This window comes from Streptomyces curacoi, from assembly GCF_001513975.1.
Taxonomy (GTDB): domain Bacteria; phylum Actinomycetota; class Actinomycetes; order Streptomycetales; family Streptomycetaceae; genus Streptomyces; species Streptomyces curacoi.
Window position 1 is genome coordinate 859,360 of record NZ_KQ947985.1, and the last position, 55,891, is coordinate 915,250.

The 55,891-nt window shown below is 71.2% G+C and carries 56 protein-coding genes and 1 pseudogene (2 of these 57 running past the window's edge); 32 read left to right on the plus strand and 25 right to left on the minus strand.

Going from position 1 to position 55,891, the window contains the following annotated elements; translation table 11 throughout:
• The 6 genes from dacB to folE all read left to right on the plus strand — a co-directional run.
• Positions 1-605: the final stretch of a D-alanyl-D-alanine carboxypeptidase/D-alanyl-D-alanine endopeptidase gene (gene dacB / locus AQI70_RS09395; protein ID WP_244181532.1), read on the plus strand. It extends 1,018 nt beyond the left edge of the window; only the last 605 of its 1,623 coding nucleotides appear in the window; its start codon lies off the left edge, out of view; its stop codon occupies positions 603-605.
• Positions 606-1,225: 620 nt separating this feature from the next.
• Positions 1,226-2,350 carry a zinc-dependent metalloprotease gene (locus AQI70_RS09400; protein WP_062146325.1) on the plus strand — a complete coding sequence of 375 codons (1,125 nt, stop codon included), beginning with the start codon at positions 1,226-1,228 and terminating at the stop codon, positions 2,348-2,350.
• A gap of 212 nt (positions 2,351-2,562) precedes the next feature.
• Positions 2,563-3,720, plus strand: a complete 1,158-nt coding sequence (gene tilS, locus AQI70_RS09405; RefSeq protein WP_062146327.1) for a tRNA lysidine(34) synthetase TilS — start codon at positions 2,563-2,565, stop codon at positions 3,718-3,720.
• A gap of 131 nt (positions 3,721-3,851) precedes the next feature.
• The gene (gene hpt, locus AQI70_RS09410; RefSeq protein WP_003999117.1) at positions 3,852-4,412 is read left to right on the plus strand and encodes a hypoxanthine phosphoribosyltransferase; all 561 of its coding nucleotides are present in this window, start codon (positions 3,852-3,854) and stop codon (positions 4,410-4,412) included.
• A 207-nt stretch (positions 4,413-4,619) separates the two neighbouring features.
• Entirely contained in the window at positions 4,620-6,659 is a 2,040-nt protein-coding gene (gene ftsH, locus AQI70_RS09415; RefSeq protein WP_062146329.1) for an ATP-dependent zinc metalloprotease FtsH, read from the plus strand.
• Positions 6,660-6,800: 141 nt separating this feature from the next.
• The gene (gene folE, locus AQI70_RS09420) at positions 6,801-7,406 is read left to right on the plus strand and encodes a GTP cyclohydrolase I FolE (RefSeq protein ID WP_062146331.1); all 606 of its coding nucleotides are present in this window, start codon (positions 6,801-6,803) and stop codon (positions 7,404-7,406) included.
• A 22-nt stretch (positions 7,407-7,428) separates the two neighbouring features.
• On the opposite strand, the gene AQI70_RS09425 is transcribed toward folE, so the two are convergent.
• From AQI70_RS09425 to AQI70_RS09450, 6 genes are all read right to left on the minus strand, one after another.
• Positions 7,429-7,917: a DUF3180 domain-containing protein gene (locus AQI70_RS09425; RefSeq protein WP_037887129.1), complete on the minus strand. Its 489-nt coding sequence runs from the start codon at positions 7,915-7,917 to the stop codon at positions 7,429-7,431.
• 55 nt (positions 7,918-7,972) lie between these two features.
• Positions 7,973-8,584 (minus strand): 2-amino-4-hydroxy-6-hydroxymethyldihydropteridine diphosphokinase, encoded by a 612-nt coding sequence (gene folK / locus AQI70_RS09430; protein ID WP_062146333.1) that lies wholly within the window; start codon positions 8,582-8,584, stop codon positions 7,973-7,975.
• Positions 8,581-8,940, minus strand: a complete 360-nt coding sequence (gene folB / locus AQI70_RS09435) for a dihydroneopterin aldolase (RefSeq protein ID WP_003999111.1) — start codon at positions 8,938-8,940, stop codon at positions 8,581-8,583. Before folB ends, folK begins: the two co-directional genes overlap by 4 nt.
• A gap of 352 nt (positions 8,941-9,292) precedes the next feature.
• Positions 9,293-9,796, minus strand: coding sequence for a nuclear transport factor 2 family protein (locus AQI70_RS09440; RefSeq protein WP_062146335.1), 504 nt, complete (start codon positions 9,794-9,796; stop codon positions 9,293-9,295).
• Positions 9,793-10,719 (minus strand): dihydropteroate synthase, encoded by a 927-nt coding sequence (gene folP / locus AQI70_RS09445; protein WP_062146337.1) that lies wholly within the window; start codon positions 10,717-10,719, stop codon positions 9,793-9,795. The genes AQI70_RS09440 and folP overlap by 4 nt, the downstream gene beginning before the upstream one ends.
• A 113-nt stretch (positions 10,720-10,832) precedes the next feature.
• Positions 10,833-12,665: a phosphatidylglycerol lysyltransferase domain-containing protein gene (locus tag AQI70_RS09450; RefSeq protein ID WP_062146339.1), complete on the minus strand. Its 1,833-nt coding sequence runs from the start codon at positions 12,663-12,665 to the stop codon at positions 10,833-10,835.
• A gap of 253 nt (positions 12,666-12,918) precedes the next feature.
• Between AQI70_RS09450 and AQI70_RS09455 the strand changes: the two genes are divergently transcribed.
• Positions 12,919-14,037, plus strand: coding sequence for an alpha/beta hydrolase (locus tag AQI70_RS09455; RefSeq protein WP_062146341.1), 1,119 nt, complete (start codon positions 12,919-12,921; stop codon positions 14,035-14,037).
• Positions 14,038-14,180: 143 nt separating this feature from the next.
• Positions 14,181-15,554: a hypothetical protein gene (locus AQI70_RS09460; protein WP_167358890.1), complete on the plus strand. Its 1,374-nt coding sequence runs from the start codon at positions 14,181-14,183 to the stop codon at positions 15,552-15,554.
• 60 nt (positions 15,555-15,614) lie between these two features.
• On the opposite strand, the gene AQI70_RS09465 is transcribed toward AQI70_RS09460, so the two are convergent.
• Positions 15,615-16,949 (minus strand): PH domain-containing protein, encoded by a 1,335-nt coding sequence (locus AQI70_RS09465; RefSeq protein WP_062146343.1) that lies wholly within the window; start codon positions 16,947-16,949, stop codon positions 15,615-15,617.
• Positions 16,946-17,464: a PH domain-containing protein gene (locus AQI70_RS09470; protein WP_062146345.1), complete on the minus strand. Its 519-nt coding sequence runs from the start codon at positions 17,462-17,464 to the stop codon at positions 16,946-16,948. Before AQI70_RS09470 ends, AQI70_RS09465 begins: the two co-directional genes overlap by 4 nt.
• Before the next feature lie 31 nt (positions 17,465-17,495).
• Between AQI70_RS09470 and AQI70_RS09475 the strand changes: the two genes are divergently transcribed.
• A complete protein-coding gene (locus AQI70_RS09475) occupies positions 17,496-18,647 on the plus strand; it encodes an NADH-quinone oxidoreductase subunit D (protein WP_062146347.1) in 1,152 nt (383 codons plus the stop codon).
• Between the two features lie 14 nt (positions 18,648-18,661).
• Here AQI70_RS09475 and AQI70_RS09480 read toward each other — a convergent pair whose 3' ends face one another.
• Entirely contained in the window at positions 18,662-19,708 is a 1,047-nt protein-coding gene (locus AQI70_RS09480) for an SAM-dependent methyltransferase (protein WP_062146349.1), read from the minus strand.
• A gap of 118 nt (positions 19,709-19,826) precedes the next feature.
• On the opposite strand from AQI70_RS09480, the gene AQI70_RS09485 reads away from it, so the two are divergent.
• From AQI70_RS09485 to AQI70_RS09495, 3 genes are all read left to right on the plus strand, one after another.
• Positions 19,827-21,041, plus strand: coding sequence for a sensor histidine kinase (locus AQI70_RS09485; RefSeq protein WP_062146351.1), 1,215 nt, complete (start codon positions 19,827-19,829; stop codon positions 21,039-21,041).
• Positions 21,042-21,115: 74 nt separating this feature from the next.
• Positions 21,116-21,787 carry a response regulator transcription factor gene (locus tag AQI70_RS09490; RefSeq protein ID WP_062146353.1) on the plus strand — a complete coding sequence of 224 codons (672 nt, stop codon included), beginning with the start codon at positions 21,116-21,118 and terminating at the stop codon, positions 21,785-21,787.
• Between the two features lie 49 nt (positions 21,788-21,836).
• A complete protein-coding gene (locus AQI70_RS09495; protein ID WP_062146355.1) occupies positions 21,837-22,469 on the plus strand; it encodes an AAA family ATPase in 633 nt (210 codons plus the stop codon).
• Positions 22,470-22,490: 21 nt separating this feature from the next.
• Here AQI70_RS09495 and AQI70_RS09500 read toward each other — a convergent pair whose 3' ends face one another.
• Positions 22,491-23,597, minus strand: a complete 1,107-nt coding sequence (locus AQI70_RS09500) for a DUF5937 family protein (RefSeq protein ID WP_062146357.1) — start codon at positions 23,595-23,597, stop codon at positions 22,491-22,493.
• A gap of 158 nt (positions 23,598-23,755) precedes the next feature.
• Between AQI70_RS09500 and AQI70_RS09505 the strand changes: the two genes are divergently transcribed.
• Positions 23,756-23,971 (plus strand): hypothetical protein, encoded by a 216-nt coding sequence (locus AQI70_RS09505; protein WP_003999093.1) that lies wholly within the window; start codon positions 23,756-23,758, stop codon positions 23,969-23,971.
• A 16-nt stretch (positions 23,972-23,987) separates the two neighbouring features.
• Here AQI70_RS09505 and AQI70_RS09510 read toward each other — a convergent pair whose 3' ends face one another.
• Complete coding sequence (locus tag AQI70_RS09510) at positions 23,988-25,268, minus strand: threonine aldolase family protein (RefSeq protein WP_062146359.1); 1,281 nt, start codon at positions 25,266-25,268, stop codon at positions 23,988-23,990.
• Between the two features lie 197 nt (positions 25,269-25,465).
• Here AQI70_RS09510 and AQI70_RS09515 point away from each other — a divergent pair, with 197 nt between their 5' ends.
• From AQI70_RS09515 to AQI70_RS09560, 10 genes are all read left to right on the plus strand, one after another.
• The gene (locus AQI70_RS09515) at positions 25,466-26,395 is read left to right on the plus strand and encodes a Rossmann-like and DUF2520 domain-containing protein (RefSeq protein ID WP_062146361.1); all 930 of its coding nucleotides are present in this window, start codon (positions 25,466-25,468) and stop codon (positions 26,393-26,395) included.
• Positions 26,392-27,384, plus strand: coding sequence for a pantoate--beta-alanine ligase (panC, locus tag AQI70_RS09520; RefSeq protein ID WP_062146363.1), 993 nt, complete (start codon positions 26,392-26,394; stop codon positions 27,382-27,384). Before AQI70_RS09515 ends, panC begins: the two co-directional genes overlap by 4 nt.
• Positions 27,381-29,135, plus strand: a complete 1,755-nt coding sequence (locus tag AQI70_RS09525) for an L-aspartate oxidase (protein ID WP_062146364.1) — start codon at positions 27,381-27,383, stop codon at positions 29,133-29,135. The genes panC and AQI70_RS09525 overlap by 4 nt, the downstream gene beginning before the upstream one ends.
• 5 nt (positions 29,136-29,140) lie before the next feature.
• Positions 29,141-30,112 carry a carboxylating nicotinate-nucleotide diphosphorylase gene (gene nadC, locus AQI70_RS09530; protein WP_062146366.1) on the plus strand — a complete coding sequence of 324 codons (972 nt, stop codon included), beginning with the start codon at positions 29,141-29,143 and terminating at the stop codon, positions 30,110-30,112.
• Positions 30,113-30,120: 8 nt separating this feature from the next.
• Positions 30,121-30,918, plus strand: coding sequence for a type III pantothenate kinase (locus AQI70_RS09535; RefSeq protein WP_003999087.1), 798 nt, complete (start codon positions 30,121-30,123; stop codon positions 30,916-30,918).
• Between the two features lie 240 nt (positions 30,919-31,158).
• Positions 31,159-31,794: a hypothetical protein gene (locus AQI70_RS09540; RefSeq protein WP_062146368.1), complete on the plus strand. Its 636-nt coding sequence runs from the start codon at positions 31,159-31,161 to the stop codon at positions 31,792-31,794.
• Between the two features lie 172 nt (positions 31,795-31,966).
• On the plus strand, positions 31,967-32,146 hold the full coding sequence (locus tag AQI70_RS09545) for a hypothetical protein (protein ID WP_062146370.1): 180 nt from the start codon (positions 31,967-31,969) through the stop codon (positions 32,144-32,146).
• Positions 32,147-32,326: 180 nt separating this feature from the next.
• A complete protein-coding gene (locus AQI70_RS09550) occupies positions 32,327-32,791 on the plus strand; it encodes a BlaI/MecI/CopY family transcriptional regulator (RefSeq protein ID WP_062146372.1) in 465 nt (154 codons plus the stop codon).
• A 9-nt stretch (positions 32,792-32,800) separates the two neighbouring features.
• On the plus strand, positions 32,801-33,364 hold the full coding sequence (locus AQI70_RS09555) for an amino-acid N-acetyltransferase (RefSeq protein WP_062146375.1): 564 nt from the start codon (positions 32,801-32,803) through the stop codon (positions 33,362-33,364).
• 225 nt (positions 33,365-33,589) lie between these two features.
• Positions 33,590-33,925, plus strand: a complete 336-nt coding sequence (locus AQI70_RS09560; RefSeq protein ID WP_007498879.1) for a histone-like nucleoid-structuring protein Lsr2 — start codon at positions 33,590-33,592, stop codon at positions 33,923-33,925.
• 1 nt (position 33,926) lies between these two features.
• Here AQI70_RS09560 and AQI70_RS09565 read toward each other — a convergent pair whose 3' ends face one another.
• Positions 33,927-34,673 (minus strand): SCO3374 family protein, encoded by a 747-nt coding sequence (locus AQI70_RS09565; protein WP_062146377.1) that lies wholly within the window; start codon positions 34,671-34,673, stop codon positions 33,927-33,929.
• Between the two features lie 433 nt (positions 34,674-35,106).
• Between AQI70_RS09565 and AQI70_RS09570 the strand changes: the two genes are divergently transcribed.
• Entirely contained in the window at positions 35,107-37,632 is a 2,526-nt protein-coding gene (locus AQI70_RS09570) for an ATP-dependent Clp protease ATP-binding subunit (protein ID WP_062146379.1), read from the plus strand.
• A gap of 60 nt (positions 37,633-37,692) precedes the next feature.
• On the opposite strand, the gene AQI70_RS09575 is transcribed toward AQI70_RS09570, so the two are convergent.
• From AQI70_RS09575 to AQI70_RS09590, 3 genes and pseudogenes are all read right to left on the minus strand, one after another.
• A complete protein-coding gene (locus AQI70_RS09575; protein WP_062146381.1) occupies positions 37,693-37,884 on the minus strand; it encodes a hypothetical protein in 192 nt (63 codons plus the stop codon).
• 128 nt (positions 37,885-38,012) lie between these two features.
• Positions 38,013-38,686: pseudogene (locus AQI70_RS37200) on the minus strand (NACHT N-terminal Helical domain 1-containing protein); the annotation flags it as partial.
• Positions 38,687-38,746: 60 nt separating this feature from the next.
• Positions 38,747-39,394 carry an HAD family acid phosphatase gene (locus tag AQI70_RS09590; RefSeq protein ID WP_062146386.1) on the minus strand — a complete coding sequence of 216 codons (648 nt, stop codon included), beginning with the start codon at positions 39,392-39,394 and terminating at the stop codon, positions 38,747-38,749.
• 494 nt (positions 39,395-39,888) lie between these two features.
• Here AQI70_RS09590 and AQI70_RS09595 point away from each other — a divergent pair, with 494 nt between their 5' ends.
• Positions 39,889-40,509 (plus strand): M23 family metallopeptidase, encoded by a 621-nt coding sequence (locus tag AQI70_RS09595; protein WP_062146388.1) that lies wholly within the window; start codon positions 39,889-39,891, stop codon positions 40,507-40,509.
• A 63-nt stretch (positions 40,510-40,572) separates the two neighbouring features.
• Here the strand turns inward: AQI70_RS09595 and AQI70_RS09600 are convergent, their stop codons facing one another.
• Positions 40,573-41,160 carry a TetR/AcrR family transcriptional regulator gene (locus AQI70_RS09600; protein ID WP_062146390.1) on the minus strand — a complete coding sequence of 196 codons (588 nt, stop codon included), beginning with the start codon at positions 41,158-41,160 and terminating at the stop codon, positions 40,573-40,575.
• A 118-nt stretch (positions 41,161-41,278) separates the two neighbouring features.
• Here AQI70_RS09600 and AQI70_RS09605 point away from each other — a divergent pair, with 118 nt between their 5' ends.
• The 3 genes from AQI70_RS09605 (at position 41,279) to AQI70_RS09615 (ending at position 44,493) form a co-directional block, all read left to right on the plus strand.
• A complete protein-coding gene (locus tag AQI70_RS09605; protein WP_079051214.1) occupies positions 41,279-42,901 on the plus strand; it encodes an MDR family MFS transporter in 1,623 nt (540 codons plus the stop codon).
• 660 nt (positions 42,902-43,561) lie between these two features.
• Positions 43,562-43,999, plus strand: coding sequence for a helix-turn-helix transcriptional regulator (locus tag AQI70_RS09610; protein ID WP_062146592.1), 438 nt, complete (start codon positions 43,562-43,564; stop codon positions 43,997-43,999).
• 59 nt (positions 44,000-44,058) lie between these two features.
• A complete protein-coding gene (locus tag AQI70_RS09615; protein WP_037887083.1) occupies positions 44,059-44,493 on the plus strand; it encodes a VOC family protein in 435 nt (144 codons plus the stop codon).
• Positions 44,494-44,515: 22 nt separating this feature from the next.
• Here AQI70_RS09615 and cseC read toward each other — a convergent pair whose 3' ends face one another.
• The 6 genes from cseC to AQI70_RS09640 form a co-directional block, all read right to left on the minus strand.
• Positions 44,516-45,814 (minus strand): two-component system sensor histidine kinase CseC, encoded by a 1,299-nt coding sequence (cseC, locus tag AQI70_RS09620; protein ID WP_244181534.1) that lies wholly within the window; start codon positions 45,812-45,814, stop codon positions 44,516-44,518.
• Between the two features lie 20 nt (positions 45,815-45,834).
• The gene (locus tag AQI70_RS39070; RefSeq protein ID WP_159042640.1) at positions 45,835-46,011 is read right to left on the minus strand and encodes a hypothetical protein; all 177 of its coding nucleotides are present in this window, start codon (positions 46,009-46,011) and stop codon (positions 45,835-45,837) included.
• A gap of 87 nt (positions 46,012-46,098) precedes the next feature.
• Positions 46,099-46,803, minus strand: coding sequence for a two-component system response regulator CseB (cseB, locus tag AQI70_RS09625; protein WP_062146394.1), 705 nt, complete (start codon positions 46,801-46,803; stop codon positions 46,099-46,101).
• 55 nt (positions 46,804-46,858) lie between these two features.
• Complete coding sequence (locus AQI70_RS09630) at positions 46,859-47,542, minus strand: hypothetical protein (RefSeq protein ID WP_062146596.1); 684 nt, start codon at positions 47,540-47,542, stop codon at positions 46,859-46,861.
• Between the two features lie 38 nt (positions 47,543-47,580).
• On the minus strand, positions 47,581-48,120 hold the full coding sequence (locus tag AQI70_RS09635) for a SigE family RNA polymerase sigma factor (RefSeq protein ID WP_062146396.1): 540 nt from the start codon (positions 48,118-48,120) through the stop codon (positions 47,581-47,583).
• 307 nt (positions 48,121-48,427) lie between these two features.
• Positions 48,428-49,426 carry an HhH-GPD family protein gene (locus AQI70_RS09640; RefSeq protein WP_062146398.1) on the minus strand — a complete coding sequence of 333 codons (999 nt, stop codon included), beginning with the start codon at positions 49,424-49,426 and terminating at the stop codon, positions 48,428-48,430.
• A gap of 129 nt (positions 49,427-49,555) precedes the next feature.
• On the opposite strand from AQI70_RS09640, the gene AQI70_RS09645 reads away from it, so the two are divergent.
• On the plus strand, positions 49,556-51,160 hold the full coding sequence (locus tag AQI70_RS09645) for a sensor histidine kinase (RefSeq protein ID WP_062146400.1): 1,605 nt from the start codon (positions 49,556-49,558) through the stop codon (positions 51,158-51,160).
• Positions 51,157-51,816 (plus strand): response regulator transcription factor, encoded by a 660-nt coding sequence (locus AQI70_RS09650; RefSeq protein WP_062146402.1) that lies wholly within the window; start codon positions 51,157-51,159, stop codon positions 51,814-51,816. Before AQI70_RS09645 ends, AQI70_RS09650 begins: the two co-directional genes overlap by 4 nt.
• A 3-nt stretch (positions 51,817-51,819) precedes the next feature.
• Here AQI70_RS09650 and AQI70_RS09655 read toward each other — a convergent pair whose 3' ends face one another.
• Positions 51,820-52,452 (minus strand): phosphatase PAP2 family protein, encoded by a 633-nt coding sequence (locus tag AQI70_RS09655; RefSeq protein ID WP_208607319.1) that lies wholly within the window; start codon positions 52,450-52,452, stop codon positions 51,820-51,822.
• 186 nt (positions 52,453-52,638) lie between these two features.
• Here AQI70_RS09655 and AQI70_RS09660 point away from each other — a divergent pair, with 186 nt between their 5' ends.
• Positions 52,639-53,457 (plus strand): hypothetical protein, encoded by an 819-nt coding sequence (locus AQI70_RS09660; protein WP_079051215.1) that lies wholly within the window; start codon positions 52,639-52,641, stop codon positions 53,455-53,457.
• Positions 53,458-53,500: 43 nt separating this feature from the next.
• Entirely contained in the window at positions 53,501-53,668 is a 168-nt protein-coding gene (locus tag AQI70_RS39075) for a hypothetical protein (protein ID WP_159042641.1), read from the plus strand.
• On the opposite strand, the gene disA is transcribed toward AQI70_RS39075, so the two are convergent.
• Entirely contained in the window at positions 53,665-54,789 is a 1,125-nt protein-coding gene (gene disA / locus AQI70_RS09665) for a DNA integrity scanning diadenylate cyclase DisA (protein ID WP_037887075.1), read from the minus strand. The genes AQI70_RS39075 and disA overlap by 4 nt on opposite strands.
• A gap of 81 nt (positions 54,790-54,870) precedes the next feature.
• Positions 54,871-55,891: the 3' portion of a DNA repair protein RadA gene (gene radA / locus AQI70_RS09670; RefSeq protein WP_062146407.1), read on the minus strand. Its footprint extends 389 nt past the window's final position; the window shows 1,021 of its 1,410 coding nt (coding positions 390-1,410); its start codon lies beyond the right edge, outside the window — the gene reads right to left on this strand; it ends in the stop codon at positions 54,871-54,873.

Genomic DNA, 55,891 nt, shown 5'->3' on the forward strand with positions numbered 1-55,891 from the left:
ACCACGGCATCAAGACGACGCCCCCCGGCCCCTCCAAGGCGACGAACCGGGCCGAGTCCCTCGCCGAGGTCTCCTCGCCCCCGCTCTCGACCCTGGTCGAGCGCATGCTCACCAACAGCGACAACGACATCGCCGAGCACCTCGCCCGCCAGACCGCCGTGGCGAGCGGCGCGCGCGCCGACTTCGACGGCGCGGGCGAGGCGATCGCGGCTCAGCTGAAGAAGCTCGGGCTCCCGGTGACGGGCGCCGACTTCAAGGACGGCAGCGGCCTCAACCGCGACGACAGACTCACGGCGGATCTCCTGACGGCCCTCCTGGCCAAGGCGGCCGACCCCACCCACCCCGAACTCCGCCCGGTCCTGACCGGCCTCCCCGTGGCAGGCTTCACCGGCACCCTGACCAGCCGCTACACCGACGGGGCGGCCGGCGTCGTCCGAGCGAAGACGGGCACCCTGCACGGCGTGAACTCCCTCGCCGGCACGGTCGTCGACCAGGACGGCCGCCTGCTCGCCTTCGCGTTCCTGTCGACGGGCGAGGACACGGAGGCGGCCCGCGCGGCACTGGACAGAACGGCAACGGCCCTGGCGTCTTGCGGCTGCGGCTAGCCACTTACCGGCATGGGCCGCGGTCGGTCGGCCACCACGACGGCCACGCCGCGGCCCCCCGCTCCCGCCGCGCGGCAGCTGTCTGTCTCGGCTGCGGGCGCAGCCGTCCGTCTCCGCCGCGCGGCAGTCGTCCGCTTCCGCCGTGTCGCAGCCGTCTGTCTCCGCTGTGGCCGCAGTCGTCCGCTTCCCCCGTGCCGCAGCCGCCTGCTCCCGCCGCGGGGCAGGGGTCCGTCTCCGCTGTGGCCGCAGTCCTCCGCTCCCGCTCTGCCGCAGCTGCCCGCTCCCGCCGCGCGGCAGCTCTCCGCTCCCGCTCTGCCGCAGCTGCCCGCTCCCGCCGCGCGGCAGTCGTCTGTCTCCGCTGTGGCCGCAGCCGTCCGTCTCCGCCGCGCCGCAGCTGCCTGCTTTCGCCGCGCGGCGGCTGTCCGCGTCACCGTGGGCAGTCGTTCCGCAGGGCGGAAGGGGTGGGCACGGCCTGCGGTGACGGGCGCAGGCCGGACTGGCGTCGGCCCCTGCCGGCGCAGGTGTGCCACCCATAACGCCGAGCACCCACCCAAACGCACCGTGGCCCCGCCAACCCCCACGGCCTGCCCCAAGTGGGAACGCTCACGTACGGTTGACACATGACGAGCATCGGTGGTGCCGAGATGGTCGACTGGAATCTCGCGGTGGCGACCGCGACCCGGCTCGTACGGCCGGGCCCCGAGGTGAGCCGCGACGAGGCCCGGGCCGTCGTCGCCGAGCTGCGCCGACATGCCAAGGCCTCGGAGGAACACGTCCGGGGCTTCACTCGTATGGGCACGGAGGACACCCACGACACCCCCGTCCTCGTCGTCGACCGCCCCGGCTGGGTACGGGCGAACGTCGCCGGCTTCCGCGAGATCCTCAGGCCCCTGCTCGAAAAGATGCAGGAGCGGCGCAGCGGCAGCGCCGGCGGCGCGGTCCTCGGCGCCGTCGGCGGCAAGGTCACCGGCGTGGAACTCGGGATGCTGCTGTCCTTCCTGGCCTCCCGCGTCCTCGGCCAGTACGAGACCTTCGCCCCCGCCACCCGCGAGCTCCCGGCGGGCGAGAACGGCGGCGGCCGCCTCCTCCTCGTCGCCCCGAACATCGTCCACGTGGAGCGCGAACTCGACGTACAGCCCCACGACTTCCGCCTGTGGGTGTGCCTGCACGAGGAGACGCACCGCACGCAGTTCAGCGCCGTCCCCTGGCTGCGGGACCACCTGGAGGGCGAAATCCAGTCGTTCTTGGGAGAGACGGACGTCGACCCCATGACCGTCCTGGAGCGCATCCGCGAGGCCGCGCAGTCCCTCGCGGGCGGCCGGCCCGAGGCGGAGGAGGACGACGGCGGACGGTCCTTCGTGGAGCTGGTGCAGACCCCGGCCCAGCGAGAGATCCTCGGCCGCCTCACCGCCGTGATGTCGCTCCTGGAGGGCCACGCCGACTTCGTGATGGACGGCGTCGGTCCCCAGGTCGTACCGACCGTCGCGGAGATCCGCGAGAAGTTCCAGCAGCGCCGCGCCAAGGGCGCCTCCCGGCTCGACATGGCCCTGCGCAAGCTGCTCGGTCTGGATGCCAAACTCAGGCAGTACCGCGACGGCGAACGCTTCGTACAGGCCGTCGTGGAGCAGGTCGGCATGGACGGCTTCAACCGCGTGTGGACCTCCCCGAACACCCTCCCGACCAAGGCGGAGATCGCCAAACCGGCGGACTGGATCGCGCGGGTGCACCGCAAAGCAGAGTCGTGAATCCCACGGGGGGTTGTGCATCTCATACGAATGTCGTGAACCGAATCCGGCCGACGGCAGGCGAACGCCCCACCAATCACCCGTCCGAGGGACCGTGAGCCATGGGTAGGCGTGCAATGCTCGGGGAACGGCCCGGTTCTGTCACCATCTACACACTCTGAGTGACCGAGCTCGGGCTCACCCCCCGACAATTTCATGAAGGGAACCGGACAATGGGTCCCCATCCTGCGGTCGCGGCGATACGCCTGGCGGTCCGCCGCGTCCTCCACGACATCCTCACCGAACACAGCCGCATCACCGACGCACTGGTGTCCGGCAGCCCGCGCGCGATCGCGTACGCGACGCCGGCCATGCCGTCGGCCGGCGCCACGTACGACACGGCGCACGAGCCGTCGTACGAACTCCCCGGCCGGGCCCCACAGGAACCTCCCCGCACAGCCCCGCACGAGCGTCCCCCCTCCCCGCTCGTGCTCGTGGCGTGCTCCGGCGGCGCCGACTCCATGGCCCTCGCCTCCGCCCTCGCCTTCGAAGCCCCCAAACTCGGCATCCGCGCCGGCGGCGTCACCGTCGACCACGGTCTGCAGCCCGGCTCCGACCTGCGCGCCGAGGAAGTCGTCCAGCGCCTGCGCGAACTCGGCCTCGAACCGGTCGAGTCCATCGCCGTGACCGTCGGCCGCGTCGGCGGACCCGAGGCCGCCGCCCGCGACGCCCGCTACGCCGCCCTCGACGACGCCGCCGAACGCCATGGCGCCCACGCCGTCCTGCTCGGCCACACCCGCGACGACCAGGCCGAAACCGTCCTCCTCGGCCTCGCCCGCGGCTCCGGCATCCGCTCCCTGTCCGGAATGGCCGCGGTCTCGGGGGCCGGCGGCCGTTACCGCCGCCCCTTCCTCGGGCTCGACCGCCAGACCGCCCGCAAGGCCTGCATGGTCCAGTCCCTCCCGGTCTGGGACGACCCCCACAACGCGGATCCCGCGTACACCCGCTCCCGCCTGCGCCACGAGGGCCTGCCCGCCCTGGAGAAGGCGCTCGGCAAGGGCGTCGTGGAGGCACTCGCCCGCACGGCCCAGCTCTCCCGCGACGACGCCGACGCCCTCGACGCCTGGGCCGGCCAGGCGGAGGCCGCCGTACGCGACTCGGCCGGGCTCCTGGAGTGCGCCAAGCTGTACGCGCTGCCGCCCGCCGTACGCCGCCGCATCCTGCGCCGCGCCGCCATCGAGGCCGGTGCGCCCGCCGGTGCGCTGTTCGCCCGCCATATCGAGGAAGTCGACCGCCTGATCACCGGCTGGCGCGGCCAGGGAGCCATCAATCTCCCCGGCAAAGTCGTCGCCCAGCGACAGGGTGGCAGACTGGTGATTCGGCAAGGCTGAAAACGCCCGTCTCAGGGAGACACCGGAACCCTTCGGACTCCGAGCCAATCGGACGCCTCCGATGCGGGCCCGGGTCTCCCCGCCGGGGAGACCGTCAGCCGCTGGCCGTAAGTGCGGGACGACCGAAAGTGATGCGGGTGGACGCGAAAGACATGGGTGCCGACCTCAAGCAGGTACTCATCACCAAGGAAGAGATCGACGCGAAGCTGGCCGAGCTGGCCGCGAAGATCGACGCGGAGTACGCGGGCAAGGACCTGCTCATCGTCGGCGTGCTCAAGGGCGCGGTGATGGTCATGGCCGACCTCGCCCGGGCGCTGTCCACCCCCGTCACCATGGACTGGATGGCCGTGTCGTCGTACGGCGCCGGCACCCAGTCCTCCGGGGTCGTGCGGATCCTCAAGGACCTCGACACCGACATCAAGGGCAAGCACGTCCTGATCGTCGAGGACATCATCGACTCCGGCCTGACCCTGTCCTGGCTGATCAACAACCTCGGCTCCCGCGAGCCCGCCTCCCTGAAGGTGTGCACGCTGCTGCGTAAGCCGGACGCCGCGAAGGTCGCCATCGACGTGGAGTGGGTCGGCTTCGACATCCCCAACGAGTTCGTCGTCGGCTACGGCCTCGACTACGCCGAGAAGTACCGCAACCTCCCGTTCGTCGGTACGCTCGCGCCTCACGTCTACGGCGGCTGAGCCCGAGGGTCCGAAGATCCGGACCCGAAGGGCCCAACCCCCGTATGAAGATCGGGAACCCCGGCGGGCCTCGCGGCGTTGGAGCATGCAGACGGGCTTGCCAGCCGTCCCGTGCGGCTACGGGCGTCAAAGCTGGGGTACCGTCAGAAGAACTGTCTTATCAAACTCACTATGGCAGGAGGGACGGGGCGGCACCGCTCCGTATGGATGGACGTGAAGCGATACTTCCGTGGGCCGGTCATGTGGATCGTGCTGGCCGTCCTTGCCGTGGTCGTGTTGATGCAGGTCGTCGGCTCGTCCGGCGGCTACAAGACGGTGGACACCGGCCAGGTCGTCCAGGCGATCAATGAGAACAAGGTCGAATCGGCCAAGCTGACCACCGGCGACGAGAACACCATCAAGGTGCAGCTCAAGGACGGCGAAAAGGTCGAGGGCGCCACCAAGATCCAGGCGAGCTACATCGGCGACCAGGGCGTGACCATCGCCAGCACGCTGCAGAACAAGTACGACCAGAAGCAGATCCCGGACGGCTACACGGTCTCGCCGTCCAAGCAGAACCCGTTCGTCGGCATCCTGCTCTCCCTGCTTCCCTTCGTCCTCATCGTCGTCGTCTTCCTGTTCCTGATGAATCAGATGCAGGGCGGCGGCTCCCGAGTCATGAACTTCGGCAAGTCCAAGGCGAAGCTCATCACCAAGGACACCCCGAAGACGACGTTCGCGGACGTCGCCGGCTCGGACGAGGCGGTCGAGGAGCTCCAGGAGATCAAGGAGTTCCTGCAGGAACCGGCGAAGTTCCAGGCCGTCGGGGCGAAGATCCCCAAGGGCGTGCTGCTGTACGGCCCGCCCGGCACGGGTAAGACCCTGCTCGCGCGCGCCGTCGCGGGCGAGGCCGGCGTGCCCTTCTACTCGATCTCCGGTTCCGACTTCGTCGAGATGTTCGTCGGTGTCGGTGCCTCCCGAGTCCGAGACCTGTTCGAGCAGGCCAAGGCGAACGCCCCGGCGATCGTCTTCGTCGACGAGATCGACGCGGTCGGCCGCCATCGCGGCGCCGGCCTCGGCGGCGGTCACGACGAGCGCGAGCAGACCCTGAACCAGCTGCTCGTCGAGATGGACGGCTTCGACGTCAAGGGCGGCGTGATCCTCATCGCGGCCACCAACCGCCCCGACATCCTCGACCCGGCCCTCCTGCGCCCCGGCCGCTTCGACCGCCAGATCGCGGTCGACCGCCCGGACATGCAGGGCCGTCTGGAGATCCTCAAGGTCCACCAGAAGGGCAAGCCGGTCGCCCCGGACGTCGACCTGTCGGCGGTCGCCCGCCGCACGCCGGGCTTCACCGGCGCGGACCTCAGCAACGTCCTCAACGAGGCCGCGCTGCTCACGGCCCGCTCCGACAGGAAGCTGATCGACAACCAGATGCTGGACGAGGCCATCGACCGCGTCGTGGCGGGCCCGCAGAAGCGGACCCGGATCATGTCGGACAAGGAGAAGAAGATCACCGCGTACCACGAGGGCGGACACGCCCTGGTCGCGGCGGCCTCCCCGAACTCCGACCCGGTCCACAAGATCACGATCCTGTCGAGAGGCCGCGCCCTCGGCTACACGATGGTCCTGCCGGACGAGGACAAGTACTCCACGACCCGCAACGAGATGCTGGACCAGCTGGCCTACATGCTGGGCGGCCGCGCGGCCGAGGAGCTCGTCTTCCACGACCCGACCACGGGTGCGGCGAACGACATCGAGAAGGCCACGGCCACGGCCCGCGCGATGGTCACGCAGTACGGCATGACCGAGCGGCTGGGCGCGATCAAGTTCGGCGGCGACAACACCGAGCCGTTCCTCGGACGTGAGATGGCTCACCAGCGCGACTACTCCGAAGAGGTCGCCGCGCTGGTGGACGAGGAAGTCAAGAAGCTCATCGAGAACGCGCACAACGAGGCCTGGGAGATCCTGGTCGAGAACCGCGACGTCCTCGACAACCTGGTGCTTCAGCTGCTGGAGAAGGAGACGCTGGGCAAGGAGGAGATCGCCGAGATCTTCGCCCCGATCGTCAAGCGTCCGCCCCGGCCCGCCTGGACCGGCTCCTCCCGCCGCACGCCGTCCACCCGTCCGCCGGTGCTCTCCCCGAAGGAGCTCGCACTGACGAACGGCGCCAACGGCGCGACGCCGGCCATCAGCACCGCGAAGTCGACGGTGGCGGAGCCCGCCCCGGCGGCCGAGCCGGCCCCCGAGGAGCGTCCCGAGAGCTGATGCCAGGCCCCGGTGACCCCACCGGGCCCGGAATGGATGCCGCGCCCCCCTGGTTCTAGCCTGGGGGGCGCGGCATTTCCGTATGCCCGCAGTTCAGACGCGTGCCCCACACGCGCCACCCGCAGAGGAACGAGGCACCACATGACCGACCCCGTGACGCTTGACGGCGAGGGCCGCATCGGCGAGTTCGACGAGAAGCGCGCCGAGAACGCCGTACGCGAACTGCTGATCGCGGTCGGCGAGGACCCGGACCGCGAGGGGCTGAAGGAGACTCCGGCGCGGGTGGCGCGGGCGTACAGGGAGATCTTCGCGGGGCTGTGGCAGAAGCCCGAGGACGTACTGACGACGACGTTCGACATCGGGCACGACGAGATGGTGCTCGTGAAGGACATCGAGGTCTACAGCACATGTGAGCATCATCTGGTGCCGTTTCGGGGTGTCGCTCACGTCGGATACATTCCGGCCACGTCCGGCAAGATCACCGGGCTGTCCAAGCTGGCCCGGCTGGTGGATGTCTTCGCCCGTCGGCCGCAGGTGCAGGAACGTCTCACTACGCAGATCGCGGACTCCCTGATGGAGATTCTGGAGCCGCGCGGAGTGATCGTGGTCGTGGAGTGCGAGCACATGTGCATGTCGATGCGCGGCATCCGCAAGCCCGGCGCGCAGACCATAACGTCGGCCGTGCGCGGGCAGCTCCGTGACGCAGCGACGCGCAACGAGGCGATGAGCCTCATCATGGCCCGCTGAGACGCGGTGCGCTGATCCCGCTCTACACCGTCGGCGCCGTCCCCGCGCCATTGTGTTCGTCGTCCTCCGGGAGTTTGCACACGCGCTCCAGGAAGAGGGCCGCCGCTATCACGCCGATGCCGGCCAGGAGTGAGAAGCCGGCGTAGATGGCCTGGTCGCGGCGGGCGGGGATGTCGAGGGACTCCAGGAGGAAGACGCCCGTGCCGCCGTACATGCCGGAGACCAGGGCGGCCACCAGGGCGCTGGCCTGGCCGAAGACGACCGCGCGGGCGGCCATCAGGGGGTCGACGCCCTTGGCCTCGGGGCGGCGTTCGCGCTGGGCCTTGAGGCGGGCGCGGATCGAGAGCGCCGTGGACAGGAGCACCACGGCGATCAGGGCGAGGACGATGGGGGCGGCCAGGGGGACGCTGGGCAGGGTCCCGACGGAGTTCCATAGGCGGGCGCCCGCCCAGGACAGGACTCCGGCCACGACGAACACGCCGACCAGCATCCTGATGCGCAGCTCTCTCACGGTGTCCCTTCAGCTCCCCCGGTCCCCACGGACGGTGTCGTCTTGACCTTAACGACTATTCGGGCAGCCGGAGTTCCAGGTCCTTGCGTGGTGCGACGCCTTCGCGAGTGACACCGGCCAGGAGGTCGGCCACCGGGCCGTGTCCCGGGAGCTGTGCCTGCGGCTCGATGTCGTGCCAGGGGGCGAGGACGAAGGCCCGCTCGTGGGCGCGCGGGTGGGGGAGGGTGAGGGTCGGGTCGTCGGAGACGACGTCGGCGTACGCGACGATGTCGACGTCGAGGGTGCGCGCGCCCCAGCGTTCGTCCCGTACGCGGTGGAAGGCCTCCTCGACCGCGTGCGCCCGCTCCAGGAGGGAGGACGGGGGGAGGGTGGTCTTCAGGACCACGACCGCGTTGAAGTAGGAGGGCTGGCTGCCCGGTGCCACGCCCCACGGCTCCGTCTCGTACACCGGGGAGACCGCCTTCACGCGGACGCCCGGGGTGTCCTCCATTGCGTCGATGGCGCCCTGGAGGGTCTCCAGGCGGTTGCCCAGGTTGGAGCCGAGGGAGATCACGGCCCGTTTCGGGTTGTGGAGGGTGGTGTCGGCGGCGTCTACCTTCTCGACGACGGAGGCGGGTACCGGCTGTACGGTCGGGTCGCTGGGGCCCTGAATGAAGGGTGCAGTCATACTCGGCTCCGGGTGATGGTGACGGTCACGTCGTCGAAGGGGACCGTGATCGGCGCGTCCGGCTTGTGGACGGTGACCTCGACCTCCTGGACCCCCTCGTGCTTCAGACAGGCCTGGGCGATGCGCTCGGCGAGTGTCTCGATGAGGTTGACCGGTTCGCCCTCGACGACGGCCACGACCTCCTCCGCCACGATGCCGTAGTGCACGGTCTTCGCCAGGTCGTCGTCGGCGGCGGCCGGCCGGGTGTCCAGGCCGAGGACGAGGTCCACGACGAAGGTCTGGCCCTCCCTGCGCTCTTCGGGGAACACACCGTGGTACCCGCGGGCCTTCAGACCGCGCAGCGCGACACGATCCACGCGAATCACTCCTGCAATCGTCGGTGACGGCCGGTCCGTGCCGCGTGCGGGCGGCACACCGGCCTCGAACGAATCTACCTGCGGGCACGGACAGGGCCGGGCCGCGGGGGCGCGGGCCCGGGCCGGGGCCAGGAGGATTCATCGCGTGTTTCCCCTGGGGAACCCGGCGGCTCACGGGTTGGTAGCCGCCCCTACCCGCAGACGCGTGATTCCAACCACTTCTTGGTCCCGGCGGGGCCCCGAGGGCCGCCGTGCGGGTGGCTCCCGCGAGTCGTCCCTGCGTTCCCTGTGGTCGTCCTGTGGTCATCCCTGGGGCCGTCCCTGTGGTCGTCCCCAAGGGTCGCCTACCCACTCAAGAGGGGGTGTCGTCGCTGTCTTCCTCGTCGTTTTCGGCCATAACCGGTGAGGCGTGGTGCGACCAGATCTTCCAGCCGTCGGGAGTGCGGCGGAACACGTTCGTGGCGACCACCAGCTGGCCGACGAGTGGGCCGAGCTCCTCCCCGGCCTCGGGTGCCGGGCCGCCGCTGAGGATGTTCTCGGTGCAGGTCACCACGGCGGTGTCGCCGGTGACGGAGACATGCACATCGGTGAGGAAGAACTGGATGTAGTCGGTGTTCGCCATGATCAGCGCGTACGACCGGAGGACCTCGCCGCGTCCGGTGAGCACCGGCCAGCCGGGGTGCACGCAGGAGATCACTCCGGTGTCGGCCGGGTCGTGGTACGTCTCGTCGACGCCAAGGTCGGACGGGGTGAGCCAGAGCGAGGACAGCTCTTCGAAGTCGCCGCGTTCCATCGCCTCGTAGAAGGCGGTGTTGGCGGCCTCGACTTGTTCGACGTCGGTGTGGGGGGCGCTCACCGGGCTCCTTCAGAGCCGGGCGCGCCTCCGCTCTCGGCGTGCGAGCCGGGCGCGTTCTCGGCTTCGCGCGCCTCCTCGATCGCCCGCGCGACGCGTACCGCGTCCGCCGTGGCGTGCACCTCGTGCACGCGCACCGCCCACGCGCCGGCGTGCGCCGCGAGCGCCGAGACGGCGGCCGTGGCGGCGTCGCGCTCCCGGGCGGGCGGCGGGGCGCCCTCGGGGCCGGCGAGTACGCGGCCGAGGAACCGCTTGCGGGAGGCGGCGACGAGGAGCGGGTGGCCGAGGCCGAGCAGGCGGTCGAGGTGGGCGAGGAGGACGAGGTCGTGCTCGGCGTCCTTGGAGAAGCCGAGGCCGGGGTCGACCACGATGCGGTCGGGGGCGATGCCGCCCTGCAGAACGGCGTCCACGCGCGCGTGGAGCTCGTCGACGACTTCGGCGACGACGTCGTCGTACACGCCCTTGACGTTCCCGCCCTGCAGGAAGCCGCGCCAGTGCATGACGACGAAGGGGGCGCCGGCGTCGGCGACGACCGGGATCATCGCGGGGTCGGCGAGGCCGCCGCTGACGTCGTTGACGAGGGCGGCGCCGGCGGCGAGGGCCTGTTCGGCGACAGAGGCGCGCATGGTGTCGACGGAGATCGTGACGCCCTCGGCGGCGAGGCCGCGGACTACGGGTATGACGCGGCGGAGCTCCTCGTCCTCGTCGACCCGGGTGGCCCCGGGGCGGGTGGACTCGCCGCCGACGTCGACCAGATCGGCGCCCTCCTCGACCAGCGCCAGACCGTGCTTGACGGCGGCCGTCGTGTCGAACCAGCGGCCGCCGTCGGAGAAGGAGTCGGGGGTCACGTTGACGACTCCCATGACCGCGCACCGGTCCCAGTCAGGAAGGCCCGCGACGCGCCCGCGTCCGCTCTGCTTGCTCATACGTTCAGCGTAGGCCCAAGCCGGTGCCGCGACGTGCCGTGGCCCGAGCGGGAGCCTCCGGGGCGTGGGGGGGGTGGGGCTCCCGCTCGGGCCGGTCCCGGGCGGCTTTGCGGTCAGGCCGCGCGCACGTCCCGCTCGGCCACCGAGTGCGGGCACGGGCGCGCGGTGGCCGTACGGCGGCGCAGGAAGCGCGGCAGCGGCAGGGCCAGGTTCACGAAGCCCTCCGCCTGCATGGCGGCGAAGCCGAGGCGGGGCAGGTCGGCGGAGGCCCGGTAGACGACGAAGCGGGGCTCCCAGCGCGGCTGGAACTTGGCGTTGAACTTGTACAGGGACTCGATCTGGAACCAGCGCGACAGGAAGACCAGCAGCCCGCGCCAGGCGCGCAGCACCGGGCCGGCGCCGATCTTCTCGCCGCGTGCCAGTGCCGAGCGGAACATGGCGAAGTTGAGCGACACGCGCGCGATGCCGAGCTTCGGGGCGGCTTGGAGGGCGGCCACGATGAGCAGCTCGTTCATGCCGGGGTCGGCCGAGCGGTCGCGGCGCATCAGGTCCAGGGAGACACCGTCCGTGCCCCACGGCACGAAGTGGAGGATCGCCTTGAGGTCGCCGTACGGACCCGGCTCCTCCTCGGCCTTGTGGGCGGTGGCGATGAGGCAGTCGCCGTCGGCCGGGTCGCCGACGCGGCCGAGCGCCATGGAGAAACCGCGCTCGGTGTCGGTGCCGCGCCAGTCGTCGGCGGCGCGGCGGATGCGGTCCAGCTCGGCGTCGCCGAGGTCACGGACGCGCCGTACCCGGGTCTCGTAACCGGCGCGCTCGATGCGCTTGACCATCTGACGCACGTTGCGCATCGCGCGGCCGGCGAGCGAGAAATCCGGGACGTCCACCACCGCCTCGTCGCCCAGTTCGAGGGCGTCGAGCCCGGTCTCGCGGGTCCAGACCTCGGCGCCGGTCTCGGAGCAGCCCATGACGGCGGGGGTCCAGGAGTGGGCCTTGGCCTCGTCCATGAAGCGTTCGATGGCGCCCGGCCAGGCCTCGACGTCGCCGATGGGGTCGCCGCTGGCGAGCATCACGCCGGAGACGACGCGGTAGGTCACCGCGGCCTTGCCGCTGGGGGAGAAGACGACGGCCTTGTCGCGGCGCAGCGCGAAGTGGCCGAGGGAGTCGCGGCCGCCGTGCTTGGCCAGCAGGGCGCGCAGGCGTTCCTCGTCGTCCTCGGTGAGGCGGGCGGCGGGGTGTTCGGGGCGGAAGGCGAGGTAGATCGTGGTGACCGCGGTGATCCAGCCGAGGGCGCCCAGGGAGAAGGCGACCGTCCAGGAGGTGTTGCCCGCGTAGTCGACCGGACCCTCGAAGCCGAACAGGCCGTACAGGACGTGGGTGATGCGGTCGGCCAGGCTCGGGTCGCCGACCAGCGTCTCCGGGTGGGCGTTGACGATGATCAGGCCGAGGGCGAGGGAACCGGCGCCCATGAGGACGAAGTTGGCCAGCGCGCGCCACCTGCTGCGCGGGTCGGGCAGCGCCGCGAACTGGTCGCGGTGGCGCAGCAGCATGGTGAGCAGCACGACCGATATGAGCACGCCCACGAGGGAGTGGCGGTATGTGAACTGCGCCACCGCGCCGGCCGGCAGCAGGACGACGGCCGCGCGCCACGCCCGCCGCTTGCCCCGCTTGAGGCCGTGGGCGAGCAACAGCAACAGCACGCCCGCGCTGAGCGACAGTGCGGCCGCGAACGGGCCGAACGAGCCGGGCAGCACCTCGGCGATGGCGTGCATACGGCTGTGCCGGAAGCGGGGGAAGACGCCCGCCGCGATGTCCAGCAGGCCCACCAGGGCGCAGGCCCGGCCGACGAGCAGGGGAACGGCCTCGGGGCGCGGGCCGCGCAGCACGTGCCGTACCCGGCTCGACAGATGCCCTACCTGGCTCGATCGTTGAGGAACCTTGCCCGACATTTCCACATCTGTCCTGACAGACATCGCATCCCATAGTTCTGCGAGAGACCTTGGATCCGGTGCCGATTCGGGCATCCGGCGACATTGCGCCCTCTAGGACGGTGTCTTGAGGGGAGAGGTTCACTCGGCTCCCCAAAACCGTTTCAAAGGCCAAGGAAAGTCCGGGGCAAGCCCTTGCGAAGGAGTGGGGGAGGCAGTGCGGGGGGCAGGTGTCCGCGCGGTCCGGACGGAAAGTGCGGACAGGTAACCATCGATGGGTCTCACGAGCGACAAGGTGCTGGCGCTGGCGGTCATGGCCGCCGTAGGGCTGTTCGTCGGCACGGTGTGGCTGTGGCCACGGCTGGCGCGGCGCGGCTGGCGGGCGGTGACGGGCCGGGTGGGGATGCTGCTCTCCACCCAGCTGATGCTCTTCGTCGCGGTCGGTCTCACCGCCAACCAGGCCTTCGGGTTCTACGCCAGCTGGGCCGACCTGTTCGGACAGGAGACGGACCAGGGTGTCGTCGTTGATCACACGCCGGAGCGCGGGCCGCTGCGGGTGGTCGACACGCGGCGGGTGCCGGGGGCGGCGAGCGCCAGTCCGCGGACGGGCGGGCAGATCCAGAAGGTCGACATCGTGGGCCGTACGACCCACATCGCCACACCCGCGTTCGTCTATCTGCCGCCCGAGTATTTTCAGCCGGAGTTCCGCACGCGTATGTTCCCTGCCGCCGTCGTTCTGACCGGTTATCCGGGCACGGCCCAGGCGCTGGTGGACAAGCTCGACTATCCGCGTACGGCCGCGAGGCTCGCCGCGGACGGCCGGATGCGGCCGATGATCCTGGTGATGATGCGGCCGACCGTGGCGCCGCCGCGGGACACGGAGTGCGTGGACATCCCGCAGGGCCCGCAGACCGAGACGTTCTTCGCCAAGGACCTGCCGGACGCCGTGGGCGGCCACTACAGGGTGAACCGGAAGCCGGGCGGCTGGGGCATCATCGGGGACTCCACGGGCGGCTACTGCGCGCTCAAGATCGCCATGCACCATCCCGGTGTCTACGCCGCCGGGGCGGGACTTTCCGCGTACTACAACGCGCCGATCGACCCTACGACGGGGGATCTCTTCCACGGCGACGAGGAACTGCGCAATCGCGCGAACCTGTGGTGGTACCTCAAGCACATGCCCGCTCCGGACACTTCACTGCTCGTCAGCAGCAGCAAAGTTGGAGAATCCAACTACATGGACACGTTGAAGTTCATTGAGCGCGTGAAGGCCACGAACCTGACGCGGATCTCGTCGATCATCCTCGAAAGCGGAGGGCACAACTTCAACACCTGGCGGCGGGAGATTCCGGGGACGTTGGAGTGGGTCAGTGAGCGGTTGACCGGCAGGTGACGGGGCCGGCGGGCTTAGGGATCTTGCTTCTTGGCCAATTCGGCGCCGGACCCGATTCCTGATGCCGCGTGAGTGTCTCGGGATGGCTGTGTTTTTACGGGGCGGGGCAACAAGATTCGCCTACGCGCGGTAAGTTTCTGGCCATGCCACGTGGACGTCACCGTCATTCCCCGCCCTTGCACAGGCTGCTGCCCCCGTCGGCCATTGCAGGCGTCTCCGTCGTCTGTGCGCTGGCCCCCTGGGTGTTCACCGAGCCCGTGGTGCTGCGCGGCCTCGCCGCGGCCGCCGCGGCGACGGCGGTCGTCGGCGCGGTCGTCATGCGCCGCTGGGACGCGCAGGCCGGCAAGAAGGTCGCCGACCTCACGCGCGCGCGTGCGAGTGACGAGTGGCGCTACGAGGAGCGGGTCGCCGAGTTGGAGACCGACCTTGAGGAGTCGCGCGAGCTGCGGGTGAAGCTGGAGCAGCGGTTGCGGGCCAAGCGGGCGGAGCTCGCGGGGCTGCGCAATGAGCATGCGGCGCTGTTGCGGCGGTACGCCACGGCGGAGGCCGAGCGGGCGAGTGTCCTGGAGGAGCGCCGGGTTCTGGAGATTGAGGCGGCCACGCCTGCGCGGGCGTTGCCGCCGGTGCCGGTTGCTTCCCCGGAGGGGGCGGGAGCTGTGGCTGCTCCTGCTGAGGCCGAGGGCGTCGACGGCGCCGAGGGTGCGGAGACCGAGTCCGTCGAGGAGAAGCCGGCGGCTCCGGCCGTCTTCTCGCCGGAGGGGTCCCGGCTGTTTCTGCGGGCCAAGGCGGCGCTGGCGCGGTTCGATGGGGACGAGGCCGCGACGGAGAGCGAGGCCGGGCAGGAGAGCGAGGCTTCGAAGGAGAACGAGGCCGCGACGCAGAGCGAGGTCTCGAAGGACGGCCAGGTCTCAAAGGACGAGTCCCCCAAGGACGAGCCGCCGAAGAACGACCCTCCGAAGAACGACCCCCCGAAGAACGACCCCCCGAAGGGTGACGGTCCTTCCGACGGGCCTTCCGATGACGAGGCCGTGAAGGTCGGAGCGGGTGCCGCCGAGGCGGGAAGCGCCGGCGGTTCCGAGACGGAGACCGCGGTGGAGGACGACCCGCAGGGGAAGTCCGGGGCGGTCGACGGGCATGAGCGCGCGGCCGCCATCCCCCCGGCGGGCGCGGCCCAGCCTGCCCTGCCTCCGGCACAGCAGCCGGCGGGGCACTTCATCGCGCCGACTGCCGTGGCCGTCGTACCGGCGACGCCCGTGCGGCGTCCGGCTGTCGAGGGCGGCTTCGACTTCTTCGGTACGAAGCAGGGTGCGGCGTCCTCCGCGTTGGAGTCGGTCCAGAACGAGGACCTCGCCGATGTCGTCGGCCAGGAGGCCCTCGCCCTGCACAAGGCCGAGTCCGAGGCCGAGTTCAAGCCGGCGGACGAGGAGGCCCGGGGGATCGGGCAGGTCATCGATCTGACGGCTCATGACGAGACGGAACAGATCGATGTGCAGGGGTTGCGGAGCGCGGCTTCCTGACGAGTGACTCCCCTGCGGTGTCTCGTGGGTGGTGCCCCCGCACCGCGGCGCAACGGCCGCTCACGCCATCCATCGGTCCGGCCGCGCGTCCCTGCGCCCCGTGCGTGATCTCGCCGCCTGCGCCCGGAGCAGCTGTGCCGCCTCCGCGGCGTCTCGCAGGCGGGCCGTCACCGTCTTGTTCGCTCCGGTGTCCACGTGTACGTCGGCCACGCCCCACAGCCGCTGCCACGGGCCCTGGGCCAGCCGTACGCTCTGGACCTTCGCGTGCGGTACGAGCGCCAGGGACCGCCGGAGGAGGCCGGTTCGGGCGGCGAACACGGCGTCCGTGACCGCCAGGCCGTAGCCACGCCACCACACCGGCACGCACCGGGCCGCCCGGCGGGGCGGACGGGAGACGGCCGCGCCCGCTGGGACCGTCACCCCGGGCAGTACGCGTGTCACGACCGACTCGGCGACCTCGCGCGGGGCGACCGGGAGCAGGACCGAGTTGGCGGAGCCCGCCACGTCCAGTTCCACGCGGACCCAGCCGCGCCGCCGCCACAGCAGTGGTTCGACGATCCGTACCGTCTGGACGCGGCCGGGCGGCACCGTCTCGTGCGCGCGGTCGAGCAGGCCGTGGTCGAGGCGCAGGCCGTCCGGTGCCTCGCCCACCGTCCAGTCGTACTCGGTCACGAACCGCCCCACGCTGCTCGCCCCCGCCGCGCCGAACAGCGGAACCGCGGTCGCCAGGACCGTCCAGACGCTTTCGGTGGCCAGCCAGAGGACGGTGGGTACGACGAGTGCGGCGGCCAGCGTGCCCCAGGTGGCGCCGGACAGGACGAGGGAGACGGCCAGGACGCCCGGTGGCACTCGCAGCAGTTGCGTCGAGGGCGCCTCGCCCACTTCGTGCGCCGTCTCGGGGGCGAAACCGGCGGCGCGGGCGAGGAGTTCCGCGCGGAGCGTGCGCGCCTCTTCCGCGCCCAGGAAGGCGAGTTCGTCCTTCTTGTCGGTGCCTATGACGTCGAGTTTGAGCTTCGCGACGCCCGCCACGCGCGCGAGCAGCGGCTGGGTGACGTCGATGGCCTGGATGCGTTCCAGCCGGATGTGCGCGGTGCGCCGGAACACCAGGCCGGTGCGGATGCGCAGTTCGGTGTCCGTGACCGCGAAGTGGGTGAACCACCAGGTGAGGAAGCCGTAGAGGGCGGCTGCGGGGACGACGACGGCCAGCGCGATGAGCAGTGTCGTGGTCGTCAGCCGCGTCAGCTGGCGTTGCGCCTGGTCGGGGTCGTGCGCCGCCCATCCGATGACTACGGCTACCGGCGCCCACGCGCGTCTGAGCGGTGTCACGGGGTGCAGTCGGCGTTCGGTCACGGGGCGCTTCTCGCGTACGGCGTCGTCGACGCCCGGCGTCGTCACAGGCCCGCCGATCGTGCCTCGCCCAGCTCGGTGAGCCGGTCGCGCAGCCGTTCCGCCTCCGCCGGGTCGAGGCCGGGGATCGTGGCGTCGGTCGCGGCGGCGGCCGTGTGCAGTTGCACGCTGGCCAGGCCGAAGTGCCGCTCCACGGGGCCCGAGGTGACCTCGACCAGCTGCATCCGGCCGTACGGCACGACCGTCTCCTCGCGCCACAGCACGCCCCGGCTGATCAGCAGGTCGTCCGCGCGCTCGGCGTAGCGCCAGGAACGCCAGTTACGGCCGATCATCACCCAGCCCCACGCCATCAGCGCCAGGGGCAGCAGCGCGAAGGCGGCCCAGCCCGGTCCGGCGAGGGTCCCGAGGAGGAGGGCCAGGCCGATCGCCAGCAGCCCCAGCCACACCACCAGCAGCAGGCGGCGCATGCGCAGCAGACCCGGTGGCAGCCCGGTCCACTCCGGCTCGGTCACCGCTCGCTCGTCTCCCGCCGTCCCCGTGTTCTCCGGGCTCCCCGTCTCCATGAGGCCAGCGTACGTAGGAGAGACTGTGTCCATGACTCCTACGACGGAGACCATGGTCGGTATCGGCGGCGCCGCGGAGAGCACCGACATGGTGCTCAACATCGGGCCTCAGCACCCGTCCACGCACGGCGTGCTGCGGCTGCGGCTGCTTCTCGACGGCGAGCGGATCACGTCCGCGGAGCCGGTGATCGGCTATATGCACCGCGGTGCGGAGAAGCTGTTCGAGGCGCGCGACTACCGGCAGATCATCATGCTCGCCAACCGCCACGACTGGCTGTCGGCCTTCTCCAACGAGCTGGGCGTCGTCCTCGCCGTGGAGCGCATGCTCGGCATGGAGGTGCCCGAGCGGGCCGTGTGGACCCGGACGCTGCTCGCGGAGCTCAACCGCGTGCTCAATCACCTGATGTTCCTCGGGTCCTACCCGCTGGAGCTCGGCGGGATCACGCCGATCTTCTACGCCTTCACGGAGCGCGAGGAGCTCCAGCATGTGATGGAGGAGGTCTCCGGTGGGCGTATGCACTACATGTTCAACCGGGTGGGCGGCCTGAAGGAGGACCTGCCGGCCGGGTGGACCACGCGCGCGCGGGCCGCCGTCGCCGACGTGCGCTCCCGTATGGACCGCTTCGACGACCTGGTCCTCGGCAACGAGATCTTCCGGGGGCGCACGCGGGGCGTGGGCGTCCTCCCGCCGGAGACCGTGCACGCGTACGGCGTGAGCGGGCCGATCGCGCGCGCCTCGGGCGTCGACTTCGATCTGCGTCGGGACGAGCCCTATCTCGGGTACGGCGAGCTGCAGGACGTTCTGAAGGTGGTGACGCGACAGGAGGGGGACTGCCTCGCCCGGTTCGAGTGCTTGCTGGAGCAGACCCACCATGCGCTCGACCTGGCCGACGCCTGCCTCGACCGGCTCGCCGAGCTGCCGCCGGGGCCGATCAACCAGCGGCTTCCCAAGGTGCTGAAGGCACCCGAGGGCCACACGTACGCGTGGACCGAGAACCCGCTCGGCATCAACGGCTACTACCTCGTCAGCAAGGGCGAGAAGACCCCGTACCGGCTGAAGCTGCGCTCCGCCTCGTACAACAACATCCAGGCGCTGGTCGAGCTGCTGCCGGGGACGCTGGTCGCGGACATGGTGGCGATTCTGGGGTCGATGTTCTTCGTGGTGGGGGACATCGACAAGTAGGGCGGGGCCACCGGTCAGGCCGCCGGTTCGAGGGGGTTCGGAATGCCGACCGGCTGCACCAGCCACCCGAAGTCCCCCAGCCCGCTCGCCGCGGTGAGCTCGGCGGCTTCGCCCGCGGTCGCGAGGGCTCGTACGTAGTCGGCCGGGTGGGTGGAGGCCAGTGCGAGCGGGGGGCGTGCGCCGGTGATGCCCAGGGCGTGCAGTGCGTCGCGCTGGGACAGCAGGCGTGCGCCCGGCAGCGCGCACGCCGTCGCGCAGGCGTCCAGCGCGACGTGCGCCGTGATGTCGCAGGAACCGTCGGGCACGGGCGCCGTCTCGCGCCCCTCCCGGAAGCCGGTGAGCGTTCCGAAGGGCGGCCGGGCGCTCACCGTGTGCGCATAGTCGACGGCGACCGCCAGCCCCCGCTCCAGCGTCGCCACAGCGGCGGCCCAGGCCTCGTCCCGCGGCAGCCCGATCTCGGCCCGCAGCCCTTCCACGACCGGCGCGCCTTCCCTATCCGTCGCCGCGTCCCGGCCGCCCAGCGGCCACCACCGCGCGAGCCACCGCGCCTCCGCGCCGGCGACCGGATCCCCGAGGCGCTCGGTGCCGTCCCGTCGTACGAGGACCAGGCGCGGTACGCCCGCGGAGTCCACCTCCGCGACCTCGACGGGGACGTTGTCCAGCCACTCGTTGGCGAACAGCAGCCCTGTGATCCGCCGCGGCGGCTCGGGCAGCCACTCGATCCGGTGATCCAGCGTTTGCGGGCGTTCGGCGATCTCGACGGCGTACGCACGCGTGCGTGCCGCCACCTCGGCGGGCAGCGCGGCCAGGACGCCGGAGACCAGCTCGCCCCGCCCCGCCGCCATGTCGACGAAGTCGAGCGACCCGGGGCGGCCCAACGCCTCGTCGACCCGGCACAGCAGCCGGGCCACGGCCGTGGCGAAGAGCGGCGACGCGTGGACGGACGTACGGAAGTGGCCGGCCGGGCCCTCGGGCCGCCGATAGAAGCCGCCCGGCCCGTAGAGAGCGGCCTGCGTCGCCGCACGCCACCCGTGCCATTCGCCCGTCGCCTCTGCTGTCACCGGCCCAGGCTAAGCGCACAGGGGAACGCGGCCTCCACCTTGGGGAGTACGCGCTCGTGGTGCGGATCGGCCCTCCGGTTGACCCCTGCACACATCTCACTTCCCTACGCTGGGTTACGTGCAGCGCCTCTATGACTTCCTCCGCAGGCACCCGACAGGGGTCGACAGCTTCTGGGCCGTCCTCCTTTTCGGGATCTCTGTGATGACCACGGCCTTCGAGCAGGCGGCCGGGCAGGAGGCTCGGGGCACCGAATCCGCGCTGGCCGTCGTCCCGGTCGTCCTGCTGCTGTGCCTGGTCATCGCGCTGCGCCGGCGCATGCCGGAGAAGATGCTGCTGTTGGCCATCGGCGTGGGACTGGCACAGATGGCGCTGGACGTGGCGACGACGGCCGCGAACTTCGCCTTCCTGGTGATCACCTACACCGTGGCCGCGACGGGCGCCCGCTGGGCCTCCCGGCTCGCGCTCGCCATGGGCCTGTCGGCCGCGCCGCTGGCACAGCTGCGCTGGCCGGAGCAGGAGTCCAGCGTCCTGGGCACTGTGGCCCTGGTGATCTTCATGACGGTGCCGTTCGCCCTCGCCTGGGTGCTCGGCGACTCGATCCGCACCCGGCGCGCCTACTACGAGCAGCTTGAGGAGCGCGCGACCCGGCTCGAAAAGGAGCGCGAGGCGCAGGCCAAGGTGGCGGTCGCCGCCGAACGCGCCCGTATCGCGCGCGAGCTGCACGACGTCGTCGCGCACAACGTCTCCGTGATGGTGGTCCAGGCCGACGGCGCCGCCTACGTCCTCGACTCCGCCCCCGACCAGGCCAAGAAGGCCCTGGAGACCATCTCCTCCACCGGCCGCCAGGCCCTCGCCGAGATGCGCCGCCTGCTCGGGGTGCTGCGCACCGGTGAGCACCAGGAGGGCGGCGAGTACGTCCCCCAGCCCGACGTCGAACAGATCGACGAGCTCATCCAGCAGTGCCGCAACTCCGGCCTGCCGGTCGACTTCAAGGTGGAGGGCACGCCGCGCCCGCTGCCCAGCGGCGTCGAGCTGACGGCGTACCGCATTGTGCAGGAGGCGCTCACCAACACCCGCAAGCACGGGGGTCCCAACGCGGGGGCGAGTGTGCGCCTGGTCTACTTCGACGACGGTCTCGGCCTGCTCGTCGAGGACGACGGCAAGGGCGCGCCGCACGAGCTGTACGAGGACGGCGGCGCCGACGGCAAGGGCCACGGTCTGATCGGGATGCGCGAGCGCGTCGGCATGGTCGGCGGGACCCTGGACGCGGGGCCGCGCCCGGGCGGAGGATTCCGCATCAGTGCGCTGCTGCCGCTCAAACCGGCACACTGACGCCTGCGCATGCCCTTTGTTGACACCTGTAACGGCCCTGTAGACGGATACGGAAGACACGGAAGAGGACCCCGATGACGATCCGCGTGATGCTCGTCGACGACCAGGTGCTGCTGCGCACCGGGTTCCGGATGGTGCTCGCCGCCCAGCCGGACATGGAGGTCGTCGCGGAGGCGGGTGACGGCGTCGAGGCCCTCCAGGTGCTGCGCTCGACTCCGGTCGACGTCGTGCTGATGGACGTGCGCATGCCGAAGCTGGACGGTGTGGAGACCACCCGCCGCATCTGCTCGGAGCCCGATCCGCCCAAGGTGCTCATCCTGACCACCTTCGACCTCGACGAGTACGCCTTCTCCGGGCTGAAGGCGGGCGCCTCCGGCTTCATGCTCAAGGACGTGCCGCCCGGCGAACTCCTCGCCGCCATCCGCTCGGTGCACAGCGGCGACGCGGTGGTGGCCCCCTCGACGACCCGGCGGCTGCTCGACCGGTTCGCGCCGATGCTGCCCTCCGCAGGCAAGGAGCCCCAGCACAAGGAGCTGGAGCGGCTCACCGACCGGGAGCGCGAGGTGATGGTGCTGGTCGCCCAGGGCCTGTCCAACGGCGAGATCGCGGCCCGGCTGGTCCTGTCCGAGGCGACGGTGAAGACCCACGTGGGCCGCATCCTGACCAAGCTGGGGCTGCGCGACCGGGTGCAGGTGGTGGTGCTGGCGTACGAGACGGGGCTGGTCCGGGCGGGCGGGCACGGCTGATTCCCGGGTACGTCACCCGCGCGTGACCGACGGGCACTAGGGTCTGCGCATGCTTCTGTGGATCAACGGACCCTTCGGGGGCGGCAAGACACAGACCGCACACGAGATCCAGCGCCGACTGCCCGGCAGCGTCGTCTGCGACCCCGAGCACGCAGGGTTCGGCCTGCGGCGCATGCTCCCGCCGGAGCTCCGTGGTGATTTCCAGGACTTGACGGCCTGGCGGCAGGGCGTCGTCGAGGTACTCGACCTCGCCCTCACCAAGCACGACGGCGTGGTGATCGCCCCCATGACGGTCACCCGCCCCGACTGCTTCGCCGAGACGGTCGGCCGGCTGCGGGAGATCGGTCACGACGTACGTCACTTCACGCTCCTCGCGGAACGCGAGACCGTGCTGAAGCGGCTGCGCGAGCGCGGCTTCGGGCACCTCCTTCAGTACGTCGCCGGGAAGAACGCCGGGCTGCGGCGGGAGAGCTGGGCCGTACGGCAGCTCGACCACTGTCTGGAGCGGCTGCGCGAGCCGGAGTTCGCCGAGCACCTGTGGACGGACCACTCGACCGTGCCGAAGACGGCGGACCGGATCGCCGTCCTGGCCGGGCTGAGACTCAGGCCGAACAACGAGGGCGCGCTGCGGACGCGGCTGCGGCAGGCGGGGGTCGGGATCAGGCACATCCGGTTCGACTGACGCCCGGCCCGGCCACGGGCCCTATCGGAGGATCCCCTCCAGGAAGTCGCTGCCCAGCCGGGCCACCACCGTCACGTCCAGTTGGTGCATGACGTACCGCCCGCGGCGGCGTGTGGTGATCAGGCCCGCCTTCTTCAGGACGCCCAGGTGCCGCGATATCTCCGGTGCCGTCATGCCGTGCGCCTGCGCCAGTTCGCCCGTGGTGTAGGCGCTGCGGGCCAGGTTGCGGCAGATGCGCATCCGCACGGGGTGGGAGAGCGCGGTCATCCGCAGGGTGAGCTGCTCGACCGTGGGCGGGGCGGCGAGCTCGGGGGAACCGACCGGGTAGTGCAGCACCGGCTGCCAGCCGTGGCGGTGCAGGACCATCAGGTGGGGCCAGCCCAGGCTCGTCGGGACGAGGAGGAGGCCGCCGTCCTCCGTGGCCGTGTGGTCCTCGCCGAGCTTGTCGACCGTGATCCGGGCGGCGGCCTCGTCGAGGGTCACCGCCGGGGACACCGCGGCCAGCGCCTCGGCCAGGCCCCTGTGCCGCAGCAGGTCGGTCTTGTGGCGGGCGTCCGCCGCGAGCTGGTGGCGCTGGCGGGACCACGCCTCCGCGAAGAACGCCTCGTCGCAGTCCTGGAGGAACTGCCGCAGCCAGGCCCGGATCCGCGGCGGTTCCGTCAGCAGCCGCTCGCTGAACCGCAGTTGCCGCGGCCCGCGCGCGGCGGCGAGCTCCAGCGCCCGTCGGCGCACCCCGGGGTCGGAGAGCGCGTCGGCCCCCTGTGTGCCGTACGGCGCGGCACAGGTGAACTCCAGGGCCGCCTCCACGAACTGCTCGTCCGTCAGCTTGTCCAGCAGGTCCAGGTCCTCGGCGAGCGTGGCGCCCGGGAGAGTGCTGCGGCCCGGGATGCCCGCGAAGGGCATGAAGAGGTCCGAGAACGTCGTCCGCCACAGGAAGTCGGCCTCGCACATCCGGTCGGCCAGATGCGAGTCCAGCCGGGCCGTCACGCCCGTCACCCAGCCCTGCAGGCCCGGGTGGTGCCCCGGCTCCGACAGCGCGTGCAGCGCCATGCCGAGCTCGGCCAGGGGGGAGGGCACGACGGCGAGCCTCTCCGGCCGCAGCCCCGTGATGTCGATGCTCACGCTCATGTCCTCATGGTGCACCCCGCCACTGACAACGCGGCCGTCGATTGACGACGGCCGTCAATCGACGCGACGTGGCGTTCGCAGCCGAGCAACCTGGGACCACCGGGGCAGCCGCGGAGCCCGATCCCCACCTCTCCTACGTCCCGACCAGGCGATCCGTCATGAGCATCACGCAGCACCACCTCCTCGACACCTACCGCGCCCGTCAGCTCGGCGAGCCCGTGCCTCCGGCGCCTGGCGCCCACGACTGGCAGGTCGTGCGCGAGTGGCGCGACCACCGGCAGTTCCGCGCGGCCGTCGCCGGGCGACCGGCCCACGGGCGGATACGGCAGGCCCTGGGGCGGTGGCTGCATATGCGGCCGCACTCCCCTCGCTGATCCCGACCCGGCGCCGCTACGTGCCGGCCTCGCCGGGGAGCCGGGCGACGAACTCCGCGACGGCCGCTGTCACGTCGGCGGCCGTCCACTCCAGACCGGCGGCCCGTACGTAGACCTCGGTGAAGGCCAGGCCCGGCCCCTTGGCCTCCCATCCGTTGGCGAAGAGGGCGGTCTTCGTCTCCTCGGCCTGCCGGATCGCGGCCTCCGCGAGGGCGTCGGCGTCGTACGGCAGCCAGACCTGGAACTCGTTCGTGTGCGGCGGCTCGGGGTGGACCCGCGCCCAGGGCACCCCGGCCGCCGCGAAGCCCTCGCGCAGTGCGGCGGCCACCACGCGCGCGTGGGCCACGTACTCGGGCAGCCGGGGCAGCTCCCGCTCCAGGCCGGCGAGTGCCGACAGAGCGGTGGGGAACTGCTGGAACACCGTGCCGCCGTAGCGGTGCCGCCAGGCCTTCGCCTCGTCCACCAGCGCTTGCGGACCGGCGAGGGCCGCGCCGCCGAAGCCGTCGAGGGACTTGTAGAACGACACGTACACGCTGTCCGCCAGGCCCGCGATCTCCTCCAGCGGGCGGCCGAAGTGCACGGTGGACTCCCACAGGCGCGCGCCGTCGAAGTGCACCACCGCATCGCGCTCCCGCGCCGCCTCCACCACGTCCGTGAGCTCCTCCCATGAGGGCAGCACGAAACCGGCGTCCCTAAGGGGGAGTTCGAGCATCAGCGCCCCGAAGGGCTCGTCGAAGTCACGCACCTCGGCGGCGGTCGGCAGTCGGGGCTCGCTGGTCACATGGACCGGGCGCAGGCCGCTGACCTGGCTGAACGCGTTCCGTTCATGCACTTCGGGGTGGGCCAGCGGGTGCAGGGCGACGGTCGGGGTGCCGGTCCGGCCCGCCCAGCAGCGCAGGGCCACCTGCTGGGCCATCGTGCCCGTCGGGAAGAACGCGGCGGCCTCCTTGCCGAGCAGCCCGGCGGTCTTCTGCTCCAAGGCCTCGACGATTCCGTCGCCGTAGAGGTCCGACGGCTGGTCCAGGTCGTGCACATCCAGCGCGCGCGCCTCGTCCAGCAGCGCCAGGCGCTCGCGGAGGGTGCCCAGGAAGCCGGGGCGCGCGAGCACGCGCTGCGCGCCGCGGTGGGCGGCATTGCGCCGTTCGCGGCGCCGTTTGCGCCGCTCGTCGTCCGACAGCTGCCCGCCCGACAATTGCTCGTCGGGTGACGGCTCGTCCGGCCCCGATTGCTCGTCGGGAGACCACTCGTCCGGCCCCGTCCCTGTCCGCTGCCCGCCCTGCTCCGCCGTATCGCTCATGCCCGGATCATGCCGCGCGTCCGCCCACGCGGGCACCCGCGTTTCGGACGCCGGGGCCCCCGCGTTGCCCCCGCGTGCGAAGGCGTGGGGAAACCCACAGCCTGTGGACAACCGAACGCCTCTCGAACCGATCGCGTTAACATGACGAGAAATCGTCCGGTACCCAGAGCGGACTGGAACGGGAAGGCCGCCGTCGAGTGAGTACAAGCCAACAGCCAGATCCCAAGGACCGCCCCGCGCGGCTCACCGTCGGTGTCGTCGGCGCCGGCCGCGTGGGCCCCGCGCTCGCCGCGTCCCTCCAGCTCGCCGGGCACCGCCCGGTGGCCGTCTCCGGGGTCTCCGACGCCTCCCGGCGACGGGCGGCGCAGCTGCTCCCCGACGTGCCGCTCATGCCGCCCGCCGAGGTCCTCCAGCGCGCCGAGCTGGTCCTGCTCACCGTCCCGGACGACGCGCTGCCGGGCCTGGTCGAGGGCCTCGCCGAGACCGGGGCCGTACGGCCGGGGCAGCTGCTGGTGCACACCTCCGGGCGCTACGGCGCGAAGGTCCTGGACCCCGCCCTGCGCGCGGGCGCGCTGCCGCTGGCCCTGCACCCGGCGATGACCTTCACCGGCACCCCCGTGGACGTCCAGCGCCTGGCCGGCTGCTCCTTCGGCGTCACCGCGCCCGAGGAGCTGCGGCTGGCCGCCGAGGCCCTGGTCATCGAGATGGGCGGCGAGCCCGAGTGGATCGCCGAGGAGATGCGCCCGCTGTACCACGCGGCCCTCGCGCTGGGCGCCAACCACCTGGTGACGCTGGTCGCCCAGTCCATGGAGCTGCTGCGCGAGGCGGGCGTGGCGGCCCCCGACCGCATGCTGGGCCCCCTGCTCGGCGCCGCCCTCGACAACGCCCTGCGCTCCGGCGACGCGGCGCTGACCGGCCCCGTCGCGCGCGGGGACGCCGGCACCGTCGCCGCGCACGTCACGGAGCTGCGCCGGCACGCCCCGCAGACCGTCGCCGGCTACCTCGCGATGGCACGCGCGACCGCCGACCGGGCACTCGCCCACGGACTGCTCAAGCCGGAGCTCGCCGAGGACCTCCTCGGGGTACTCGCCAACGGGACCAACGGCGCCGAGGGAGACGGCCGATGACCACCACCCTGCTGCGTACCGCCGACGAGCTGCACGCGCGCGTGCGCAAGGGCCGCCGCGCCGTCGTGATGACCATGGGGGCCCTGCACGAGGGCCACGCCACCCTCGTCCGCACCGCGCGCGAGATCGCCGGACCGGACGGCGAGGTCGTCGTCACCGTCTTCGTGAACCCGCTGCAGTTCGGCAAGGGCGAGGACCTCGACCGCTACCCGCGCACCCTGGAGGCCGACCTCAAGCTCGCCGAGCAGGCGGGCGCGGACGCCGTGTTCGCCCCTTCCGTGGACGAGGTCTACCCGGGCGGCGAGCCCCAGGTCCGCATCAGCGCCGGCCCCATGGGCGAACGCCTGGAGGGCGCCTCCCGGCCCGGCCACTTCGACGGCATGCTCACCGTCGTCGCCAAGCTGCTCCACCTCACCCGCCCCGACGTCGCCCTGTACGGCCAGAAGGACGCCCAGCAGCTCGCCCTGATCCGCCGCATGGTGCGCGACCTGAACTTCGGCGTCGAGATCGTCGGCGTCCCGACCGTGCGCGAGGAGGACGGCCTCGCGCTCTCCAGCCGCAACCGCTACCTCTCGCCCAAGGAGCGGCGCACCGCGCTCGCGCTCTCCCAGGCGCTGTTCGCCGGCCGCGACCGGCACGCGGCCCAGGAGGCGCTGCGCGCGCGGGCCCGCGAAGTGCCCGCCACGCGCGCGCGTGCCGAGGCGCTCAGCGCCATAGGGGAGTCCCGCGCGGCGGCCGACGCGCACGCCGTCGCCAAAGCCGTCCCCGGCGCCGCGGCAGCCGTCCGCGCCGCCGCCCGCCTGGTCCTCGACGAGGCCGCCCGCCTCGACCCGCCGCTCGAACTGGACTACCTGGCGCTCGTCGACCCTTCCGACTTCACCGAGATCGAGGACGACTTCACCGGCGAGGCCGTCCTCGCCGTCGCCGCCCGGGTCGGGACGACCCGGCTGATCGACAACCTCCCCCTCACCTTCGGAGCCGCCTCGTGACCAGCACAGGCATACGACTGCACGCGCCCGCGCCCGGGTGGTTCATCTCCGCGGACGTCGTGGTCGTCGGCTCCGGCGTCGCGGGCCTCACCGCCGCCCTGCGCTGCGAGGCCGCCGGCCTGAAGACCGTCGTGGTCACCAAGGCCCGCCTCGACGACGGCTCCACCCGCTGGGCCCAGGGAGGCATCGCCGCGGCCCTCGGCGAGGGCGACACCCCCGAACAGCACCTCGACGACACCCTGGTCGCGGGCGCCGGCCTGTGCGACGAGGAAGCGGTCCGCATCCTGGTCACGGAGGGCCCCGACGCCGTACGCCGGCTGATCTCCACCGGAGCCCAGTTCGACACCGACGACGAGGGCGACATCGAGCTGACCCGCGAGGGCGGCCACCACCGCCGCCGCATCGCCCACGCCGGCGGCGACGCGACCGGCGCGGAGATCTCCCGCGCCCTCGTCGAGGCGGTACGCGCGCGCGGCCTGCGCACGATCGAGAACGCACTCGTCCTGGACCTCCTGACGGACGCCGAAGGCCGCACGGCGGGCGTCACCCTGCACGTCATGGGCGAGGGCCAGCACGACGGCGTAGGGGCGGTCCACGCCCCCGCGGTGGTCCTCGCGACCGGCGGCATGGGCCAGGTCTTCTCGGCGACCACCAACCCGTCCGTGTCGACGGGCGACGGCGTGGCCCTCGCCCTGCGCGCGGGCGCGGAGGTGAGCGACCTCGAATTCGTCCAGTTCCACCCCACCGTGCTCTTCCTCGGCCCGGACGCCGAGGGTCAGCAGCCCCTGGTCTCCGAGGCGGTACGCGGCGAAGGCGCCCACCTGGTCGACGCCCACGGCGTGCGCTTCATGGTGGGCCGGCACGAACTCGCCGAACTCGCCCCCCGGGACATCGTCGCCAAGGGCATCATGCGCCGTATGCAGGAGCAGGACGCCGAGCACATGTTCCTCGACGCCCGCCACTTCGGCGCCGACATGTGGGAGCACCGCTTCCCGACGATCCTCGCCGCCTGCCGCGCCCACGGCATCGACCCGGTGCACAACCCCATCCCGGTCGCCCCGGCCGCCCACTACGCCTCCGGCGGCGTACGCACCGACTCCCACGGCCGTACGACCGTCCCCGGCCTGTACGCGTGCGGCGAGGTCGCCTGCACGGGCGTCCACGGCGCCAACCGCCTGGCCTCCAACTCGCTCCTCGAAGGCCTGGTCTACGCCGAGCGCATCGCGGTGGACATCGCCGCCGCCCGTGCGGCCAACGGCCTCCACGCGCGCGTGCCGCACCCGGTGCCGTACCCCGAGACGCCCGAGCACCCCCTGCTCACCCCCGAGGCCCGCTTCGCGATCCAGCGGATCATGACGGACGGCGCCGGCGTCCTGCGCTCCGCCGACTCCCTCGCCAAGGCCGCCGAACAGCTCCAGCGGCTCCACACCGACGCCCGCGACGCCCTCGCCGAGAACGGCAAGACCGCCGAGCCCGGCGTCGACACCTGGGAGGCCACCAACCTCCTGTGCGTGGCCCGCGTCCTGGTCGCCGCCGCACACCTGCGCGAGGAGACACGGGGCTGCCACTGGCGGGAGGACGAGCCCGACCGCGACGACACGGCATGGCGCCGCCACATCGTCGTACGCCTGAACCCGGACCGCACACTGGCCGTGCACACCACCGACACCGCAGACTTCCCCCCGACCCTCCCCCAAGCCCTCGGCCTCGCCCGAGCAGCAGGGGCCCCCATGCCACAGCAGGAGCAGTGACAGAAGTGACCACCCCCGACCTTCCCCTCGCCTCGAACGGCGGCTGCGGCGACGACTGCGCCTGCGGTGCCGACGAGGAGTACCTGGAGTGCGGCCTCGACCCCGCGCTCGCCCAGCTCCTGGCCGACGCGGGACTCGACCCCGTCGAGGTCGAGGACATCGCCAACGTGGCCATCCAGGAGGACCTGGCGCACGGCGTGGACGTGACGACGGTCGCGACCATCCCGGAAGAGGCGGTCGCCACCGCCGACTTCGTCGCCCGCGAGACGGGCGTGGTGGCGGGCCTCAGGGTCGCCGAAGCGGTGGTCTCGATGGTCTGCGAGGACGAGTTCGAGGTGGAGCGCCACGTCGAGGACGGCGACCGCGTGGAGCCCGGCCAGAAGCTCCTGTCGATCACCACCCGCACCCGCGACCTGCTCACGGCCGAACGCAGCGCGCTGAACATCCTGTGCCGCCTGTCGGGCATCGCGACGGCCACGCGCGCGTGGGCGGACGTACTGCGTGGCACGAGCGCGCAGGTCCGCGACACCCGCAAGACGACGCCGGGCCTGCGCTCCCTGGAGAAGTACGCGGTGCGCTGCGGCGGCGGAGTCAACCACCGCATGTCCCTGTCGGACGCGGCGCTGGTCAAGGACAACCACGTGGTGGCGGCGGGCGGCGTGACCCAGGCCTTCAGGGCGGTCCGCGAGGCCTTCCCGGACGTCCCGATCGAGGTCGAGGTCGACACCCTGCACCAGCTGCGCGAGGTCGTGGACGCGGGCGCGGACCTGATCCTCCTGGACAACTTCACGCCGGGCGAGTGCGAGGAGGCGGTGGCGATCGTGCACGGCCGCGCGGCGCTCGAAGCCTCGGGCCGCCTCACCCTCTACAACGCCAGGGCGTACGCCGGCACGGGCGTCGACTACCTGGCCGTAGGAGCCCTCACCCACTCCTCGCCGATCCTGGACATCGGCCTGGACCTGCGAGCGGCGGAGTAGGAACGGGCATGCTCCTCACGATCGACGTAGGCAACACCCACACCGTCCTCGGCCTCTTCGACGGCGAGGACATCGTCGAGCACTGGCGCATCTCGACGGACGCCCGCCGCACGGCCGACGAACTGGCGGTCCTCCTCCAGGGCCTGATGGGCATGCACCCGCTCCTCGGCGAGGAACTGGGCGACGGCATCGACGGCATCGCCATCTGCGCGACGGTCCCCTCGGTCCTCCACGAACTGCGCGAGGTGACCCGCCGCTACTACGGCGACGTCCCCGCCGTCCTCGTCGAACCGGGCGTGAAGACGGGCGTGCCGATCCTCACGGACAACCCCAAGGAGGTCGGCGCGGACCGCATCATCAACGCGGTGGCGGCGGTCGACCTCTACGGCGGCCCGGCCATCGTCGTCGACTTCGGTACGGCGACGACGTTCGACGCGGTCAGCGCGCGCGGCGAGTACATCGGCGGTGTCATCGCCCCTGGCATCGAGATCTCCGTCGACGCACTCGGCGTCAAGGGCGCCCAGCTCCGCAAGATCGAGGTGGCCCGCCCGCGCAGCGTGATCGGCAAGAACACCGTGGAGGCGATGCAGGCCGGCATCATCTACGGCTTCGCCGGCCAGGTGGACGGCGTGGTCAGCCGCATGGCCCGCGAACTGGCGGACGACCCCGACGACGTCACCGTCATCGCCACGGGCGGGCTGGCGCCGATGGTCCTGGGCGAGTCCTCGGTCATCGACGAACACGAGCCGTGGCTGACGCTGATCGGCCTGCGCCTGGTCTACGAACGCAACGTCTCCCGCATGTGACTCCGCCGGCCGGGCCGGGGGACCTGCCGCCGCCCGCTGACGGGTTGCTCGGCGCCGCGGCCGACCGGGGGTGGGTCGCGGCACGACTGCCCGCGGCCGGGCGGCAGGACGCACACCCCCCGGCACGGCTTGCGCACGCATCCGAGTGGCTCCCCGCGCCACACCAGCTCCCTACGCCGCGTTTGTCTGATTAGCGCGTATCGTCGCCGCATGCCCACGCCATACGGATCCCGCGGCGGCATGGCGTTCGGCGTGGAGGAGCTGCGTGTGCTCCGCCGCGCTCTCGCTCTTGCCCTTCACCCCAGCCCCGCCTCGGCCGAGGACGTCCAGGAGTGTCTCCACCTCGCCGAGTCGCTCGACGAGGCGATGCGCGAGGGCGCCCGGCTGCGTGCTTTCTTGGTGGCCGACCTGGCCCGCTACCGCGCCGCCCTCCCCGGTGCCACAGCCGGCTACCTCACCCTCCTGGAGGAGGTCCTCGACGCCGGGCACCACCCGAGCCCCGACGACCTCGCCGCTCTGCACGCGCTCCGCGCCAACCCCACCGCGGCCGCCCTCCTCGACCGCTGCCAGACCTTGGCCACACCGACCGTTCCCGCGGCCCGCACGCGCCTCCTGGCCCTCCCCGGCGGCCTCTCCGGCCATTCCCCCGGCACCACGGTCGACCTCCCCGCCCAGCCCACCGGCCAGGAGCCCGCCAAGCAGCCGCGGAAGAAACCCGCCGAAAAGCCGGCCGCGCCCAAACCCGGCCCCGGCCCCGAGTCCACACCCGCCGCCCCGAGGCCGAGCCGCCCCATCCCCACCCCCGGCGAGGTCTTCCCGCGCCGCAAACCGACCCCGCCCCCCGCGAACCCGCCCCAGCAACTCGCCGCAGGCTGAGAGCAGCCGCAGAGGCTCCCCGGCGGCCCCCCGACACGCGCCCCGGCCCTCGCGGGCCGGGCAGCGCGGCCCCACCGCCTCTCCACCCTCACCGCCACCCCACCCCACACCTCACCCCAATCCACCCCAACCCGGCCCCGGCCGCGCCCCACCCCCTGGCTACCCTGGACGCATGGACTACGTCTCCGCACTCCTCCCCCCGGCCGTCATGGCCGTGTTCTTCATCGGTGTGATCAGGGTGATCGTGAAGACCCAGGGCGGAGCCAACAAGGCCAAGGAGGACGCGGCCGTCGACGCCGCCCTCGCGCGCGTGGAGGGCACCCGTCAGGCCCCCGCGAACCCGGACGCCTGACCCCGACGCCTGACCCCGACGCTCCGCGGCGTACGACTCCCAGCCCAGCGCTTTGCGAGTCGTACGCCCTTTTTGTCGCCATTTGTCAGGTAAAGCGCACGTCCGGCACGCCAACATCGAGATCTCCCACTATTGTGCTGAGTTGTGCCTCGCCCATTGGGAGAACTCGAAGACGCGGTCATGACGCGGGTGTGGAAGTGGAACCGCCCGGTGACCGTTCGAGAAGTCCTGGAAGATCTTCAGCAGGAACGGTCCATCGCCTACACCACGGTGATGACCGTTTTGGACAATCTCCATCAGAAGGGCTGGGTGCGCCGCGAAGCGGAAGGCCGGGCCTATCGATATGAGGCAGTCTCCACGCGGGCCGCCTACGCCGCCGCCCTCATGAACGACGCCTGGTCGCAGAGTGACAACCCCGCCGCCGCACTCGTTGCCTTCTTCGGCATGATGAGCGACGAACAGCGCCGGGCCCTGCGAGACGCCGTACGCATCGTCCAGGGCCCGGAAACGCCGGAACCCGCGGAACCCCCCGATACCCGCCGCGTTACGAGCACGGATACGAGCAGCGCCGATACCGGCACCGATACGCCCACGGATACCGACCGTCAGAACCCCGGCTCGGCGCGGGAGCCCGGCGGGCGATAGCGTCCGCTCATGTCAGCAGAGAGCCACTCGGCCGAGACCCCCGCGGCGGAGAGCCCAGAAGTCACCGCAAAAGCCATCACCGTCCGGCGGGCCCGCACCAGCGATGTCCCGGCGGTGCGTCGTCTCCTTGACGAGTACGTCCGGCGTCGCATCCTGCTCGACAAAGCCACGGTGACGCTTTACGAGGACATCCAGGAGTTCTGGGTCGCGGAACGGGACGACAACGGGGAGGTCGTCGGCTGCGGCGCCCTGCACGTGATGTGGGAAGACCTGGCGGAAGTGCGCACTCTCGCCGTGAAGCCCGGCCTGAAGGGCGCCGGCGTCGGCCATCAGTTGCTGGAGAAGTTGCTGCACACCGCGCGCTGGCTCGGCGTTCGCCGGGTTTTCTGCCTGACCTTCGAAGTGGACTTCTTCGGCAAGCACGGCTTCGTGGAGATCGGCGAGACGCCGGTTGACACCGATGTCTACGCGGAGCTGCTCCGTTCCTATGACGAGGGCGTGGCGGAGTTCCTCGGTCTCGAACGAGTGAAACCGAACACCTTGGGCAACAGCCGGATGCTTCTGCATCTGTGATCGCCGGCCTCTATTCCGGCGGACGGCCCTGCCCGGGTGCCCTATGTCCGAAACGCGCATGTTTCCGGGCCGTGGGCGGGCTGTGGGTCTCTCCCGGGGGTTTGTGTTTTTCCAGCAAAAGCGGTTTGCTTTCCGACGTACTGCAGTACTGCATATAACAGGGGACGGTGAAACGGCGGACGCCGCAGACCCCCGGCCCTCAAGTTATCGATGAAAGGAAATCCGGTGGCACAGAAGGTTCAGGTCCTTCTTGTCGACGACCTCGACGGCGGCGAGGCGGACGAGACCGTGACGTTCGCGCTGGACGGCAAGACGTACGAGATCGATCTCACGACTGCCAATGCGGACAAGCTCCGCGGCCTTCTCGAGCCTTACGTGAAGGGCGGTCGTCGTACCGGAGGCCGCGCTTCGGGTGGGCGTGGAAAGGCGCGCGCCGCTTCCGGTGGCAGCCAGGACACCGCGCAGATCCGCGCGTGGGCAAAGGAGAACGGTTACGAGGTCAACGACCGCGGCCGGGTTCCCGCGTCCATTCGCGAGGCATACGAGAAGGCGAACGCCTGATCTACGGACAGCCCGACGGCTGTGCGCACACGCGTCGCAGCCGCAGGCGGTGGCAGTGCGTTGCCACCGTGTCCAGCACCCGCACGAGATCGGGGGCGCTTCCACCGCCCCCCAAGGCCGACAGCGTCGGCAGCGAGGCCTCGACCTCGCCCCCAGGCTCGGGGGGCCGCAGCCACACGGCGGCCCCCTGCACGGCAGCGGAGCGGCCCCGGGGAAGCAGCCGCACCCCGCCGTGCCCCGGCAGGCCAGGACGCCGTACGGCCCCCTTCGGTCCGGGATCGACGGGGTGCCGTACGTCCGCGGCGGCGGCCGGTCCGGCCCGTTCGAGCGGCCGTACCGCCATGGCCGGTCCCTGATCGGGTGGCAGCGGCGCCTCCATGAGGTCGCCCTCGCCCAGCGCCGTCAGGTCCAGGGGCAGGGCGCCCCACTCCAGCCAGTCCAGCACCCCCGGCACCTCCTGTGCGCTGCCCGCGGCCACGAGCAGCCGCAGCCGGTCGCCCCGCACGGCCACCGGAGAGCCCGGCGTCAGATGGCGCAGTGCCGCGCGGCCCGCCTCGGCCGGAACGTCCAGGACGTCGAAGCGCAGACCCACGCGAAGGCTCAGCGGGGAGCCGGGCGGCCCGGGCACCACGGGCCAGCCCAGTTCGTTCTCGTACCACCGCCGGACCTGATCGCTCGGATCGAGCGGCCGACGGGGAAGGGGGAGCGCTACGACGTCCGTGGTGATCGCGGGGCGAGGGCCGGCCATGCATGGTGCAACCACCGAAAGGGCGTACGGGTTACGCTGGGTGTCTTTGTGGATGCGTACAGTGCCGAGCGAGGGGGCGTGCGGGGGTGTGAGGTGGCGCAAGGTTGTTCGCCCGTAGCGGAGGGAACCGGGGGGCGCGGCATGGAGTGTCAGTCCCAGCGGGTAAGACATCCCTAGTGGGAGGGGGCGACACGCAGGCAAGGGGCGTCTCACGTTCGCCATCGGCGTACTGATGGTGAGGGTAACCACCTGGCCTGCGGGAACATCGTCTCGCACCATCGGGTTGGAGCAGATGTCGGCGTTAGCGGGGTCAGGAGGCCATCGACGGTGTCGGCAGTTGGAATGAGCGGTCCCCGCTTGCGGGACTAAGCTGCGGAAGGACAGGGAGGGGAAGTTCCCCCCACTGCCTGACCGCTCTGAGGAGCGATTAACGATGTTCGAGAGGTTCACCGACCGCGCGCGGCGGGTTGTCGTCCTGGCTCAGGAAGAAGCCCGGATGCTCAACCACAACTACATCGGCACCGAGCACATCCTCCTGGGCCTGATCCACGAGGGTGAGGGTGTCGCCGCCAAGGCCCTTGAGAGCCTCGGGATTTCGCTCGAGGCGGTCCGCCAGCAGGTGGAGGAGATCATCGGCCAGGGCCAGCAGGCCCCGTCGGGTCACATCCCCTTCACCCCCCGTGCCAAGAAGGTCCTGGAGCTGTCGCTCCGCGAGGCCCTTCAGCTGGGCCACAACTACATCGGCACGGAGCACATCCTGCTCGGCCTGATCCGCGAGGGCGAGGGCGTCGCCGCCCAGGTCCTGGTCAAGCTGGGCGCAGATCTGAACCGGGTGCGGCAGCAGGTCATCCAGCTGCTCTCCGGTTACCAGGGCAAGGAGACCGCCGCCGCCGGCGGGCCTGCCGAGGGCACGCCCTCGACGTCCCTGGTCCTCGACCAGTTCGGCCGGAACCTCACCCAGGCCGCTCGTGAGTCCAAGCTCGACCCGGTCATCGGGCGCGAGAAGGAGATCGAGCGGGTCATGCAGGTGCTGTCCCGCCGTACCAAGAACAACCCGGTCCTGATCGGTGAGCCCGGCGTCGGCAAGACCGCCGTCGTGGAGGGCCTCGCCCAGGCCATCGTCAAGGGCGAGGTGCCCGAGACCCTCAAGGACAAGCACCTCTACACCCTGGACCTCGGCGCGCTGGTCGCCGGCTCCCGCTACCGCGGTGACTTCGAGGAGCGCCTGAAGAAGGTGCTCAAGGAGATCCGCACCCGCGGCGACATCATCCTGTTCATCGACGAGCTTCACACGCTGGTCGGTGCGGGTGCCGCCGAGGGCGCCATCGACGCGGCTTCCATCCTGAAGCCGATGCTGGCCCGTGGTGAGCTGCAGACCATCGGTGCGACCACGCTGGACGAGTACCGCAAGCACCTGGAGAAGGACGCGGCCCTTGAGCGCCGCTTCCAGCCCATCCAGGTCGCCGAGCCGTCCCTGCCGCACACGATCGAGATCCTCAAGGGTCTGCGTGACCGGTACGAGGCCCACCACCGCGTCTCCATCACCGACGAGGCGCTGGTCCAGGCCGCCACCCTGGCCGACCGTTACATCTCGGACCGCTTCCTCCCCGACAAGGCGATCGACCTGATCGACGAGGCGGGCTCCCGGATGCGTATCCGCCGGATGACGGCTCCGCCGGACCTGCGCGAGTTCGACGAGAAGATCGCCGGTGTCCGCCGCGACAAGGAGTCCGCGATCGACTCGCAGGACTTCGAGAAGGCCGCCTCTCTCCGCGACAAGGAGAAGCAGCTCCTGGCCGCCAAGGCCAAGCGGGAGAAGGAGTGGAAGGCCGGCGACATGGACGTCGTCGCCGAGGTCGACGGCGAGCTGATCGCCGAGGTCCTCGCGACCGCCACCGGCATCCCGGTCTTCAAGCTGACCGAGGAGGAGTCGTCCCGCCTGCTCCGCATGGAGGACGAGCTCCACAAGCGGGTCATCGGCCAGAACGACGCCGTCAAGGCGCTGTCGAAGGCGATCCGCCGTACGCGTGCCGGTCTGAAGGACCCGAAGCGTCCGGGTGGTTCGTTCATCTTCGCCGGCCCGTCCGGTGTCGGTAAGACCGAGCTGTCCAAGGCGCTCGCCGAGTTCCTCTTCGGTGACGAGGACGCGCTGATCTCCCTCGACATGTCGGAGTTCAGCGAGAAGCACACGGTGTCGCGTCTCTTCGGTTCGCCCCCCGGCTACGTGGGCTACGAAGAGGGCGGCCAGCTGACCGAGAAGGTCCGCCGCAAGCCGTTCTCCGTCGTCCTCTTCGACGAGGTGGAGAAGGCCCACCCGGACATCTTCAACTCGCTGCTGCAGATCCTGGAGGACGGTCGCCTGACCGACTCCCAGGGCCGGGTCGTGGACTTCAAGAACACGGTCATCATCATGACGACCAACCTCGGCACCCGGGACATCTCCAAGGGCTTCAACCTGGGCTTCGCGGCCTCGGGTGACACGAAGACCAACTACGAGCGCATGAAGAACAAGGTGTCGGACGAGCTCAAGCAGCACTTCCGCCCCGAGTTCCTCAACCGCGTCGACGACGTGGTGGTCTTCCCGCAGCTGACCCAGGCCGACATCCTGCGGATCGTCGACCTGATGATCAGCAAGGTGGACGAGCGCCTGAAGGACCGTGACATGGGCATCGAGCTCGCCCAGTCCGCCAAGGAGCTGCTCGCGAAGAAGGGCTACGACCCCGTTATGGGCGCCCGGCCGCTGCGCCGGACGATCCAGCGCGAGATCGAGGACTCGCTGTCGGAGAAGATCCTCTTCGGCGAGCTGCGCCCCGGTCACATCGTGGTCGTGGACACCGAGGGCGAGGGCGAGGCCAAGACCTTCACCTTCCGCGGTGAGGAGAAGTCGGCACTGCCGGACGTCCCGCCGATCGAGCAGGCGGCCGGTGGAACGGGGCCGAACCTGAGCAAGGAGGCGTAAGCCTCACCAGCTGAAGGGGCCGGTGCTTTCGAGCGCCGGCCCCTTTTGCGTTGCCGTCACTCACCCCACGACGATCTCCGCGTCAGGGAAGACGTCCGTGTACCACTCGGCCCGAAGTACTTCGACACCGGGCATTCGCGGGGCGTCGTCGATCCAGTCCAGCACCGAACCCGCCCAGGACAGATGCAGATCGGTGAGCCGTGTGCTGGCGAGCGGCGACAGGTCACTGATCGCGGGACAGCGGTCGCTCATGCGGCCCGCTGAAGCGGATCCAGGGCCGTGGCCCGAGCCGGGGCAGGGCCTGGACCTCGGCGCCCTCCCGCACCGTGAGGACGACGTCGGTGGCGCTGACATGTGCGAGGACCTCGTCGGCTCTTGCGGGGGGCCGCGCGCTCCTCGTCTGCCGTCGCCTCCAGGCTCAGGCAGGCGACTTCGAGGGGCCAGCGGTCGGGAGAGTCGCGCAGGTCGATGCCGTAGATGGTGATGTGGTTGTGCTGCTGCTCGACATGGCGCAGGTAGCGGTGCTCGAACGCGGTGTCCCGGGCGAAGGGGCGCGGCGTGCGGGCGGTCAACTCGTCGACCCTGGCCATCAGTTCGGACTGCACGCGGCTCTGCTCGACCAGGGTCCGGGTCACGAACGTGGAGCGGCGGTGAAGAACTCCAGGATGTGCAGGCCGTCGGGGGGCGTGGCGTGGCGGTGCAGCTTCCGGGCGAGTCCGCGATTGCCCAGGCGTACGGCCTGGACGTCGTCCATGTCCAGGTCGCCCAGGGCGAGCAGCCGACGGGCCAGGGTGTCGGTCACGGCCGCTTCCTCGTCGGGCGGGAACGGCCGCTCGCCGGGTGAGGCCACGGCCTCCGCAATCAGCTTGCCGGCGAGTCTGCGGACCTCCGCCTCCCCGAGGGTGCGCTTCTCGCCCCGGAAGGACACGAGATGCGACAGGCGTACGGGCTTGTCGACCAGGCCGGCGCCGGGCGCATCCTGGACGAACAGCTGTCTCACCAGCGGGCCGACCAGGCTGGACACCAGTCGGCCGCCGAGTACCGCGGGCTCCATTCGCCTCACCCCCGTGATCGCGCGAACGGGGGTGAGGCTACCGGGAGTTGACGGGACCGGTCAGGAGAGCTGGCCGTCGTAGTCAGGCAGCTTGTAGGTCTTCTCGGCGTGGCCGCCGGACAGGTCGGTGGCGCTGTTGCCGATGTTCGCGATGATCGTGTAGCCCTTGGACTCGATGTCGGCGCGCTGGGCCGTCTTGTACTCGGCGACGTTCTTGAAGAGGTCGAGGAAGCTCCGTACATAGAGGCCGGAGACCTGGTAGCCGACGTGCTCCAGGTTGTAGTCGGTCACCGAGTAGATGATGCCGGGGCGGGCGGTCACGAAGAACAGGGAGACGCCGTGCTCCTGGGCGTACTCGGCGACCTCCAGGACCGGCTGGTTGGGCGGCTGCGGGTAGCTGAAGCCGAAGTCCGTCTCCAGGGTGGTGTTGTCGATGTCGAAGACGATCGCCTGCTTCTCACCCGGCTTGGTGTTCGCGATCCGCTGCTTCAGATAGGGCAGCGCCTGGTCCATCACCGCCTGGCAGTCCTTCTGCCAGGTGTCGTAGTCGACATCCGCCGAGGACACTGCCGTGGTGGTGGCGGTCGAGGCGGCGGGGGAGGCGCTCGTCGCTGTCGTGGCGGCTTCGGCGGGGACCGCGAGGGCCACGAGGGCCGCCGCTGAGGCGGTGCTGACCGCGATTCGGCGTGCCCAAAGGCGAAGCGTCATGTGGGGGGTCCTCTCACGTCACGTGCGCTGTGGTTGTCGCGTGCATGTTCGTGCGCAGGGATGGCTGGTGGGGAACCAGCTGGTTACCGGACGGTAGCTCAAGTTGAGGTGTCCATCACAGACCGGCGACGGCATTCATTACCGAAGGCGGAGGGGGGCGTAGCGCCCGTCACATTCCGGGGTTCCGTGATTGCGCTCAGCGGTGACATGCCGCACAGGCGATTTGTCCGCTACTAGCGGGAATAGTGGAAACGGCCCCTGGGGCAAAACGGACTTCTGTCACGGAATCCGTCCGGCGGATTGGGTATCTGTGCCTATTCGTCCCTAATGCGGGCTCTGTCAAGATGCAGGGATTTTTGTGGCGGAGTACTAGCGTCCGTCGTAGATAGCGGGTTTTGGGGTTCGCCCGGACGGGGGTTACCAAGGGATGGCCATCCGGCGACCGCTTCGTGCGTCGGGTGGTTTTCTCTGCCGTCGTCCCCGTGAGGTTTCGAATGTCCCCGCGCTTCTCGTTCCGTTCGTCCCGTACGTCCTCGTTCCGCAACCGTGCCGCTGTGCTGGCCGCCGGCCTGGGGGCCTCGGTCGTACTGGGCGCCGGGGGCGCGGTCGCCGCTGAGATGACCTCCGCCACCGGCGTCTCCACCGCCGTACAGGCGCAGAGCGCCGCGGTGAAGAAGGCCGCCGCCAAGAAGGCCGCCTCCTGGGTGAGCCCGGTGAAGAAGTACACGAAGACCGCCAGCTTCGCGCAGGCCGGCGCCAGGTGGCAGTCCACCCACAGCGGGCAGGACTTCGCCGTGCCCAGCGGCACCCAGGTCGTGGCCGCGCACGGCGGCACCGTCGTCAAGGCCGGCGGTAACGGCGCCGGTGACGGTCCCGCGTACGGCAACGCCGTCGTCATCAAGCACGGCAACGGGGCCTACTCCCAGTACGCCCACCTGTCGCGCATCGACGTGAAGGTCGGCCAGGTCGTCAAGACCGGTCAGCAGATAGCCCGGTCCGGCAATACCGGCAACTCCAGCGGGCCGCACCTGCACTTCGAGATCCGTACCACCGCCAACTACGGCTCCGCCGTCGACCCGGTGGCCTTCCTGCGGGCCAAGGGTCTGACCGTCTGAGACGCCTGCTGTCTTGGGCGCCTGACCGTCTTGGATGCCTGACCGTCTGGGACGCCGAGCCGTTCAGGCGCCCTTGTGTGCCTGGGTGACCAGGTCCGTGGCGACCTCGAGGATTGCCTTGCGCTTCTCCTCGGGGTCGCCTTCGACGTCCTTCAGTACGAACATCCCGGCGTGCATCGTGAACAGGGCGCTGATGCAGCGGACCTGGTCGACCAGGTCCGCGTCCGGATCGATGATGATGTCGCGCATGCCGAGCATCCGCTCCTTGAACATCTCGCCGATGCTCAGCTCGCGGACGGTCGCCTGGTTCTCCTGCATGAAGCGGAAGAGCGGGGCCGCGTCGGTCAGGGTCTGGCTGTAGCGGCGGATGATCTCCTGCTTGGTGTCGAGGGTGTGCGGCTGCTGTCTGCCCCACTCGATCAGGTCCTCGATCGGCTTCGTCAGGTCCTCGAAGAGGCTGACGATGATCTCTTCCTTGGTCTTGAAGTGGTAGTAGAGCGCCGCCTTCGTCACGTCCAGACGCTCGGCGATCTCGCGCAGGGAGGTCTTCTCGTAGCCCTGCTCGGCGAAGAGTTCGAGGGCCACGTCCTGGATGCGCTGGCGGGTGTTCCCGCGGCGCCGCTGTTTGGTGCCGTCCATGGTGCCGCCCATCCTCGCGCTACTCGGCTTTCCGGAAAACTTACTTGACGACCGGCTAGTTACGCCCCTACCTTCCCGGAGTGTAGACAACTTGCCGGGCGGCAAGTAAGTAGCTGGGGGAGTGGGAGTCATGGCGGACACACAGGCCGTGGACATGGAGGCGGAGCCAGGAGCGGGACCACCGGGGGCCGGGCCGACAGCCGGACAAGGCGCCGGGTCGGCAGCCGGACAGGGCTCCGGGCAGGACGCCGGGAAGCAGCCCAAGAGCGTGCGGGTCGTGCTGCTCGCGCTGATGATCACGATGATGCTCGCGATGCTCGACAACATGATCGTGGGCACGGCGATGCCGACGATCGTGGGTGAGCTGGGCGGGCTGGAGCATCTGTCGTGGGTCGTCACGGCCTACACCCTGGCGACCGCGGCCTCCACTCCGCTGTGGGGCAAGCTCGGTGACATGTACGGGCGCAAGGGCGTCTTCATGTCCTCGATCGTGCTCTTCCTGATCGGGTCCGCGCTGAGCGGGATGGCCCAGGACATGGGGCAGCTGATCGCGTTCCGGGCGGTTCAGGGGCTGGGCGCCGGCGGACTGATGGTCGGTGTCATGGCGATCATCGGTGATCTGATTCCGCCGCGGGAGCGGGGCAAGTACCAGGGCATGATGGCCGGTGTCATGGCGCTCGCGATGATCGGCGGGCCGCTGGTCGGGGGCACGATCACCGATCACTGGGGCTGGCGCTGGGCGTTCTACATCAACCTGCCGCTCGGTGTCGTGGCGCTGGCCGCCATCAGTGTGGTGCTGCATCTGCCGAAGAAGCGGGCGCAGGCGCGGATCGACTATCTGGGCGCGGCGCTGCTGACCGTGGGGATCACCTCGATCGTGCTGGTCACCACGTGGGGCGGTACGGAGTACGCCTGGACGTCCGCGGTGATCATGGAGCTGATCGGGATCGGGGTCGCCGCGCTCGTGGGGTTTGTGTTCTGGCAGACCAAGGCTGCGGAGCCGGTGGTTCCGCTGCATATCTTCCGTAGCCGGAACTTCACGCTGATGTCCGTGATCGGGTTCGTCACCGGGTTCGTGATGTTCGGTGCGACGCTGTTCCTGCCGCTGTACCAGCAGTCGGTGCAGGGCGCGTCCGCGACGAACTCCGGGCTTCTGCTGCTGCCGATGCTCGGGGCGATGCTCGTCACCTCGATGGTCGCCGGGCGGGTGACCACGAACACCGGGCGGTACAAGGTGTTCCCGGTGTTCGGCAGTGTGGTGATGGTCGTCGGGCTGTATCTGCTGTCGTTGATGGACACCGGGACCAGTCAGTTCACGTCCGGTGTGTACATGGCTGTGGTGGGCGTCGGTATGGGGTGTCTGATGCAGATCACCATGCTGGTCGCGCAGAACAGCGTCGAGATGAAGGACATGGGCGTCGCGTCCTCGTCCGCCACGCTCTTCCGTACGCTCGGGTCCTCGTTCGGGGTCGCCGTGATGGGGGCGCTGTTCAACAGCCGGGTGCAGGACGTCATGGCCGAGCGGGCCGGGGCGCTGGGGGCGAAGGTGACCGAGCAGTCGGCGCAGTTGGATGCGGCGAGCCTGGCGAAGCTGCCGGAGGCGGCGCGGGAGGCTTATCAGCAGGCGGTGTCCGCGGGGACGCACTCGGCGTTTGTGCTGGGGGCCGTGATTGCCGTGCTGTCCCTGGTCGCGGCTGTGTTCGTGAAGGAGGTGCCGCTCAAGGGGGCGGGGCCCAAGGGTGACGCTGCCTGAGCGGGTGGTGATGGGGAGGTCCTCGGGTGATGTGCCGGCCCGGGGGCCTTCCCTTTTTGGTTTCCTCGCCCCCGCCGCCCCTACCCGTCCCATCCTCCAGGGGCGCTGCCCCTTCGACCCCGTTCCCTGGGGGCCTGCGGCCCCCAGACCCCCGCTGTCGGCCCTGAAGGGGCCTCGTCCTCAAACGCCGGACGGGCTGAGATTGCCGGGGCCGGCGCCGGGAGTGGTCGCCGTCGGGGTGTGCGTCCCCAGCGGGTGGGTGGGGGTTGGGGATGGTGTGCCCTTGTCCTCGTGCGCTGGATGGGCTGGGATTGCCGGGGCCGGCGCTGGGGAGTGGTCGCCGTCGGGGTGTGCGTCCCCAGCGGGTGGGTGGGGGTTGGGGATGGTGTGTCCTCGTCCTCGTGCGCCGGATGGGCTGGGATTGCCGGGGTCGGCGCTGGGGAGTGGTCGCCGTCGGGGTGTGCGTCCCCAGCGGGTGGGTGGGGCTGGGGATGGTGTGCCTTTGTCCTCGTGCGTTGGATGGGCTGGGATTGCCGGGGTCGGCGCTGGGAAGTGCCCAGGGGCTGGGGATGGTGTGCCCTCGTCCTCGTGCGCCGGGCGGGCTGGGATACGCGGCCGGTGTTGTCAGTGCCCCATGTCACCATCGGTCGCATGGACAGGATGCGGCAGTTGCGGCTGGCCAAGGACGCCATGGATCGGGACTGGGCCGATCCCGGGCTCGATCTGGACGCCGTCGCTGCGCATGCCGGGTATTCGCGGTATCACTTCGTGCGGCTCTTCAAGGCGGCGTACGGCGAGACGCCGGGGCAGTATCTGACGCATCGGCGGATCGAGCGGGCCGAGGAGTATCTGCGGGGGGCCAATCTGACCGTGACGGAGATCTGCCATCTGGTCGGGTTCAGCAGCCTCGGTACGTTCTCGGCGCGGTTCAAGGCGCGGACCGGGCTGACGCCCAGCGAGTACCGGGACAGGCATGTCGGACGCGGCGCCTCGTTGATACCGGGGTGCTACGCGATGCTGTGGGCCGGGGGCTTCCGGCGCCGGGCGGCGCAGGGGCAAGGGCAAGGGCAGGAGAGCAACTCTGGAGAAGCGCGCTGACGGGGCCTCTGCCTACCGTGACGGTCAGGAACAGCAGCCGGAGCACGGGAGGCGTCGTCATGATCAAAGGGCTGGGCATCACCACCGTATGGACGTTTGACCAGCAGCGCACCAAGGCGTTCTTCACCGAGAAGATCGGCTTCGAGGTGCGGAATGACCTCTCCATGGGCGATATGCGGTGGGTCACCGTGGGCGCCAAGGACCAGCCGGATGTCGAGCTCGCGCTGATGAGCCTCGATGGGCCCGGCCTCGATCCCGAGTCCTCCGAGGCGTTGAAGAAGCTCGTCGGGAAGGGGGTCATCGGGGCCGGGGCGTTCCGGACCGACGACTGCCGGGGGGACTACGAGACCTTCAGGGCGCGCGGGGTGGAGTTCATCCAGGAGCCGCAGGAGCGGCCGTACGGCATCGAGGCGATCTTCCGTGACGACAACGGCAACTGGTACTCGCTGACCGAGCGGAGCGAGGAGCTCGACTTCTCCAAGTCGTTCGGGTGAGCCCCAGCCCCCCGGGCGGCCGCTACGGCAGCATCGGGTAGCTCCCCGTGTTCGTCGGGGCGTGCTCCGGGAGCCACAGGACGGCCACCGCGCCCTCCGACGGGACGTGCTCCGGGGCGCCCGCGGGGCGGATGTTGCGGAAGGTCAGGCGGGCGCCGAGGACTCGGGCCTGACCTGCCGCGATCGTCAGGCCGAGGCCGTGGCCGTGGCCCGAGCGGTCGCTGCTGCCCGTGCGGAAGCGGCTGGGGCCCTCCGCGAGCAGGTCCTCGGGGAAGCCGGGGCCGTGGTCGCGGACCCGGATGACCCGGCCCTCGACGGTGACCTCGATGGGCGGCCTGCCGTGCCGCGCGGCGTTCGCCAGCAGGTTGAACAGCACCCGCTCCAGGCGGCGCGGGTCGGTCGTGACCTCCGACTCGTGGACGACCCGCACCTCGATCTCCGGGTCCTTCGCCGCGACCCGTCGGCTGACGAACTCGCCCAGCATGATGTCCTGCAGCTCGGCCCGTTCCGAGGCGCTGTCCAGCCGGGCCACCTCCAGGACGTCCTCGACGAGGGTGCGCATGGCCTTCGCCCGGTCCAGGACCAGTTCGGTGGGCCGGCCGGGGGGAAGGAGTTCCGCCGCCGTCAGCAGACCCGTCACCGGCGTGCGCAGCTCGTGCGCGATGTCCGCCGTGACCCGGCGCTCCGCCTCCAGCCGTTGCTGCAGCGCGTCCGCCATCGCGTCCACCGCGCTCGCGAGATCGTCGGTCTCGTCCCGTACGACACCCCCGATGGCGTCCCGCACCCGGACGTCCGGCTCCCCGCTCGCGACCTGGTTCGCCGCGGCCGCCGCCTTGCGCAGCCGGCGCGACAGCTGCCCGCCGATCAGCACGCCGAGCGCGCTGCCGCCAAGAACCACCGAGATGGAGCCGATGATCATGGCCTGGTCGAGGCGGTTGAGGATGTGCTCGCTGCGGTCGGTCCAGCCGGTGCGCAGCGACAGGACATGCCCGTTGTTGAGCGGTACGGCCGCCCAGATGTCGGGCGCGCCGGTCGGTGAGTCGGTCACGTACGTCGCCCGCCGGCCCTCCTCGACCTTCTCCCGCAGCGCCGCCGGCAGCTCCGGGTCGTCGATCGTGGCGTTGGGGAAGTTCAGCCGTTTGGACTGCTCGTAGCTGCGCTGGGCGATCAGGATGCGTTCGTCCGCGAGGTCGCGCGCGCTGTCCAGCATGGAGACCCGGGCCTGGTTGTGCACGACCAGGCTGAGCACGATCGCCACGAGCGCGCCGACCAGCGCGATCGCCGCGCTCAGCTTCCACCGCAGCCCCGTGCGAATGGCCACCCGGCCGCCGATACGACCGCTCAGATCCAAGCCCGTACGACCGCTCCGGCGCAGGCCCGCACGACCACCCGCACGACCGTGCGTACGACCAGCCGCCCGACCGTCCGTACGACCCCCCGGGCCACCGCCCGCGCGCCCTTCCATGCCACCGCCCGCCCGCGCACCCGCACGGACATCCGTCCCTTGGCCCGCACCATCCGCCGCGTCCGCCGCGTCCGTGAGGATCGCGCGCCCCGCGCCGGACGGAGCCGGGCGTCTGAACATCCCCCGCATGCCCGCCCCGCTCAGGCCTTCAACTTGTAGCCGAAGCCACGGACCGTCTCGATACGGTCCTGGCCGATCTTCTGCCGCAGCCGCTGCACATGCACGTCGACGACGCGCGTGTCCCCGCCCCAGCCGTAGTCCCACACGCGCTCCAGCAGCTTGTCCCGCGACAGCACCGTGCCCGGCGCGGAGGAGAACTCCAGCAGCAGCCGCATCTCGGTCGGCGTGAGCGCCACGGGCTGCCCCGCCCTGCGCACCTCCATGCCCTCGGTGTCGATCTCCAGGTCGCCGAAGGTCAGCACCCCGCCGCCGGCGGCCGAAGCGGCCTCGTCCGACCGGTCCCCGCCGCTCGCGTGCCCGAAGCGGCGCAGCACGGCGCGGATCCGTGCGACCAGCACGGCACCGTCGAAGGGCTTGGTCACATAGTCGTCCGCGCCCGCCTCCAGGCCCAGCACCACGTCGATCGAGTCCGCGCGCGCCGACAGCATGATCACCGGCACGGTCGACTCGTCCCTGATCCGGCGGCACAGGCTGACGCCGTCCAGGCCCGGGACCATGACGTCAAGCAGCGCGATGTCCGGCCGGTTCGCCCGGAACGCCGCCAGGCCCGACAGCCCGTCGGGCATGGCGGTGACCGCGAAGCCGTCCCGCTCCAGGGCCAGCTGGGTGGCCTCGCGGATGACGTCGTCGTCCTCGACGAACAGAACGTGGGTCTGGTCTGCCATCCCGGTGCTCTCAGTCCTCGTGGTTCTCTGTGGTCTGCGTGTGTGCTGGGGGAGCTCAGCCGCCGGGCGCCGCCGACTCCTCGCCGTCGCCGAGCGTGCCGTAGTCGGTGTGCGTGCTGAACTTCTTCACGAAGCGGCCCGCGGTCCAGAGGTACGAGATCACATTCTCGCTGGACGGGTTCGACACCTGGTCGTTCTTCTCGTACACCTGCTTGGTCACCACCAGGTAGCCGCGGTCGATCTCCGCGTAGACCGGAGGCTCCTCGGCCTTGAACACATTCTCGTACCGGCCCCCCTGCTCGCGATACACATACGAGCCGACGCCGACCCCGTCGCCGCAGGAGAGGACGTTGACCACGATGTCGCTCGCCGGCCCCCCGGTCAGATCGCCGGAGGAGACGTCGACGGGGTAGTCGTCGGAGACGCACGGCTTGAGGTCGCGCTTCACGTCCACCGAGACCGCCGGGTCCGCCTTGACCAGGCGGACGGCCTCCAGGGGATCGGGGACGGCCGAGGCCGAGGGCGTGAACGACGCGACGGCCGAGCCCGCCGAGTCGGCGTGCGCGGGTCCCTCGTCACGGGCGCCGGTGCCGCCGGTGGCGCACGCGGAGACGAAAAGGGCGAGGGCGACGACCACGGCCACCGCCGTGAACGCCGCCTGAAGTGTCTCCCGGGTCGGTGCGGGCCCGGGCCGTTCCGGGCCGGTGTCCTCGCCGTCCCCGTCTCTGTCCCGGCCCATGCCCGTGTCCGTGCGCCCGGTGCCGCCCGCCGTCGTGCCTAGGCCGCGCAACGCTCCCGCTCCTCACGCTCCAGCGCGCGTGCGTCCAGATCGCGGCTCTCCAGCTCCTCGCGGAGCCGGGCGAGCGCCCGGTGCAGCGTGCTCTTGACGGTTCCGGCCGACATGCCGAGGGCGGCGGCCGTCTCCTCCGTGGACATCTGCTCCCAGTGTCGCAGCACCACGACGCTGCGCTGCTTGGGAGCCAGCACCTTCATGATGTCCATCAGCAGGGCGCGGTCCGCGTGCTGCTCGGTGGAGTCGTCGACCGAGGCGTCCGGCAGCTGCTCGGTCGGCACCTCCTCCAGCTTCCGCGCCCGCCACCACTCGGTCCGCGTGTTGATCATCACGCGGCGGAGGTAGGCGTCCGCGAGCCGCTTGTCCGCTATGCCGTCCCAGCGGTGGTACGTCCGCACCAGCGCCGTCTGCAACAGGTCCTGGGCGTCCACCGGGTCCGGGACCAGTCGGCGTGCGCTGCGCAGCAGCGCGTCCCGCCGGGTGCGGACGTACTCCTCGAACTCGAGCACCTCGCCCTGCGCCATGTTGACCGCCTCCCGATTCCCCGTTCCCGGCCGGCTCGTTCGCCGTCGGTGTCACTGCCTGTGGTTCGTAGTCGTCCCCGTCTGTCGGGTACGGAAATGAAGCTACGGAGGCGTTGTCACGGGGCTGTCCGAAGCAGCCTTCGGCTAGCGCTCGGCTGTCCGTCGGTTGTGTAACGGAATCAGGAAAGGGGCAAAACGGTCGAGGAGTTGGGGCGGGTATGGGGTGATTTGCCCGTGTGGTGGCTGTGCAACGGCCATGTAGGAGGTGTTGCAGAGCCTCCAGGGCTGTGATGTGGCTGTGTGCCGGTCAGCTCAGCGGCAGTCGGTACATCCCACCCGGCAGCGGCTCCACCAGACCGTCCGCGACGAGACCGTCCAGGGCGCGGGCGCGCTGCACCGGCTCGTGCCACACCCGGTCGAGGGCAGCCTGCGGGACGGGCGTGTGGGCGTCGCGGAGCACGGCGAGCAGCTTGCCGCGCACCTGACGGTCCGTACCGGCGTACGTCTGCCCGCGGCGCGGCGGCCCGTCGTGCTCCGGTTTCCCGGCCAGCCGCCAGGCGCACTGCGCGGTGATCGGGCAGCGATGGCACGACTCGTTCTTCGCCGTGCACACCAGCGCGCCGAGCTCCATGGAGGCGGCGGCCCAGCGCGCGGCGGTGCGTTCGTCATCGGGGAGCAGGGTGCGGGCGAGCTTGCGCTCGGCGGCCGTGGTGGCGTTCGGCGGGTACTGCACGCCGGTGACGGCACGGGCGAGGACCCGGCGGACGTTGGTGTCCAGGACGGGGTGGCGCTGACCGTAGGCGAAGGAGGCGACCGCCGCGGCCGTGTACTCGCCGATGCCGGGCAGCGCGAGCAGCTGGGCGTGGTCGGTCGGTACGTCCCCGCCGTGCCGTTCCGCTATGGCGACGGCGGCACCGTGCAGCCGCAGGGCGCGGCGCGGGTAACCGAGCCGGCCCCAGGCACGCACGGCCTCACCGGGGGCCTCCTTGGCCAGGTCGGCGGGGCGTGGCCAGCGGGACAGCCACTGCTCGTAGACGGGCAGGACGCGGTTCACGGGCGTCTGCTGAAGCATGAACTCACTGACCATCACCCCCCAGGGGCCGGCCTCGGGGCGCCGCCAGGGGAGGTCTCGGGCGTGTTCGTCGAACCAGCCGATGACGGTTTCCTGCAGAGGCTGAGCGGTTTCCTGCGGAGGCTGAGCGAGTTCCTGCGGAGGCTGAGCGGGTTCCTGCGGAGGCTGAGCGCGGGGGGCGTCCCAGCCGGCGTCGGAGGGGTGGCTGTGCGGGGGCTTCGTGGGCGCAGTCATGGCTTTCCGATCCTGCCACGTCGGGGGCGGTCGGGCGGGTAGGCGGCGGTGCCGGTGCGTTGTGGCCGCGCACCGCACCTGACGATCGGCAGCAGTGGCACCCCGCCCCCCGCTTGTAGCGTCGGCCGGATGGAACGTCCTCGCATATGGCGGGCCTGCCTCCTCTGGGCCGTCCTCGTGGTGCCCGCGCTCACGGCCGACCGGCTCGGGATGAACGAGCCGCGTGCCGCCTGGCAGCAGGCCGCAGGGCTGGTGGTGCTCGCCCTCGCGGTCGCCGTGGCCCGGCGGTACCCCTGGGCGGCCTTCGCACTGACGGCCGTACTGAGCCTGGCCGCCGCCCCCGCCCTGTTCAGCGTCTCGTACGGCCCGGCGCTCGGTGTCTTCGCGCTGCTGCTCGGCCTGCGCGCGGCCCGGGCCCGTCCGGCGATGGCCGCCTTCGGGCTCGTCGGCTGTCTCGGCACGGCGCGGATCGCGCTCTTCGGAGTCGATCCGGCGCCGGAAGCGGTGGTGCTGACCGGCACGTTGCTCTTCTGCTGTGTCTTCCCGTGGCTCGGCGGACGCTACTGGCGCCAGAGCCGTCAGCTGGCCGAGGCCGGCTGGACGCGAGCCGCGCGGCTGGAGGGCGAGCAGCGCATCGCCGAGGAGCGCGCCCGACTGCGCGAACGGGCCCGGATCGCCCAGGACATGCACGACTCCCTGGGTCACGAGCTGAGCCTGATCGCCCTGCGCGCGGGCGCCCTCCAGGTCGCCCCCGACCTCCCGGACCACCACCGCGCCGCCGCCGCCGACCTGCGCGCGGCCGCCGCCGACGCCACCGACCGGCTGCACCGCATCATCGGCGTCCTGCGCGAGGAGGACGAGCCGGTGTCCCTGACCCCGCCGGGGGAGACCGTCGGGCAACTCGTCGCCCGCGCCGCCGAGTCGGGGCTGCCGGTGCGGTGGGGGGACGTCGCGGTGCTGGAAGCGGGCGGAGTCGCCGAGCGGGTCCTGTACCGGGTGGTCCGCGAGACGCTCACCAACGCGGCCCGGCATGCCCCGGGTGCCGACGTCACCGTGGCGGCGGCCAGGGAGGCCGACGGCACGACGGTCACGGTGACGAGCGGACCGGGACCGGAGGCCGGCGGCACGACGCTTCCCGGCACGACTGTTCCCAGCGGGCCCGCCACGGCACCGACCGCCGGCGGCACCGGCCTCCAGGCCCTGCGCGCCGCCGTCACCGCGGTCGGCGGAACCTTCGAGGCCGGCCCGCACCGGGACGGATTCCGCGTGCGGGCGTACGTCCCCGAGCAGGCCGTCACCGCACCAGTACGGCCGTCCCCAGCTCCGTACGCCCCCTTCGCGCACGCCCGTCGCCGTGTCGCCCTGGCCTTCGTGGCCGCCGTCGGCGCGGGCGTCGTCCTGGTGACGGGCGCGGCCTCCTGGTACGCGTACACGGAGACCCACTCGGTGCTGCCGCCCGCCGCGTACGCCGAACTGCGGCTGGGGTCCTCCGGCGACGACATCGCCCACCTCCTGCCGGACCGAACCGTGCGTGACGCCCCCGTCGAGCGCGCGCCCGTGCCGCCCCCGCAGGGCAGCGACTGCCGCTACTACCGCGCGAGCGGCGAACTCCTCGTCTCCGTCGACCACTTCAGGCTCTGCTTCGACGGCGCCGGGCGGCTGGTCGCCAAGGCCGTGATCCCCCGCGCCGGATTGTCCCAACGTCCGCCCACGGATGAGGAGTTCATACGGTGATCCGGGTACTGCTGGCCGACGACGAGGCGATGGTGCGGGCCGGGGTGTCCGCCATCCTGGCGAGTGGCGGCGAGATCGAGGTCGTCGCGGAGGCGGGTGACGGGCGCGAGGCCGTCGAGCTGGCCCGGACGCACCGGCCGGACGTGGCCCTGCTGGACATCCGTATGCCCGGACTGGACGGACTCGCCGCCGCGGAGGAGATCGTACGGACCGTCCCCGGCACGGCCGTGGCGATGCTCACCACCTTCTCCGAACAGGCGTATGTGGCCCGCGCCCTCGGCGGCGGCGCCACCGGCTTTCTCCTGAAGTCCGGGGATCCGTACGAACTGATGGCGGGCGTAAGGGCGGTGGCGGGCGGTGCGGCCTTCCTGTCGCCGAAGGTGGCGCGGTACGTCATCGACGGGCTGGGCGGCAGTGACGGGCGACTCGGCCGGGAGGCCGCCGCACGCGCGCGCGTGGCCGGACTCAGCCCGCGTGAGCGAGAGGTGCTCGGCCTTGTCGGCGCGGGCCTGTCCAATCCGGAGATCGCCGCCCGGCTGTACCTCGTCGAGGGCACGGTGAAGGCCTATGTGAGCGCGGTGCTCGACCGGTTGGGCGTGCGCAATCGGGTGCAGGCGGCGATCGTGGCGTACGAGGCGGGGCTGGTGGAGTCGTGACGCTCAGCGCACGCCGTACGAAGGGACGCGCTGCGACCCCGGACCCGTGAACCACCGTGCGGCTGGCGCCGACGAGGCCCGCATCGCCTCGGCCAGCCGGACCGCCGGACGGGTGCCGAGCCTCACGGCGGCCGCCGCGACGACCGCGCCGAGGACGAGACCCGCGACGACGTCGTGCGGATAGTGGACCCCGACGAAGACGCGGGAGAAGGCCATCAGCAGGGCCAGCGGCGCCGTCAGCCGGATGAGCACGCGCCGGGTCAGGGCCAGGGTGACGGCGGCGGCGCCCGCGATGGTGGCGTGGTTGCTGGGGAAGGACCAGTCGCCGGGTGGCGGGCAGGCGCTGAGCGGGGCGGTCGCTTCCGGCACCGCCCGGCACGGTCGTTCCTGTGTGACAACGGACTTGAGGAGTTCACTGCACACGTACGCCACAGCCGTGGCCAGAGGTGCAAGGGCCGCGATCGCGAACGCCCGGGCGGTGTCGCGCCGGGCTCGCCACCACATGGCGACGAACAGAGCGGCGAACAGCAGCAGTCCGGCCTCCGTTCCTGTCTCGGCGGTGTGCTGTACCCACGTTGGGGTGTCGTGGGCGTAGTCGGTGATGTCGCGGTAGAGCTCGGCGTCCTCGAAGTCCATGGTCACGGACCGTAGGCGGCGGGCCGATACCGTCACATCCTGCGATCGTCAGGTGCCGACCCTGACGGAAGACAGGGGCGGCGCAGCCGGTACCGGGTGGTTTCCGGGATGATGATCCGGAAAAGTTGCGGCCTTCGGCGGCGGGTGGAGCGAGTCAGCGCACCGATCTCTCGTACAGTTTGCGCCGTGGGATCTCTGCGCAATCCGGTCGGGCCGCTTCCCTCCTCCATCTACTGGCGACGGAGGGCCGTACTGCTGTCTGTGATCGCCCTGTTGGCGCTGCTGACCACCTGGGTGCTGGTCTCGGGCGGCGGTGGCGACAAGAACAACGCGGACGGGTCCGACGGCAAGAATCCCGCACCCTCGACGATCACACCGGGCCCGTCGGGTTCGGGGCCGGCGATCAGTCAGGCGCCGGGCGGGCGCGACGAGTCACCCGGCGGCGACTCCGGCGGGTCGGGGGCCGGTGACGGTTCCGGGACGGGAGCCGGGGACGGCAGCGGGTCCGGCGTGGGCGCCGGCGGCGCGGGCAGCGGAGCCACAGGCGGCGGCTCGGGCATCGGCGTCGGCGCGGGCGACACGGTGCCGGCGACCTCCACGCTGCCCGACTGCACCGCGGGCGCGGTGAAGCTGACGGTGCGCAGCCTCCACAACGCCTACGAGCCCGGGCGGACGCCCACGCTGCTGCTGACCGCGACGAACTCCTCCACCTATGACTGCAAGGTCGATCTCGGCCCGAAGAGCACGGTGGTGACGATCACTCAGGCAGGGGCCGAGGACGCCTACTGGTCCTCCGCCGACTGCCCCAAGGTCTCCGGCAGCCTGCGCTTCCGGGCGCCCGCCGGCACGAGCATCACGTACACCGTGAAGTGGGACCGCAAGCCGAGCGCTCCGCAGTGCGCGACGCCTCCGGCGGGGTCGGCCGGGGCGGGGACGTATCTGGTGGAGGCGAAGGCGCCGGGGTTCGGCACGGCACAGACGTCGTTCGTGCTGGAGAACGACTAGCGACGGCTCCTCGCGAGGGCCGGGCCGGACTGCGTGCAGCTGGGTGACGCCCCGGCCTCGGCGCAACGCCGGGTACCGGCGCTGCACACGGCTCGCTGACCAGACGTACCGCTCCGACCAGACCTACCGCTCCGACCAGACCTACCGCTCCGACCAGACCTACCGCTCCGACCAGACCTACCGCTCCGACCAGACCTGCCGTTCCGACTAGACGTACCGCTCCAGAATCGAGCTCTCCGCCAGCCGCGACAGCCCTTCGCGCACGCTGCGTGCCCGGGCCTCGCCCACGCCGTCCACGGTCTGCAGGTCGTCCACGCTCGCGGCGAGCAGCTTCTGCAGGCCGCCGAAGTGCTCCACCAGGCGGTCGATGATCGCCCCCGGCAGTCTCGGCACCTTGGCCAGCAGCCGGAAGCCCCGCGGAGACACCGCCGAGTCCAGTGCCTCCGGCGACCCCGTGTAGCCCAATGCCCGGGCCACCGTGGGCAGTTCGAGAAGCTCCGCGTGGGTGAGCGCGTCCAGCTCGGACAGCGCCTCGTCCACCGTGCGGGAGCGCTTGGCCGTCGGCTCGGGGACGTAGTCGCGCACCACCAGCTCACGCTCGGGCTCCACGCCCGCGATCAACTCGTCCAGCTGGAGCGCCAGAAGGCGGCCGTCCGTGCCCAGTTCCACCACGTACTCGGCGATCTCGGTCGCGATCCGGCGCACCATCTCCAGGCGCTGGGCGACCGCCGAGACGTCGCGGACCGTCACCAGGTCCTCGATCTCCAGCGCTGACAACGTTCCCGCGACCTCGTCGAGGCGGAGCTTGTAGCGCTCCAGGGTCGCCAGGGCCTGGTTGGCGCGGGAGAGGATCGCGGCCGAGTCCTCCAGGACGCGGCGCTGTCCGTCGACGTAGAGGGCGATCAGCCGCATCGACTGGGAGACCGAGACGACCGGGAAGCCGACCTGCTTGCTGACCCGGTCCGCCGTACGGTGCCGGGTGCCCGTCTCCTCCGTGGGGATCGTCGGGTCCGGGACCAGCTGGACGCCCGCGCGCAGGATCTTCGACAGGTCGGACGACAGCACGATGCCGCCGTCCAGCTTGCACAGCTCCCGCAGCCGCGTCGCCGTGAACTCGACATCCAGGACGAATCCGCCCGTACACATCGCCTCGACGGTCTTGTCGGAGCCGAGCACGATGAGCCCGCCCGTGTTGCCGCGGAGGATCCGCTCCAGGCCGTCGCGCAGCGCCGTGCCGGGTGCCACGGCGCTCAGTGAGGCGCGCATCAGGCCATCGGCACCGGAGCTCCCGCCGGACTTTCCGGGAGCTGCTGCCCGGTCGTTGGCTGCCACTGCACTCCTCCGGTCACAGGTTCTGGGGCGCTCCCGTTTCGCACACTCTCTTCGTACGGACGGGCGAGACCAGGGCAAAGTCTACCGGCGGTCCTCCTCGTCCCGCGGGGCCTCTCGGCGACGCGAGCGCGGAAGGACTCGGAGGGCGTCCCCTATGTCGGCCACTTCCAGCACCTTCATGCCGGCAGGGATCTTGCCCGGGTCGCCCGGCACGAGCGCGTGCGTGAAGCCCAGCCGGTGCGCCTCGGCCAGCCTGCGCTGCACGCCGGTGACCCGTCTGACCTCGCCCGCGAGGCCCACCTCGCCGATCGCGACGAGGTTCTTCGGGAGCGGGGTGTCGCTGGCAGCGGAGGCCAGGGCGAGGGCCACGGCGAGGTCGGCCGCGGGCTCGGAGAGCTTCACTCCGCCGACCGTCGCGGAGTAGATGTCCCGCTTGCCGAGCGCGCTGATCCGGCCGCGCTGCTCCAGTACGGCCAGCATCATCGAGACGCGTGACGTCTCCAGGCCGGAGGTGGTGCGGCGGGGCGAGGGGATCTGTGAGTCGACGGTGAGCGCCTGCACTTCGGCCACCAGGGGGCGGCGGCCCTCCAGGGTGACCGTCAGACAGGTGCCGGGAACCGGTTCGTCACGACGGGTCAGGAAAAGTCCGCTTGGGTCGGCAAGGCCCGTAATGCCCTCGTCGTGCAGTTCGAAGCAGCCGACCTCGTCCGTCGCGCCGTAGCGGTTCTTGACGCCGCGTACGAGACGCAGGCGCGCGTGCCGGTCGCCCTCGAAGTGCAGCACCACGTCCACGAGGTGCTCCAGGAGGCGAGGTCCGGCGATGGCACCGTCCTTCGTGACGTGCCCCACGAGAAGCGTGGACATGCCGCGCTCCTTGGACGCCCGGATCAGGGCGCCGGCCACCTCCCGGACCTGGGCCATGCCGCCGGGGGCGCCGTCGATCTCCGGGGAGGCCACGGTCTGTACGGAGTCGAGGACGAGCAACGACGGCTTCACCGCGTCCAAGTGGCCGAGGATGGCGGCCAGGTCGGTCTCGGCGGCGAGGTACAGATGGTCGTCGAGGGCGCCGATGCGGTCGGCGCGCAGCCGCACCTGGCTCGCC

Coding starts and splice junctions, on each gene's coding strand:
- AQI70_RS09400 (WP_062146325.1), top strand. CDS start 1,226: ATGACGAGCATCGGTGGTGCCGAGATGGTCGACTGGAATCTCGCGGTG.
- tilS (WP_062146327.1), top strand. CDS start 2,563: ATGGGTCCCCATCCTGCGGTCGCGGCGATACGCCTGGCGGTCCGCCGC.
- hpt (WP_003999117.1), top strand. CDS start 3,852: ATGCGGGTGGACGCGAAAGACATGGGTGCCGACCTCAAGCAGGTACTC.
- ftsH (WP_062146329.1), top strand. CDS start 4,620: ATGGACGTGAAGCGATACTTCCGTGGGCCGGTCATGTGGATCGTGCTG.
- folE (WP_062146331.1), top strand. CDS start 6,801: ATGACCGACCCCGTGACGCTTGACGGCGAGGGCCGCATCGGCGAGTTC.
- folK (WP_062146333.1), bottom strand. CDS start 8,584: ATGACTGCACCCTTCATTCAGGGCCCCAGCGACCCGACCGTACAGCCG.
- folP (WP_062146337.1), bottom strand. CDS start 10,719: ATGAGCAAGCAGAGCGGACGCGGGCGCGTCGCGGGCCTTCCTGACTGG.
- AQI70_RS09450 (WP_062146339.1), bottom strand. CDS start 12,665: ATGTCGGGCAAGGTTCCTCAACGATCGAGCCAGGTAGGGCATCTGTCG.
- AQI70_RS09455 (WP_062146341.1), top strand. CDS start 12,919: ATGGGTCTCACGAGCGACAAGGTGCTGGCGCTGGCGGTCATGGCCGCC.
- AQI70_RS09460 (WP_167358890.1), top strand. CDS start 14,181: ATGCCACGTGGACGTCACCGTCATTCCCCGCCCTTGCACAGGCTGCTG.
- AQI70_RS09470 (WP_062146345.1), bottom strand. CDS start 17,464: ATGGAGACGGGGAGCCCGGAGAACACGGGGACGGCGGGAGACGAGCGA.
- AQI70_RS09475 (WP_062146347.1), top strand. CDS start 17,496: ATGACTCCTACGACGGAGACCATGGTCGGTATCGGCGGCGCCGCGGAG.
- AQI70_RS09490 (WP_062146353.1), top strand. CDS start 21,116: ATGACGATCCGCGTGATGCTCGTCGACGACCAGGTGCTGCTGCGCACC.
- AQI70_RS09495 (WP_062146355.1), top strand. CDS start 21,837: ATGCTTCTGTGGATCAACGGACCCTTCGGGGGCGGCAAGACACAGACC.
- AQI70_RS09500 (WP_062146357.1), bottom strand. CDS start 23,597: ATGAGCGTGAGCATCGACATCACGGGGCTGCGGCCGGAGAGGCTCGCC.
- AQI70_RS09505 (WP_003999093.1), top strand. CDS start 23,756: ATGAGCATCACGCAGCACCACCTCCTCGACACCTACCGCGCCCGTCAG.
- AQI70_RS09510 (WP_062146359.1), bottom strand. CDS start 25,268: ATGAGCGATACGGCGGAGCAGGGCGGGCAGCGGACAGGGACGGGGCCG.
- panC (WP_062146363.1), top strand. CDS start 26,392: ATGACCACCACCCTGCTGCGTACCGCCGACGAGCTGCACGCGCGCGTG.
- AQI70_RS09535 (WP_003999087.1), top strand. CDS start 30,121: ATGCTCCTCACGATCGACGTAGGCAACACCCACACCGTCCTCGGCCTC.
- AQI70_RS09540 (WP_062146368.1), top strand. CDS start 31,159: ATGGCGTTCGGCGTGGAGGAGCTGCGTGTGCTCCGCCGCGCTCTCGCT.
- AQI70_RS09545 (WP_062146370.1), top strand. CDS start 31,967: ATGGACTACGTCTCCGCACTCCTCCCCCCGGCCGTCATGGCCGTGTTC.
- AQI70_RS09550 (WP_062146372.1), top strand. CDS start 32,327: ATGACGCGGGTGTGGAAGTGGAACCGCCCGGTGACCGTTCGAGAAGTC.
- AQI70_RS09555 (WP_062146375.1), top strand. CDS start 32,801: ATGTCAGCAGAGAGCCACTCGGCCGAGACCCCCGCGGCGGAGAGCCCA.
- AQI70_RS09565 (WP_062146377.1), bottom strand. CDS start 34,673: ATGGCCGGCCCTCGCCCCGCGATCACCACGGACGTCGTAGCGCTCCCC.
- AQI70_RS09570 (WP_062146379.1), top strand. CDS start 35,107: ATGTTCGAGAGGTTCACCGACCGCGCGCGGCGGGTTGTCGTCCTGGCT.
- AQI70_RS09575 (WP_062146381.1), bottom strand. CDS start 37,884: ATGAGCGACCGCTGTCCCGCGATCAGTGACCTGTCGCCGCTCGCCAGC.
- AQI70_RS09590 (WP_062146386.1), bottom strand. CDS start 39,394: ATGACGCTTCGCCTTTGGGCACGCCGAATCGCGGTCAGCACCGCCTCA.
- AQI70_RS09595 (WP_062146388.1), top strand. CDS start 39,889: ATGTCCCCGCGCTTCTCGTTCCGTTCGTCCCGTACGTCCTCGTTCCGC.
- AQI70_RS09600 (WP_062146390.1), bottom strand. CDS start 41,160: ATGGGCGGCACCATGGACGGCACCAAACAGCGGCGCCGCGGGAACACC.
- AQI70_RS09605 (WP_079051214.1), top strand. CDS start 41,279: ATGGCGGACACACAGGCCGTGGACATGGAGGCGGAGCCAGGAGCGGGA.
- AQI70_RS09610 (WP_062146592.1), top strand. CDS start 43,562: ATGCGGCAGTTGCGGCTGGCCAAGGACGCCATGGATCGGGACTGGGCC.
- AQI70_RS09615 (WP_037887083.1), top strand. CDS start 44,059: ATGATCAAAGGGCTGGGCATCACCACCGTATGGACGTTTGACCAGCAG.
- AQI70_RS39070 (WP_159042640.1), bottom strand. CDS start 46,011: ATGGTGCGGGCCAAGGGACGGATGTCCGTGCGGGTGCGCGGGCGGGCG.
- cseB (WP_062146394.1), bottom strand. CDS start 46,803: ATGGCAGACCAGACCCACGTTCTGTTCGTCGAGGACGACGACGTCATC.
- AQI70_RS09630 (WP_062146596.1), bottom strand. CDS start 47,542: ATGGGCCGGGACAGAGACGGGGACGGCGAGGACACCGGCCCGGAACGG.
- AQI70_RS09635 (WP_062146396.1), bottom strand. CDS start 48,120: ATGGCGCAGGGCGAGGTGCTCGAGTTCGAGGAGTACGTCCGCACCCGG.
- AQI70_RS09640 (WP_062146398.1), bottom strand. CDS start 49,426: ATGACTGCGCCCACGAAGCCCCCGCACAGCCACCCCTCCGACGCCGGC.
- AQI70_RS09645 (WP_062146400.1), top strand. CDS start 49,556: ATGGAACGTCCTCGCATATGGCGGGCCTGCCTCCTCTGGGCCGTCCTC.
- AQI70_RS09655 (WP_208607319.1), bottom strand. CDS start 52,452: ATGGACTTCGAGGACGCCGAGCTCTACCGCGACATCACCGACTACGCC.